The organism is Pigmentiphaga soli (genome assembly GCF_039541095.1).
Taxonomy (GTDB): domain Bacteria; phylum Pseudomonadota; class Gammaproteobacteria; order Burkholderiales; family Burkholderiaceae_B; genus Pigmentiphaga; species Pigmentiphaga soli.
The window spans coordinates 56300-111717 of sequence record NZ_BAABFO010000013.1 but is presented as its reverse complement, the minus strand read 5'-3'; the positions used below and the strand labels follow the sequence as shown (position 1 = coordinate 111717).

The following is a 55418-nucleotide window of genomic DNA, read 5'->3' as shown; positions in this document are numbered from 1 at the left end:
CGGGTGGCGTAGGCCTTGGTGATGCCGAGCACGTATTCCAGCTGCTGCGGCCCGACGCCGGCCCCGGCCGAGGCGGCCCCGGCCACGCAGTTGCTGCTGGTGACGTAGGGATAGGTGCCGTGATCGACGTCGAGCAGCGCGCCCTGCGCGCCTTCGAACAGCAGGTGCTGCCCGCCGGCCGAGGCCTCGAACAGCAGCGTGGCGACGTCGGCCACCATGGGCGCGATGCGCGGCGCCAGCGACATCGCCTGGTCGCGCACCTCGGCGGCGTCGACCGCCTGCGCGCCCAGGTAGCGGGTCAGCACGAAGTTGTGATAGTCGAGCAGCTCGGCCAGCTTGGCGTCGAAGGCGGCCGGGTCGAACAGGTCCTGTACCCGGATCGCGCGGCGCGCCACCTTGTCTTCGTAGGCCGGCCCGATGCCGCGGCCGGTGGTGCCGATCTTGCCGGCGCCCTTGCGCGCCTCGCGCGCCTGGTCGAGTGCGACATGGTAGGGCAGGATCAGCGGGCAGGCTTCCGAGATCTTCAGGCGCCCGCGCACCTCGAGGCCGGCCGCCTCCAGTTCGTCGATCTCCTGCATCAGCGCGACCGGCGACAGCACCACGCCGTTGCCGATGTAGCAGGTCATGCCGGGATGCATGATGCCCGAAGGGATCAGCCGCAGAATGGTTTTCTTGCCGTCGATCCACAGCGTATGGCCGGCATTGTGGCCGCCCTGGAAGCGCACCACGCCCTGGGCCGATTCCGACAGCCAGTCGACGATCTTGCCTTTGCCCTCGTCACCCCACTGGGTGCCGATCACCACGACGTTCTTAGCCATTTCGTTTTCTCTGAATATGCCCCGCGCGGGCTTCAATGGGGGGACGACGGCGCCGCCGGCGCCAGCAGCACGACCTGCCAGGCGCCGTCGCGCAGCACCAGTTCGCGGTCGCAGACGTATTCCTGTTCGTCGGGTTCGTGCCCCGGCAGGCTCTGCACCACGATCTGGCCAGCGGCGCGCAGCGCGTCGACCGCCTTGGCCAGTTCGGGGTCGGTACCCCAGGGGGCACGGACGGCCGAACTGGCCACGGCCGGCGGCAGCAATCCGGCCAGCTCGCGCAGATCGAGGCTGAAGCCGGTGGCCGGGCGGGCGCGGCCGAAATCGCGGCCGACGTCGTCGTAGCGGCCGCCGCGTACCACCGCGTTCGGCCAGGCATCGCAGTAGATCGCGAAAACGATGCCGGTATGGTAGTGAAAGCTGCGCACGTCGGCGAGGTCGATGCCGACCTCGACGTCGAGCGCGCGCGCCAGCGAGGCCAGCGTGTCGAGCGCGGCGGCGATCTGCGGCAGCGCCGGCAGCAAGCCGCGGGCGCGTTCGATCACGTCGGCGTCGCCATACAGGCCGGGCAGCGCCTGCAATGCTGCCGCGGTGTCGGCGCGCAGCGCCGGCGCCAGCGCGGCCAGGCCGGGCGTGTCTTTGTCGCGCAGCAGGCCGAAGATCTCGTCGGCGCGGGCGGCCGCCGCCGGATCGGCCTCCAGCAGCGCGCGCACCACGCCCAGGTGGCTGAGGTCGATGCGGTAATCCGCCACGCCGGCCCGGGCCACGCTTTCCAGCGCCAGCCGCATGACTTCGACGTCGGCCTCGGGGCCGGCGTGGCCGTAGATTTCGGCGCCGATCTGCAGCGGCTCGCGGGTGGCCCAAAGGCCGCGCGGACGGGTGTGCAGCACGCTGCCGTAATAGCACAGGCGAGTCACGCCGGCGCGATTGAGCAGGTGTGCGTCGATCCGCATGACCTGCGGCGTCATGTCGGCGCGGATGCCCAGCGAGCGCCCGGAAAGCTGGTCGACCAGCTTGAAGGTGTGCAGGTCGAGGTCGCCGCCGCTGCCCGACAGCAGCGAGTCGAGATACTCCACCAGCGGGGGCATCACCAGCTCATAGCCGTAGGTCCGGTACAGGTCCAGCAGCAGCCGGCGCAGTTCTTCGATGCGCCGGGCCTCGGCCGGCAGGATGTCTGCCAGGCTTTCGGGCAACAGCCATTTGCCCATGCGTTTTCTCGTTCTTAGCTCGTAAAAACAACGGACGAAAAAAAAGCGGCTGCGGGTATGCACTTCGTGCAAGCCCATCAACCGCTTCTTCCAAGCTTGGATCGCGCAATACGGACGCGAGTCTTGGCTTACACGCTATTGTGCGCTCAACCCCCTCAAAAATCAAGCCAGAGGGGCAAAAACCACGTCAGCGCGCCGGCGCCGGCGTGGCCGATTTCATGAACTGGAGGAATTCCGAACTCGGGTCCACCACCATCAGGTCGTTCTTGTTGGCGAAGGAGGCGCGGTAGGCTTCCAGGCTCTTGTAGAAGCGGTAGAAGTCGCGGTCCTGGCCGAAGGCCTGGGCGTAGATGGCCGAGGCCTTGGCATCGCCCTCGCCCATGATCTCTTGCGCCTTGCGGTAGGCCTCGGCCAGCACCACCTCGCGCTGGCGGTCGGCGTCGGCGCGGATCTTCTCGCCTTCGGCGGCGCCGATCGAACGTTGTTCGTTCGCCACCCGCTTGCGCTCGGCTTCCATGCGCCGGTAAACCGATTCGGAGATTTCCGGCACGAAATCGATCCGCTTCAGGCGCACGTCGATGATTTCCACGCCCAGCAGCTTGGCCGCCGCCGCGGTGTTGGCGCGGATCTCCTGCATGATCCTGTTGCGTTCGCGCGACGTGACGTCGTTGACGGTGCGCCGGTTGATCGAGGCGTTCATCGCGTCGCGGATCAGCGCCGACAGGCGTTCCTGGGCGGCGCGCTCGTTGCCGCCGAAGGTGACGTAGTAGGTGCGCGGATTGGAGATGCGCCACTTCACGAACGAGTCGATCAGCAGGTTTTTCTTCTCGGAAGTCTGCACGCGCTCGGCTTCGGCGTCGTCGATCGTCAGGATGCGCTTGTCGAACATCTGCACGTTCTGGAACGGCGGCGGCAGCTTGAAGTACAGGCCGGGCTGGTCGATCACTTCCTTGATTTCGCCCAGCGCGAACACGACGGCGTAGTTGCGCTCGTTCACCACGAACATGCAGGACGACAAGGCGGCCAGCGCCACCAGTACGCCGATCACGGCAGGAATGAGGCGATCCATGGGAATCCTTAGCGGGCGTTGCGGTCGCGCGAGCGCAGGGCATCGCGCAGCGAGTTGGCGTCGGACGACGGCGTGCCGGACAGCGGCTGCGGCAGGCTGCTGCCGGCCGCGCCGCCCGAGGACGACGGGTGGCCGGCGCCGGCGGCCGACGAGCGCGCCGCGGCGGCCGACTCCTGCGACACCTGCTGCATCAGCTTGTCGAGCGGCAGGTACAGCAGGTTGCTGCCCGACCGCGTGTCGACCAGTACCTTGGAGGTGCTGGAGAAGATCTGCTGCATCGTTTCCAGGTAGAGGCGGTCGCGCGTGACCTGCGGCGCCTTGCGGTAGGCATCGAGCACCTGGCGGAAGCGCGCGGCGTCGCCCTCGGCGTTCTCGGTCACGCGCTGGCGGTAGCCCTCGGCTTCCTGCAGTAGCCGCGAGGCGGCGCCCGAGGCGCGCGGCACGACGTCGTTGGCGTAGGCCTGGCCTTCGTTGATCTGGCGTTCGCGGTCCTGGCCGGCCTTGACGGCGTCGTCGAACGCGGCCTGCACCTGCTCGGGCGGCTGGGCGTTCTGGATCGCCACGGTGCTGATCAGCACGCCGGTACCGTACAGATCCATGATCTGCTGCATCAGCGTGGCGACCTCGGAGGCGACCTCGGTGCGGCCTTCGTACAGGACGAAGTCCATCTTCTTCCTGCCGACCACTTCGCGCATGGCCGTTTCGGCGGCCTGCTTGACGGCCTCGTCGGGACCGCGGTTGTTGAACAGGTAGTCGCGCGCGCCGTTTTCCTTCAGGCGGTACTGCACGACGAACTGGATGTCGACGATGTTCTCGTCGTCGGTCAGCATCAGCGATTCCTGCAGCACCTTGCTGCGCGAATTGTTGCGGAAGCCGACCTCGATGGTGCGCAGCTGCGACTGGTTGACGATGTCGTGGCTCTGGATCGGGTACGGCAGCCGCCACTGGATGCCGGGCCGCGCCGTCTCATGGTACTTGCCGAATTGCGTGACCACCGCCACCTGCCCTTCGGGCACGATGTAGACGCCGGACGCCAGCCACAGCGCGACCACGATGGCGATCACCACGCCCACGCCGACGCCGGCGCGCCGCGGCGATGACGGCGGGAAGCGCCCGCCATCGCCGCCGCCCCGCAGGCCGCCGCCGCCGCGGCGCTTGCCGAACAGCGCGCCCAGGCGGCGGTTGAAGTCGCGCCAGAGTTCGTCGAGGTCGGGCGGGCCGCCGTTATTGTTGTTCCGGCCGCCGTCGTTGTTGTCGTTGGGGCGGCGCGGCGGCTCGTTGCCGGAACCGCTGCCGCGGCCCCAGTTCGAGTCGTTGAGGTTGAACAACCTGGATATCGAAGTCAGACGCATCTTTACCAGTTAGCGAGGCGAACGGGCGCAACCCGCCGCTCAGGATCGGGCGTCGGCATGGCCGACGGACGAAGGGTGAGCGCGGAAACGCGGGTCTTCGCCGCGGCCGTTCAAGCCCGCCGGCACCGCCTGGCTGGCCTCGACGATCGCTCCCCGCAGAGCGTCGAGGCCGACGCGTTCCATCGCGCTGACAAACACCCGCGAAATCGTACCATGCTCGTTGCGTTCGATTCCGGCATCGTGCTGGCTGCGATCGATCTTGTTGTAGACCAGGATGCGCGGAATGTCGGCGGCGCCGATCTCCTGCAGCACCTTGTCGACCTCGACGATCTGCTCGTCGCGCTGCGGGCTGGCGGCGTCGACCACGTGCAGCAGCAGGTCGGCGTGCACGGTTTCTTCCAGCGTGGCGCGGAAGGCGGCGATCAGCGTGTGCGGCAGTTCGCGGATGAAGCCGACGGTGTCGGACACCACCACCGAGCCGGCGCCTTCGATCCAGATGCGCCGGGTGGTGGTGTCGAGCGTGGCGAACAATTGATCTGCCGCGTAGACGTCGGCCCGGGTGAGCGCGTTGAACAGGGTGGATTTGCCGGCGTTGGTATAGCCGACCAGCGATACCGAGAAGGCCCCGCCCCGCGCCCGCGAGCGCCGCTGGGTGTTGCGCTGGCGTTCGAGCCGTGCCAGGCGCTCGCGCAGCATGCGGACCTTGTCGCCGATCATGCGGCGGTCCATTTCGAGCTGGGATTCGCCGGGGCCGCGCATGCCGATGCCGCCGCGCTGGCGTTCCAGGTGGGTCCACAGGCGGGTCAGGCGGGTCGACAGGTGCTGCAGCTGGGCCAGCTCGACCTGCAGCTTGCCCTCGTGGCTTTGCGCGCGCAGCGCGAAGATGTCGAGGATCAGCGCCACCCGGTCGACCACGCGCAGCTTGAACTCGCGTTCGAGGTTGCGCTGCTGGGCCGGGCTGAGGTTGTGGTTGAACAGGATGATCTCGGTCCCGCCGGCCGCGGCCGCCAGGGCGATCTCTTCCGCCTTGCCCGAACCGACGAACAAAGCCGCGTCGGGCCGGTCGCGGCGGGCGACGACGGTGTCGACGATCTGTGCGCCGGCCCCGCGGGCCAGCATCGCGAATTCTTCGGTCTGCGCCTGGAAACCGGGCTCGCCGAAATCGACGCTGACGATCAGCGCGCGCATCGGCGGCCCGCCCCGGCTGGGTGCGGTCGAATCAATCTGCAGCGGATTCAACCTGGAAGTTGACCGGGCGCGATGGCACCACGGTCGAGATGGCGTGCTTGTAGACCATTTGCGTCACGGTATTGCGCAGCAGGACCACGTATTGGTCGAACGATTCGATCTGCCCCTGCAGCTTGATGCCGTTGACGAGGTAGATGGAAACGGGAACGTGCTCTTTACGCAGCACGTTGAGAAATGGGTCTTGTAGCAATTGCCCTTTATTGCTCATGAGTGGGCTCCTGGATGTGTTTTTCTTGGCGGATGCCAACCTTCACTACTCTACAGGGTTTTCCCCAGGGAAGCCAGTAAACCAGTATAGGCCGGCCGCCGCCGCCCGCCCGTATCTCGTGCCCCCGCAGGCGCCGCCGCGAAGCCCCCGCCCGGCGAAAGCCGCCGCGTCGTCAGGCGTTCGTTTTTTCGAGATAAGGATTCCTCGAGTTGCGAAACTCGATTCTCAATGGAGTGCCCTGCAGCGAGAAAGTTTCACGAAAGCGCGCTTCGAGATAGCGCCGGTAGGAATCCGGCACCTGGTCGAGCGCGCTGCCGTGGATCACGATCAGCGGCGGATTCTGGCCGCCCTGGTGAGCATAGCGCAGCTTGGGCCGGAACAGGCCCTTGCGCGGCGGCTGCTGCTGTTCGACGGCCGCGTGCAGCTCGCGCGTCAGGCGCGGCGTCGACAGCTTGGCGAAGGCGGCGGCATGGGCCGCGTCGATCGATTTCAGCAGCGGGCCGATGCCGGCGTTGCGCAGCGCCGAAACGGTGTGCATCTTGGCGAACGACAGGAAGCGCAGCTTGCGGTCGAACTCGCGCCTGATCTCGTCGCGCCGGTCGGCATCGGCGTCGTCCCACTTGTTGATCGCCACCACCAGCGCCCGGCCGGTTTCCAGCACGAAGCCGGCGATGTGGGCGTCCTGCTCGGAGATCTCGGTGCTGGCGTCGAGCATCAGCAGCACGACGTTGCTGGCCTCGATCGCCTGCAGGGTCTTGATGACCGAGAACTTCTCGATCGCCTCGAACACCTTGCCGCGCTTGCGCAGGCCGGCGGTGTCGATCAGCGTGTACTGGCGGCCGCCGCGCTCGAAGTCGATCTCGATCGCGTCGCGGGTGGTGCCGGGCTGGTCGAAGGCGATCACGCGTTCCTCGCCCAGCAGGGTGTTGACCAGGGTGGATTTGCCGACGTTGGGGCGGCCGACGATGGCCAGCCGCACGCGGTGCGGCACGGGCATGGGTTCGGCTTCGCCTTCACCCTCGGCGCCTGCGCCGGCGGCCTCTTCTTCCGTGCCGGGCTCCGGCGCTTCCGGCACCAGCCCCTGCAGCGCCTCTTCGACCAGCGTGTGCACGCCGTCGCCGTGCGCGGCCGAGATCGGCAGCGGCTCGCCCAGGCCCAGTTCGTAGAATTCGGCCGCCGCGTTGGCGCGCGACAGGCCTTCGGCCTTGTTGACGGCCAGCAGGATGCGGCGCCCGGAGCGGCGCAGGCGGTCGGCGATCTCGCGGTCGTGGGCGGTCAGGCCGGCGCGGCCGTCGGTCAGGAAGACCACGACGTCGGCTTCGTCTACCGCCTGCACCGTCTGCCGGGCCATCTCGGCCATGATCCCTTCCTTGGCGACCGGCTCGAAACCGCCTGTGTCGACCACGATGAAGGGATGGTCGCCCACCCTGCCCTCGCCGTAGTGGCGGTCGCGGGTCAGGCCGGGGAAATCGGCCACCAGCGCGTCGCGCGAGCGGGTCAGCCGGTTGAACAGCGTCGATTTGCCGACGTTGGGCCGTCCGACCAGGACGACTACCGGCTTGAATGTGGCCTCGGCCATGTGTTTCCTATTGTCCCACCCGAAGCGACACCAGGGTGCCCTTGGATGTCTGTACCAGCACGCCGTTGTCGGTGGCCACCGGCCGCATCGTGATCGGGCTGCCGTCGGTGGCCGCGCGGGCCAGCAGCGTGCCGTCCTCGCGGCCGAGGAAGTGCACGTAGCCTTCGAAATCGCCCACCGCGATCGCCCGGCCCACCGAGGCGGGCGCCGACAGCGAGCGGTTCAGCAGCGCCTCCTGCTTCCAGACGTTGGCGCCGCTGTCGAGCGAGAAGCCGAACACCGCCCCGCGATCGTTGGCGGCATAGGCGAAGCGGACGTCGGCCGCCATGCCGGACTCGCTGGAGAACTCGCGCGACCACGTGGCGTTGCCCGAGCTGACGTCGAAGCAGCTGATGCGCCCCTGGTAGGTGACGGCGCACAACTGGCGGCCGGAGATCACCGGCATGCCTACCACGTCGGCCACCCGCTCCAGCTCGCTGGTGCCTTTCGGGTTGGCCACCGTGCCTTCCCAGCGCACCGCGCCGGTGTCGATCGAGATGGCGATGATCTTGCCGCCCGGCAGCCCGGTGAATACATAGCCGTTGGACAGCATCATCTCGGCCGGCGCGCGCAGCGCCAGCGCCGGGCCCGGCCGCTGGACGCTCCAGCGGCGGCGGCCGGTTTCGGCGTCGAAGGCCTGGATGCGGTAGTCGCCGCTGCGCACCACCACCAGGCCGCCGCCCACCAGCGGCGGGATGATGATTTCGCTGGTGGCCTGCGCGCGCCACTTGACGTTGCCGGTGTCGTCGAGCGCGATCACCTCGCCGCGCGGCGTGGCCACCGCGGTGATGCGGCCGTCGCTGCCGGCGCCGGCCGACAGCTTGTCTTTCAGCGACACGCGCCACAGCGCGTTGCCGGTGGCCAGGTCGAATTTGGCCACCGTGCCGTCGGCGCCGGCCGCATAGGCCGCGCCGCCCGCCACGGCCGGCACGAAGCCGACCCCGGCCTTGCCGCCGACCGACGCGCTCCAGGCGGTCGACACGGGCAGCGTGGCCTGGAAATTCTTCAGCGGTGCCGGCACGTAGCGCGGCTTGCTGCCGCCAAACAGCGAGCAGCCGCCCAGCAGGGCCGCGGCGGCCAGCACGGTGGCGGCGGCGATGCGGCCCGGCCGGGCCCGGCGAACGACAGCTTTCATTCATGCACCTCCGAGGGCATCGAGCTTGAGTTGGATCGACGAGCGCAGGTCGGCGGCCGGGTCGAGCTTGTCGAGAGCTTCCTTGTAGGCCGCGCGGGCTTCGTCGCGCTTGCCTTGCGCCACCAGGATGTCGGCCCGGCGGTCGGCATACAGCGAGGCGAACGACGCGGGCGGCTCGGCCGCCGACAGCACCGACAGCGCTTCGTCAGGGTTTTTTTCGTCCAGCAGCAGGCCGGCCAGCCGCAGGCGGGCCACTGCCGCCAGCGCGTCGTCGCCGTGGTCGATCACCCATTGCAACTGGGCGCGGGCCGAGCGGGTGTCGCCGCTTTCGGCATAGGCATGGGCGGCCAGCAGCGCGGCGCGCGGCGCGTAGGCGGTGCGGGCGTAGCTGTCGAGCAGCGTGCCGGCGGCGTCTTTGACGCGGGCGATGTCCTTGGCTTCGGCGGCCTGCTGCAGCGCTTCGAAATAGCCCATGGCCTGCGCCGCCTCGCGCCGCTGGTACCAGTTCCAGCCGTTCCAGGCGGCCGCCGCCAGCAGCGCGGCGGTCAGCACGGTCAATACGGCATTGCCGTAGCGGCCCCACCAGGCCTTGAGGGATTCGATCTGTTCCTGTTCTTCGATGTCGTAGGCCATTCACGCCCCGGTATGTTCTGATGGCAGCGCGCGGCGTTCGCCGCCGCGCTCGGTGTCAAGAGCGGGAGATTAACGGATTCCGCCGATTCCCGCGTGGTGGTCGCTTCCCGCGGCGGCAGGCGCTCAGCCGGCCGCCAGCGCGTCGACCAGCGCCTCGGCCAGGCCGTCGAACGGCAGCCGGCGCTGGTTGTCGGCGCCCGGCTGGGCGGCCTGGCGCAGATCCTTGACGGTGGCCTGGCCGGCCGCGATCTCGTCGTCGCCCAGGATGACCGCGAACGCCGCCCCGCTGGCGTCGGCGCGCTTCATTTGCGCCCCGAATTTGCCCGCGCCGCAGTGCAGGACCACGTCGAGCCCGGCGTCGCGCAGGGTTTCGGCCACCGCCGCCGCGCGCAGCGAGGCCGCCTCGCCCTGGTGGACGACGTAGACGTCGCACTCGGGCTCGGCCTCCTGTTCGGCCGCCTGGGTCCACAGGTCGAGCAGGCGTTCCATGCCGATGGCGAAGCCGACCGCCGGCGCCGGCTTGCCGCCCAGCAGCTGGATCAGGCCGTCGTAGCGGCCGCCGCCGCAGACGGTGCCTTGCGCGCCGAGGCGGTCGGTCACCCACTCGAAGACGGTCAGGTTGTAGTAGTCGAGGCCGCGCACCAGCCGCGGGTTGATCCGGTAGGCGATGCCGGCGTCGTCGAGCCTGCGGCGCACGCCGTCGAAGTGCGCGCGCGATGCCTCGCCCAGGAAATCGAGCAGCCGCGGCGCGTCGTCGGCGATCTGCTGCAGGGCCGGGTTCTTGGTGTCGAGCACGCGCAGCGGATTGGTGTACAGGCGGCGCTGGCCGTCTTCGTCGAGCTGGTCCTTGAAACCTTCCAGGTAGGCGATCAGCGCCTCGCGGTGGGCCAGGCGCTCTTCGGCCGAGCCGAGCGAGTTCAGCTCGAGCCGGATGTCGGTCAGGCCGAGGATCTTCCACAGCCGCGCCAGCATCAGGATCAGTTCGGCGTCGATGTCGGGGCCGGCGAAGCCGAGCGCTTCCACGTCGATCTGGTGGAACTGGCGGTAGCGGCCGCGCTGCGGGCGCTCGTGCCGGAACACCGGGCCGATGGCGAACACGCGCTGCGGGCGGTCGTAGATCAGGCTGTGCTCGATGGTGGCGCGCACGATGCCGGCGGTGAACTCGGGCCGCATGGTGAGCGAATCGCCGTTGAGCGAATCGGTGAAGCTGTACATCTCTTTTTCGACGATGTCGGTGACCTCGCCGATGCCGCGCGTGAACAGGCGCGTGTATTCGAGCACCGGCGTGCGCAGGTTGCGGTAGCCGTAGCTGCGCAGCCAGTCGCGCACCAGCGATTCGAGCCGCTCCCAGCGCGCGGCGTCGCCGGGGAGCACGTCGTTCATGCCGCGGATCGCGGCCAGCTTCTGGAAAGTGTCTGCCATGTCGTGGGGTAGGAAAGCCCGCCTAGGCGCGGGCGGCGGCGCCTTCGCCGTAGCGGCGCGCCACGTAGTCTTCGACCAGCGCCTGGAACTCTTCGGCGATGCGTTCGCCCTTGAGCGTGACCGTGCGCCGGCCGTCGATGAATACCGGCGCCACCGGCTGTTCGCCGGTGCCCGGCAGGCTGATGCCGATGTCGGCGAACTTGCTTTCGCCGGGGCCGTTGACCACACAGCCCATGACCGCCACGTGCATCGATTCGACGCCGGGATAACGCAGGCGCCAGACCGGCATCTGCGCGCGCAGGTAGCGCTGGATGCTGTCGGCCAGTTCCTGGAACACCGTGCTGCTGGTGCGGCCGCAGCCGGGGCAGGCCACCACCATCGGCGCGAACGCGCGCAGGCCCAGGCTTTGCAGAATTTCCTGCGCCACCACCACTTCCTTGGCGCGGTCGCCGTTGGGCTCGGGCGTGAGCGAGACGCGGATCGTGTCGCCGATGCCTTCCTGCAGCAGCACGCCCATCGCCGCGGTGGAGGCGACGATGCCCTTGCTGCCCATGCCGGCCTCGGTCAGGCCCAGGTGCAGGGGGTAGTCGCAGCGCTTGCCGAGGTCGCGGTAGACGGCGATCAGGTCTTGCGCGTTGCTGACCTTGCACGACAGCACGATGCGGTCGCCCGGCAGGCCGAGGGCCTCGGCGCGGCGGGCGTTGTCGATGGCCGATACCACCAGCGCCTCGCGCATCACGGCCTGGGCGTCCCACGGCGCCGCGCGGCGGCCGTTGTCGTCCATCATGCGGGCCAGCAGGTCCTGGTCGAGGCTGCCCCAGTTGACGCCGATGCGTACCGGCTTTTCGTGGCGGCAGGCGACCTCGATCATCTGGGCGAAATTGTCGTCGCGCTTGCGGCCCGCGCCCATGTTGCCGGGGTTGATGCGGTACTTGGACAGCGCCTGCGCGCAGTCGGGGAATTGCGTCAGCAGCTTGTGGCCGTTGTAGTGGAAATCGCCCACCAGCGGCACCTTCACGCCCATGCGGTCGAGCTGTTCGCGGATGGCCGGCACCTCGCGCGCGGCCTCGGTGGTGTTGACCGTGATGCGCACCACTTCCGAGCCGGCCAGCGCCAGTTCCTTGACCTGGATCGCGGTGGCCACGGCGTCGGCGGTGTCGGTGTTGGTCATCGACTGCACCATGACCGGCGCGTCGCCGCCCACCGCCACCACGGTGTCGTCCCAGGCGATGCGGACCTCGCGCGTGCGGCGTCGCGGCGCGGGGCCGGCCGGTTCCGGCTCGCGGCCGGATTCGAAGAAAGAGGTCGGCTCGGTCATGGTGAAAGTACCTGTGAGGGATTATTGCAAGGTCAGGCGGACCACGTTGTCGCGCGACGACAGCTCGACCGGCTTGCCGCGCCACGACAACCTTACGCCTTTCGCATTACCGATCACCACGCGCAGCGGCGCCGCCGAGGCGTCGATGTCGTAGCGGGCGTCGGCCTCCAGGGTTTGCGACAGCGCGACCGTGCCGTCGGCCCGGCGCACTTCTATCCAGCTCGGTTCGGTCGTTTGCAGGGCCAGCCCGGGCTGGCCCTGGCCGGCCGGGGCCGCAGCACCGGAAGCGGCCGCCGTGCCCGGGAGCGCCTGCGTGGCGCTGCCGGCGGGCGTTGCCTGGGCCGTGGCGCCGGGTGGCGTGGCCTGGGCGGCGGAACCGGGTGCCGCCTGGGAGGCGGCGCCCGGCACGGCCGGCCCGGGGACAGGCGAAGCCGGCATGGCGGAGGCGGCCGGCGACATGGCGCCGGCCGAAGCGCCCGGCGGCATTGCTCCGGCCGTGGCGCCCGGCGCGGAGCCGGCAGGCGTGGCGCCGGACAACGCACCGGCCCCGGCCATGGCCGCGGCGCCGGCGGATGCCGCGCCGGACCGCGCAGCGCCGGCCGCCGGCGCGGCCGTCCCGTCGGAGGCCGGCACGACCGCCGGGGCGGCCGCGGTACCGGCCGCCACCGGCGAATCCAGCGCGCTGCCGCTGCCGAACGGCAGCTTGCCCTGCTTGACCAGCGCGAAGCTCAGCAGCGCCACCGCCAGTATCACCATGAAGCCGGCGATCAGCCATGACGCCGGGCGCCGCCGGCCGGCGGGCGGCCAGCCGCGGCCGCTGGAACGCGCGATCGGGCTCGACAGCGACGAGGCCTGGGCCAGCGAAACGGGGTCGGGGCTTTGCAGCCGGTTGGAAATCGACGCCAGCAGCGGTTCGGGGTCGATGTCGAGCAGGCGCGCATAGTTGCGCACGAAGCCGCGCAGCGACATGCCTTGCGGCAGGTCTTCCCAGCGCTCGTCTTCAAGCGCGCGAACCTGCCGGACCGCGAACTTGATGTGGGCGGAGACGTCTTCCTGCGACCAGCCGCGCTGCTCGCGCAGCGTGCGCAGGCGGCTGCCCACCGACGCGCCCGCGGCGCCGTCGTTGCGGGCGGCGGCGCTCTCCACCGTGTCGAGATCAGTCATCGAACACTCCTTGCCGGCGCATCTGTGCGCGCCTGTTCCTCCCGGCCGCGGGCACCGCCCTCACCCGCGCACCTCGACGATGCGGCCGAAGCGGCCGTCGGACATCCGCTCTTTCAGGCGGGTCCGGTCCTTGACCTCGCCGGCCAGCTGGCCGCAGGCGGCGTCGATGTCGTCGCCGCGCGTCTTGCGGACCGTGGTCACGATGCCGGCATCCATCAGGCGCTGGGCGAACAGCCTGACGCGGGGCGCGGGCGAACGCCGCAGGCCGGACTGGGGGAACGGGTTGAACGGAATCAGGTTGAACTTGCACGACACCCGGCGCGCGATGTCGATCAGTTGCCGGGCGTGTTCGTCGCCGTCGTTGACGCCGTCGAGCATCACGTATTCGAACGTGATGAAGTCGCGCGGCGCGAATTCCAGGTAGCGCTGGCAGGCGGCGATCAGCTCGGCCAGCGGGTATTTGCGGTTGAGCGGCACCAGGTCGTCGCGCAGCGCGTCGTTCGGCGCGTGCAGCGATACCGCCAGCGCCACCGGGCAGTCGCGCGCCAGGCGGTCCATCATGGGCACCACGCCCGAGGTCGACACCGTGACGCGGCGCCGCGACAGGCCGTAGGCGTTGTCGTCGAGCATCAGGCGCAGCGCGGCCAGCGTGTTGTCGTAGTTGAGCAGCGGTTCGCCCATGCCCATCATGACCACGTTGCTGATCGCGCGGCCGTCGTCGGCCTCGCGGCCGGCCGCGCCGCCCGGCGCGATGCGCGCGGCGCCGTCGGCCGCGACCACGCTGCGCGCCAGCCACAGCTGGCCGACGATCTCGCCGGCATCCAGGTTGCGGTTGAAGCCCTGGTGGCCGGTGGAGCAGAAGCGGCAGGCCACCGTGCAGCCGGCCTGGGTCGAGATGCACAGCGTGCCGCGGTCGTCTTCCGGGATGAAGACGGTTTCGACCGCGTTGCCGCTGCCCACGTCGAGCAGCCACTTGCGCGTGCCGTCGGCCGACTTCTGCGCCGCCACCACCGCCGGCAGCCGCACCTCGCAGCGCTGCGCGAGCCGCTCGCGGAACGCCTTGGCGAGGTCGGTCATGGCGCCGAAATCGGCCACCCCGCGCTGGTGCACCCAGCGCATCACCTGCCGCGCGCGGAACGGCTTGTCGCCCCAGCCCGCGACCAGTTCCTCGAGCGCGGCCGCATCCTGGCCCAGCAGATTGATCGGCTGGACGGACGGCGCGGCGGCAAGGTCGACGGACGAGGCGGCGTTCATGGCGGAAACGGCAGGCGCGGCGGGTTTCAGCGGGTATGGATGCTCAGTTCGGGGAAGAAGAAGGCAATCTCGACCTTCGCGGTTTCGGCGGCGTCGGAGCCGTGCACCGCGTTGGCGTCGATGCTGTCGGCGAAATCGGCGCGGATGGTGCCCTTTTCCGCCTTTTTCGGGTCGGTGGCGCCCATCAGGTCGCGGTTCTTCTGGATCGCGCCTTCGCCTTCCAGCACCTGCACGAAAACCGGGCCGGAAACCATGAAGTCGACGAGATCCTTGAAGAAGGGCCGCGCGGCGTGCACGGCGTAGAAACGCTCGGCGTCGGCGCGCGACAGCTGCAGCATGCGCGCGGCCACGACCTTCAGGCCGGCGTTTTCGAAACGGGTGATGATCTGGCCGATGACGTTCTTGGCAACGGCATCGGGCTTGATGATCGACAGGGTGCGCTCGAGGGCCATCAAAAACTCCAATAAAAACAAATACTTTTGGGTGAACTTAAACCCGAAATTGTATCATGCGAAGGCTTGGGGGAATTACCATGCCGACTCGGGTGGATCAGGCCGGAACCCTCGGGCATACTCGAAGTCTCATACAAACAACGTAACAACAATTTGGCCCGCTCGCGGGGCCCGGAGCAGGAAAGGCTGCCAGGAAGGTCCTGGCGGCCGCCCGGCGCCAAAAAACGACCACATAGGAGTCGCTCGAACATGGACGAGTTCCGCACCACCTCCCTCGCCCGCACCGGGGCTGCGCCCGGCGCGGTAGTCCGCAACAGCGTGTTGCGAAATACATACTGGCTGCTGGCCGCATCGATGGTTCCCACCGTACTGGGCGCCTGGATCGGCGTAAGCACGGGCCTGGCCCAGGTCATGGGCGCCAGCCCCGGCCTGTCGGCGCTGGTATTCCTGATCGGCGCCTTCGGCCTGATGTTCGGCATCGAACGCAACAAGAACAGCGGCACCGGCGTGGCGCTGCTGCTGGGCTTCACCTTCTTCATGGGACTGATGCTGTCGCGCCTGATCGGTTTCGTGCTGGGCCTGGGCAACGGCGCCACGCTGATCATGACGGCATTCGGCGGCACGGCGGCCGTGTTCGCCACGATGGCGGTGCTGTCCACCGTCGTCAAGCGCGACCTGTCCGCGCTGTCGAAGTGGCTGTTCGTGGGCGCAGTGGTGATCCTGCTGGCCGCGCTGGCCAACATTTTCCTGCAACTGCCCGCGCTGATGCTGACCATCTCGGTGCTGGCCATCGCGATTTTCTCGGCCTTCATGCTGGTCGATCTGCAGCGCGTGGTCAACGGCGGCGAAACCAACTACGTGTCGGCCACGCTGGCGATCTACCTCGACCTGTACAACGTGTTCGCGAATCTGCTGGCGCTGCTCGGTATCTTCGGCGGTAGCCGGGATTGATTGGCCCCCCCCTACGCGCTGACGCGCGCCCCCCAGGGGGCGATGCGAGCGGACCGGCGGAGCCGGATCCGCCGCATCCTGGAGGGGGTGTCGTGCTGGCGGGGAAAGGCGCCGGGTAACCGGCGCTTTTTTATTCGGGGGCGGGCACCGGCCCGGGTTCGAACACCGCGATCGATTCGACGTGCGCGGTGTGGGGAAACATGTTGATGACGCCGGCGCTGCGCAGCACGTAGCCGCCTTCGTGGACCAGGATCGCGGCGTCGCGCGCCAGCGTGGACGGGTTGCAGGATACGTAGACGATGCGGCGCGGGGCGTGCGGGCCGAGCCGGGCGAGGGCCTGGGCCACCGCCTGGGCGCCTTCGCGCGGTGGGTCGATCAGCATGCGGTCGAAGCGGCCCAGGCCGCGCAGCCAGTCGGCGTCGACCTCGAACAGGTTGAGGGTGGAAAACCGGGTGCGGCTGTCCAGGCCGTGGCGGCGGGCGGCTTCCAGGGCGCGGTCGGTCAGCGCCTGGCTGCCCTCCACGCCCACCGCCTCGGCGCAGCGGGTGGCCAGCGGCAGCGTGAAGTTGCCCAGGCCGCAGAACAGGTCGGCGATGCGGTCGGCGGGCTGCGGCTCCAGCAGGGCCAGCGCGCGCGACACCAGCACGCGGTTGATGGCGTGGTTGACCTGGGTGAAATCGGTGGGCCGGAACGGCATGCGCAGGCCGAATTCGGGCAGCGCGTAGGCCAGCGCGTCGCCGTCGGCCGGCTCCAGCGGATGGGCGCTGTCGGGCCCCTTGGGCTGCAGCCACCATTGCACGCCATGCTCGGCGGCGAAGCGGCGCAGGATGCCGAGGTCGGCCTCTTCCAGCGGCACCAGGTGGCGCAGCACCAGCACCGGGGCGGCGTCGCCCACCGCCACCTCGATCTGCGGCAGGCGGTCGCGCGCGGCCATCGCCTCCACCATCGCGCGCAGCGGCATCAGCAGGCGCGCCACCGGCGGCGGCAGCACGTGGCATTCGCGCATGTCGGCCACGTAGCTGCTCTTGCGTTCGTGAAAGCCTACCAGCACCCCGCCCTTCTTCGGCACGTGGCGCACCGACAGGCGGGCACGGTAGCGATAGCCCCAGGACGGCCCGTGGATCGGCGGCAGCACCCGCTGCGGGACCAGCCGGCCGATGTGCCACAGCGTGTCTTCCAGCACGCGCTGCTTGATGGCGACCTGGGCCGCGGGCTCGATGTGCTGCATCGCGCAGCCGCCGCAGGTACCGAAATGCGGGCAGCGCGGCACGACGCGCTGCGGCGATTCGCGCAGCAGGCTCTCGACCTGGGCGATCTCGTACGAGGGCTTGCGCCGGAGCACCTTCAGCGTGGCGATTTCGCCCGGCAGCGCGCCTTCGACGAACACCACCTTGCCGTCGCGGCGCGCGACGCCGCGGCCTTCGAGGTCGAGCGATTCGACGCGGACGGCGCCTTCGGGCAGTGGCTCGCCCGTGGTACGGGGCAGCGCGGGGGCTTCTTGAATGGCTTGTGATTGGGTCATGGACTCGGTGGATGGCCGCGGGGCGGCCCGTCTTGCGTGGCGGCCGGCGCACCGGCATCCGGCCGGGGCCGCCGTTGCGCGGCGCTAGCGCATCGCGCCGGCGGCCGGCCAGGCGGCCAGGTATTCGCGCCAGTGCGGCTGGTCGATGGCCTGCAGCGTGTCGCGCACCAGCGCGATCTCGGCGTCGTACTGGTCGCGCGACAGCATGCCGCGCATGAAGCGGAAGCGGCAGAACATCAGCCAGGTATTGACGACGTCGGTCTCGCAATAGGCGCGGACCTCGTCGGCCCGGCCTTCCTGCCACGCCCGCCAGACCTGGCTGCCGTCCATGCCCAGCTTGCCGGGAAAGCCGCACAGCTTGGCCAGTTCGTCGAGCGGCGCGTTGGCGCGGCCATTGTACTTGGCTAGCAGGTCCATCAGGTCGCAATGCCGGTTGTGGTAGCGGCTGATGTAGTTGCTGAAGCGGAAGTCGCGGTCGTCCTCGCCCATGTCCCAGTAGCGGGCGGCCTGCACGCCGTGGATCAAACCGCGGTAGTGCAGCACGGGCAGGTCGAAACCCGAGCCGTTCCAGCTGATCAGCTGCGGCGTGTAGCGTTCGATGGTCTTGAAGAAACCCGACACCAGCGAGGCCTCCGGGTCGTCGGCCTTGCCGATGCAGCGCACGCGAAAGCCGTCGTCGTCGCGGAACACGCAGCCGATGACCGCGATCTTCTGCAGGTGCAGCGGTAGGAAATCGTGGCCCACGGCCTCGCGGCGCGCGGCGAACGCGCGTTCGGCGACGTCGGCGTCGGGGACCTCGGCGCCCCACCCGTTCAGCACGCGCAGTCCCGCCACGTCGGGGATGGTTTCCAGGTCGAACACCAGCATCGGCGTCATGGCGGCTCCGCTAGCGCTGCGGCAGGTAGGCCGACGGATCGACCGGCCGGCCCTGGCGGCGGATCTCGAAATGCAGGCGCGGCGAATCGGTGTCGGTCTGGCCCAGTTCGGCGATCTTCTGGCCGCGCCGCACCGATTGGCCTTCCTTGACCAGCATCGCGCGGTTGTGCGCGTAGGCCGACAGGTAGACGTTGTTGTGCTTGATGATGATGAGGTTGCCGTAGCCGCGCAGCCCGTTGCCGCTGTAGACCACCTTGCCGTCGCCGGCCGCCAGCACCGGGTCGCCCGGGGTGCCGGCGATGTCGAGCCCCTTGTTGCGGGACTCGTTGAACGTTTCGATCACCTTGCCGCTGGCCGGCCAGGCCCAGTCGACCTTATCGCCCGGGGCGTCGGGCTTGACCGGAATCGAGCGCGTGGGGCTGGGCGCCGCGGCCTGGTCGCCGGGCGCCGGCGTGGACGCGGCGGGCGGCGCCTGCTCGTCGAGCGGCCGCGGCGCCGAGGCCGCCGGCCCCGGCACCGGCGCCACTTGCGCCACGGAGGCATCGGCCGGGCGCGCGCCGGCCGACGGCCGGGCCACCTTCAGCTGCTGGCCGACCAGCAGGTGGTTGGGGTCGGTCAGGTTGTTCCATTGCGCGATGTCGCGCCAGTCCTGGCCGTGATCGAGGGCGATCTGGTAGAGCGTGTCGCCGCGCTTGACCACGTAGGTATCGCCATCGACGGGCTGGATCGCCTCGCGGCCGGCGGTGGCCGCCGGCGGCGTGGACGGCGACGGCCGGACCGGTGTCGTGCGGTCGACCACCGGAACCGTGCGAGGAGGCGTCGAGCCGCAGGCGGCCAGCAGCAGCGCGGCTAGCGCCGCCAGCGCGCCGGCGCGCACGCGGCGCAGCGGCACGGCGGCACGGCGCGGGGCGGCGCCGTCCGCTTCGATCAGGCTCGGCTTGGGGCCATTCAGCATCCAGTTCTCCTATCCGTTTACAACAATACCCCGGGCCGCAGCGGCACGAACCGCACCGGCTCGAGTTCCGTCCGCACCCAGTTGTGGGCGCCCTTGCGCTCGATCATCACGAGCCGCTGGCGCGTTCCGCCCTCCGGGGCCACCAGCCGCCCGCCGGGCGCCAGCTGCTGCAGCAGCGCGTCGGGAATCTTCAGCCCGGCGGCCGCCACCACGATGGCGTCGAACGGCGCCGCGCTGGGCAGCCCCAGCATGCCATCGCCGAACACCAGCCGCACGTGCGGCAGCCGCATGGCGCGCAGCCGGCCGCGCGCCAGTTCGTGCAGCGGGCGCACGCGCTCGATGGAATAGACCTCGCGCGCGACGCCGGCCAGCACCGCCGCCTGGTAGCCGCACCCGGTACCGACCTCGAGAACTTTACCGAGTTCGCGGCCGTGGCGCACGGCCGCGATCATGCGCGCGACGATCCACGGCTGCGAGATGGTCTGGCCGTGGCCGATGGGCAGCGCGGCGTCTTCGTAGGCGCGGCTGGCCAGCGCTTCGTCGACGAAATGGTGGCGCGGCACGACCAGGATCGACGCCAGCACGCGCTCGTCGTCGATGCCGTTGGCCCGCAGGCGGTCGACCAGCGCGGCGCGCATGCGTTCGGAGTTCAGGCCCAGGTTTTCCGCCGGCCGGGCCGGTGGCCTGACGGGGCCGGCGGACGCCGGCGGGCGCGTCGTTTCGATCCGCGTGTTGCTGTTGGACGGCCGCGCCGCCGGCGCCGGCGATTCCGGCCGGCGCGCGGGCGCCGATTGCGGCCGGCCGAGCGTGACCCGGGTGTTGCTGTTGGCGGGCGTGATCTCGGCCGCCGCCGGCGCGCGCCGCGACGGCGACGCCCCCGGGGCGCGGCCGGTGCCGGCCGCCCCGCCGCGCGAGGCCGGAGCCGGGCCGGGCGTCAGCGGCCGGCGGCGGTCCATTCGGGGCGCATCCAGGCGCGCACGGTGTCGAGCTGGTCGACGCCGGTGAGGTCGAATTTCAGCGGCGTGACCGATACGGCGCCGTCCGCGCAGGCGTGGAAATCGGTGCCAGGCGTGGCGTCGGCGGCCTTGCCGGCGGGGCCGATCCAGTACACCGTTTCGCCGTAGGGCGTGGTCGAGCGTACCACGGGTTCCGAAGGATGCCGCTTGCCCAGGCGGGTGACGCGGATGTCGCGCAGTTCGGACGCCGGGCGGTTCGGAATATTGACGTTGAGCAGTATCGGCGCGGCCAGCGGCGCCGCGATGAAGCGCTCGACGAAGCCGCGCGCCACCGCGGCCGCGGCGTCGACGTGCTGCCAGCCTTTCTGCACCTGCGAGAAGGCGATCGCCGGGATGCCGAACAGATAGCCTTCGGTAGCGGCCGCCACCGTGCCCGAGTAAAGCGTGTCTTCGCCCATGTTCTGGCCGTCGTTGATGCCCGACACGATCAGCTCGGGCCGGCGGTCGAGCAGGCCGGTGAGCGCGACGTGCACGCAGTCCGAAGGCGTGCCGTTGACGTACATGAAGCCGGAAGCCGCGCGCCGGACCCACAGCGGGCGGTCCAGCGTGAGCGAGTTCGACGAACCGCTGCGGTTCACTTCAGGGGCGACGACCACCAGTTCGGCCAGCGGGCGCAGCGCCTCGACCAGGGCCGTCAGGCCCGGCGCGAAATAGCCGTCGTCATTCGAAACCAGAATCAGCATGTATCGTCCGGCGCCGTGGATAGAGGGAAACGTCAGGCAGGCGGTGCATGAAAAAGCCCGTCAGGCTGACCCTGCGGGCTTGGCTTACCGCCCCGGCGCGGTGGGCGGCCGGCCTCGCGGCGCCTCGGGGCCGCCGACCGCCCGGAGGATTGTACATCCTGGGGCGGCTGGGCGCTCACCTATGCAGTTGGCGCGGCGATCGCTTTCGGGCAGGCGTCGGATTCGCGCAGCGGCAGGCGCGCGAGGCGCTCGTCGTCGATGCCGGAGACGAATTCGAAGCCCTGGACCAGCGCGTCGACGAACTCGCGCACCGCCGGCACCAGCCCGCGGCGCGACGCGAACACGGCCTGCACCACGCTGTACGGCAGCGTGTATCCGGGCAGCACGGCCTCCAGCGCGCCCTGCTGCAGGTGGGAGGCGACCAGGTGCAGCGGCACCAGCCCGATGCCGACGCCGGCCAGCACCGCCTGGCGCAGCGTGGCCAGGTCGTCGGTGGCCAGGCGCGGCGTATGCGACACCGACACGTCGCGGCCGTCGGGGGCCTTGAAGGTCCAGCTGTAGCGGTCGCCCGCCTGCGCCATGGATACGGTCGGCAGCGCCGACAGATCCTCGATCGTGGCCGGCCGGCCGTGGCGGGCGAGGAATTCCGGCGAGGCCACCAGCGTCGACGCCGCGCCCGCCAGCGGGCGGACCACCAGTTCGGAGTTCTCGAACGGCGGCTGGCGCACCCGCAGCGCCACGTCGAAGCCCTCCTCCACCACGTCGACCCGGCGCGAGGTGGCCTCCAGGTGCACGCGCACCAGCGGATAGCGGACCTGATAGGCGATGAGGATGTCGGTGACGTTGCTTTGCAGCAACCCGACCGGGCAGCTGACCCGGATCAGCCCCTGCGGCTGCGAAGAGGTGCGGTCGATGGCATCCTGCGCGGCGCGCGCCTCGGCCGCCACCGCGGCGCAGTGCTGGTAATAGGTGTGGCCGATGTCGGTGAGCGAAACCTTGCGGGTGGTGCGGTTCAGGAGGCGCACGCCCAGTTCGCGTTCCAGGCTGGCGATGCGCCGGCTCAGCTTGGACACCGGCATGCCGAGCGCGCGCGCCGCGGCCGAATAACCGCCGTGCTCGACCACCTTGGAGAACAGGAACATGTCGTTCAGATCTTGCATGGCGGTCACCATTATTCCATTCGTGGAAATATAAATTCCATCCGTCGCTATTCTATCCGGATTGTTGCCCATATATCGTAGCTCCATAGACAACACGACCTGTTTTCCACGGAGCCACCATGAACATCCTGCAAGTCGATTCCAGCGCGTCGGGCGCGCTGTCCGTTACGCGCGAACTGACCGCCGCCGTCGCCCAGGCGCTGCTGGCGGCCCATCCCGGCGCCAGGCTCACGCACCGCGACCTCGTCGCGCAGGCGCCGGCCCATCTCGACAACGCGCTGCTGCAATCGCTGCGGCCGCAGCCCGGCGTGGCGCTGTCCAGCGACCCGGCCTTCCTCAAGGAAGTGGCCTACACCGACACGCTGCTGAACGAATTCCTGGAAGCCGACGTGGTGGTGGTCGGCGCGCCGATGTACAACTTTTCGGTGCCGTCGCAGCTAAAGGCCTGGATCGACCGCCTGGCGCAGGCCGGCAAGACCTTCCGCTACACCGCCGAAGGCCCGCAGGGCCTGGCCGGCGGCAAGCGCGTGATCATCGTCTCTTCGCGCGGCGGCATGTATGCCGGCACCAAGTTCGAGCAGCTGATGGACCACCAGGAAGCGTACCTGCGTGCCGTATTCGGCTTCTTCGGCATCACCGACGTCGAAATCGTGCGCGCCGAAGGCGTGGGCATGGGACCCGAAGCGCGCGAAAAGGCGCTCGCGCTGGCCCGCGACCAAAGCCGCGGCTATGCAAAGGCCGCGTAGGAGTACCGACCCCTGCGCGCTTCGCGCGCCCAGAAGAAAGGCCCCCCTACGCGCTTCGCGCGCCCGGAAGAAAGGCCCACCCCTACGCGCTTCGCGCGCCCCTCAAGGGGCGATGCGCGCGGACCGGCGGAGCCGGATCCGCCGCATCCTGGATGGCGGCGCGGAGGCGGCCAGCGGAGCTAGTGGCCTGGTCCTGCCACCAGCAGCAGCAGGCCGGCGATGACCAGCGCCGCGCCGATCTTTTCGCGCGCGCTGGTCGTTTGCGCGAAGAAGCGGCGCGACACCATCTGGGCGAACAGGACTTCGATCAGCCCCAGCGTGCGCACGTTGATCGCCACCGTGAGGGCGAAGCCGATGAACCAGCATTGGGACGCGAAGGCGCCCATGAAGCCGGCCGTCAGCGACGAGCGCCACACGCGCAGGCTGCCGACCAGCGCGTCGCGGCGGAACACGCCCAGCACGACCACCAGCATCAGCGTCTGCATGGCCAGGCTCCACACCAGCGCGGTCGACGACCGGATCAGCGGCGTGCCGGTTTCCAGCGCCAGGATGGCGCCGCGGAACCCCACGGTCGACAAGGCGAAGAAAGCGCCCGAGGCGATGCCCAGCAGCGGCGCCTGCCAGCCGCCGCCGGCCAGCGAGCCGGCGCCCGGTTTCAGCGACATCGTGATCACGCCCGCAGTGGCGGTCAGCACCGCCAGCGCGCCCAGCGGCGTGAGCGGATCGCCCAGCACCGCCACCGCGAAGATCGCCAGCTGCACCGGCTCGGTTTTCACATAGACGGTGCTTAGCGCGAAGCTGCGCAGCTGCATCGTGGCCAGCATCAGTACCGTGCCGATCACCTGGGTGACCGCGCCGCCCGCCACGAAGGCCAGGAACGAGGCATTGGGCGCGGGCACCTGCTGGCCGCCGGCCACGGCATTGACCAGCAGGAACAGCAACGCGAACGGAAAACCGTACAGGAAGCGGACCTGCGCCGCGCCCACCGTGCCGAGCGTCTCGGTCAGGCGGTGCTGCATGGTGTTGCGCGCCGTCTGGGCGGCGGCGGCGATCAGCGTGGCGGGAATCCACAGCAGCGAGATGTCCAAGGCGGCGGTCCGGGGGGCAAAAACGGAAACAGGCGATGATACGCCGGCCGTCCCGGGCCCGGGAAAACCCCCGCCGGCGCCGGGATGTGGCGGCCGGCCAACAAAGCGTCCCGCCGCAATGGTGGTTTTTTGTTAGAAATAAGCCGTCCGTCAGGCGTCCACATAGACTATGTGCACTCTCTAAGCCCGGATTTCGCGCGGCCTCCCGACGGGCCGGAAGCCGCCGCCGGGCGCCTTGTGGACGACATCTTGAAACCCGCTTTTTTCGTGCGCCTGGCCTTCGCGGCCGGCCTCGGTCTCGCCCTTGCCGCCGCGGCCCGCGCCGCCCCCGCCCCCATCATCGTCCTGAACTCGCTCGACGCCTCCGTCAGCGTGGTCGATCCCGTCAGTTTCAAGGAACTGCGCCGCATTCCCACCGGCAAGGAGCCGCATCACCTGTACCTGACGCCGGACGACAAATCGGTGATCGTGGCCAATGCGCTGAGCGATTCGCTCACCTTCATCGACCCGCATACCGCCACCGTCCAGCGCACCGTGACCGGCATCTCCGATCCCTACCAGCTGCGCTTCTCGCCCGACATGAAGTGGTTCGTGACGGCCGCCAACCGGCTCGACCACATCGACATCTACCGCTGGGAGCCCGCCGCGCCGATGCCATTCAGGCTGGCCAGGCGGATCGCCGCGCCCAAGACGCCCAGCCACCTGACCATCGACAGCAGGAGCACCACCGTCTACGCCTCGCTGCAGGACAGCGACCAGCTGATCGCGATCGACCTGGCCACGCAGCAGCCGCGCTGGATCATTCCGGTGGGCAAGACGCCGGCCGACGTCTTCATCACTCCCGACGACAAGACACTGCTGGTGGCGCTGACCGGCGACAGCTACGTCGAGATCTACGACCTGACCGTTTCGCCCGCGCGGCTGGTGCAGCGGCTCAAGACCGACGCCGGCGCCCATGCCTTCCGCGCCCAGGGCGACGGCCGCCACGTGTTCGTCAGCAACCGCGTGGCCGACACCATCAGCCGCATCGATTTCGTGAGCCGCACCGTGGTCGACCACTATCCGGCGCCTGGCGGTCCCGACTGCATGGACGTGCTGGCCGACGGCAAGACCATCCTGGTCACCTCGCGCTGGGCGCGCAAGCTGACCATGATCGACACCCGGAACCGCCGCGTGGAGCGCCAGGTCAAGGTGGGCCGCTCGCCGCACGGCGTATGGACGCTGGACCATGCGCCGCGCTAGCCTGCTGGCCGCGGCCGTGCTGGCCGCCGGTTCCGTCGCCGCCGCCCCGGCCCCCGCGCCGGCCGCCTGCGCCAAGCCGGTCTACCTGACCTTCGACACCGGCCACATGGGCGTGGCCGACCTGATCGCCCAGGTGCTGGACCGCCAGCATGTGCATGCCACCTTCTTCCTGGCCAACGAACCGGCGCGCGGCGGCGGCAGCAGCCTGGACGACCACTGGGCCGCCTGGTGGCGCGCGCGGGCGGCCGAAGGCCATGCCTTCGGCTCGCACACCTACGACCATGTGTACTGGCAGGGCGACGCCGGCGCCGACACCTTCCGCTTCAAGCCGCAGTTCGGCGCCGCGGCCGGCAAGCGCGAAACGTGGAACATCGACCGCTACTGCGCCGAGCTCGACCAGTCGGCGGACCGCTTCCGGGCGATGACCGGCCAGGCGATGCTGCCGCTGTTCCGCGCCCCGGGCGGCAAGACCTCGCCCGCCCTGCTGCGCGCGGTCGAGCAGCGCTGCGGCTACCGCCATGTCGGCTGGGCCGACGCCGGCTTCCTGGGCGACGAACTGCCCAGCGACCGCTACCCGAACGCCACGCTGCTGCAACGCGCTTTGCGCAACATCAAGGCCGGCGATATCCTGATGGCCCACCTGGGCATCTGGTCGCGCCGCGATCCGTGGGCCCCGGCCGTGCTGGAGCCGCTGATCGCCGGCCTCAAGCAGAAGGGATTCTGTTTCGCCACCCTGGCCGAGCATCCGGCCTACCGCGATTGGCTCGCGTCCCATCCTCGCCGCTGACCATGGACACGTTCGTCGACGTTTTCTCGCAATGCCAGCAATGGTTGTTCGAAACGGTGGTGCAGCCGGCGATGTTCCACCTGGGCCTGAGCAATCTGATCGAAGACGGCTTCGACGCCACCATGTGGCTGCTGGCCGGGCTGGTGCAGATCGCCATCATGGTGGCCGTGTTCGCGCCGCTGCAGCGCTGGCGGCCGGCGGAGGCGCTGCACGACCACGCCTCGGTGCGGGTCGACGTGCTGTACACCGCGATCCACACGCTGGGGCTGTTCCGGGTATTCCTTTTCTTCACCACCGAGCCGCTGGCCGACGCGCTGTTCGGCCGGCTGCACGTGCTGGGCATCGAGGAATTGCAGCTGGACGGGCTGTGGCCCGGCGTGACCGACGTGGCCTGGGTCAGCCTGCTGATCTATCTGCTGGTGTTCGACCTGATCGATTATCTGTTCCACCGCGCCGAGCACCGCTTCGAATGGATGTGGGCGCTGCACGCCGTGCACCACAGCCAGCGCCAGATGACGCTGTGGAGCGACAACCGCAATCACCTGCTGAGCGACCTGATGCGCGATACGGTGGTGGTGGCGGTATCGCACCTGATCGGCGTGCCGCCGGGGCAGTTCGTGGCGGTCGTGATCCTGGGCCGCCTGGTGGAAAGCTTTTCGCATGCCAATGTGCGCCTGGCCTTCGGCCGCCTCGGCCAGCGCCTGCTGGTCGGGCCGCGCTTCCACCGCCACCACCACGCGATTGCCGAATCGCACGCGCCCGGGCAGGCCCCCGCCCGCCCCTATGGCTGCAATTTCGCGGTGCTGTTCCCCATATGGGACATCCTGTTCCGCACCGCCGATTTCCACGGCGACTACGGCCCCACCGGCATCGTCGACCAGCAGCCCGACCGCGGCGGCCGCGACTACGGACGCTCGTTCCTGAGCCAGCAGTGGCTGGGCATCTTGCGTCTGCTAGGCCGCGGATAACCCGCCAGGCGCGGGCGCCGCCCATCCAGGGCACAGCGGATCCGCTCCGCCGGCCCGCCAGTGCCGCCCCTTGGGGGGACGCGCGAAGCGCGTAGGGGGAATCAACCTTTGGGCCAGGCGAATAGCGTCAGGGTGTATTCGGACAATTGGTAGCCCATGTCGGCGGCGATCTGCTGCAGCCGGGCCTCGATCTGCGGATCGTAGAACTCCTTGACCTCGCCTGTTTGCGTGCACACCAGGTGGCCGTGGTGGCGTTCGCCGTCGTTGAGTTCGTAGACCGCCTTGCTGCTGCCCAGCTGGCTGCGCTTGAGCAGCCCGGCGTGCTCGAACTGCGTGAGGACACGGTAGACGGTGGCCAGCCCCATCTCCACGCCGGCCGCCACCAGCTGCCGGTAGACATCTTCGGCGCTCAGGTGCCGCTGCTCGCTGCTGCGGAAGACGTCGAGGATCTTCAGCCGCGGGAAAGTGACCTTCAGGCCGCTGCCCTTCAGCTCGTTCGAATCCGAAGCCATGCGCGTTCTCCAGGAGCCAATGCCGGTAGTGTAGACGGTTGGCGCGCGTCCGGGCAGTCGCCTGGCGCGATCGCCTACAATCGGCGGGCCTTCCGTTCCCGCTTCTCCTCCCCCACGCCATGACCGTCCAGCCTGCCGAGCCCCGTTCCTCCGTGTTTTCCGCCGACGGCGCCGGGGCGATCGCGGGCGTGCTGCTGGTGGCCGCCAATCTGCGCGCGCCGCTGACCGGCGTCGGGCCGCTGCTGGGCCAGATCCGCGAATCGACGGGCCTGAGCGCGGCCGCGGCGGGGTTCCTCAATACGTTGCCGATCGCCGTGTTCGCCCTGTTTTCCCTGGTGGCCGCGGCCGCCGGCCGCCGACTGGGCATCGAGCGCGCGCTGTTCCTGGCCATGGTGCTGCTGGCCGCCGGCATCGCGCTGCGGTCGCTGCCGGGGCTGGCATGGCTGTACGGCGGCACGCTGCTGCTGGGCGTGGCGATCGGCATCGGCAACGTGATCCTGCCGTCCGTGGTCAAGCGCGATTTCGCGCGCCGCATCGGCACGCTGACCGGCATGTACGCGATGGTCATGACCTTCGCGGCCGGGATGGCGGCGGGGCTGGCCGTGCCGCTGGCCCAGGCGCTCGCGGGCGGCTGGCGCCGCGCGCTGGACTGCTGGTGCGTGCTGGCCGCGGCCGCGGCGCTGGCCTGGCGCCGCCGCGCGCGCCAGTCGCCTCCGCCGCCGGCCGCGCATGCCGCCTCGCACGCGGCGCCGGTGTCGGTGTGGCGCTCGCCGATCGCCTGGCAGGTCACGCTATTCATGGGCATCCAGGCGCTCAATTTCTACACGCTGGTGGCATGGCTGCCATCCATGGTGTCGGAGATCGGCATCGGCGCGGCGGCCGCCGGATGGCTGTTGGCGATGATGCAGATGACGGCGCTGCTGGCCAGCGTGCTGGTGCCGCTGATGCTGGCGCGGATCAGCGACCATCGCCGGCTGGCGCTGGGCGTCTCGCTGCTGTGCATGGCCTGCTTCGCCGGCCTGGCGCTGACGCCAGGCTGGACGCTGGCATGGATCGCGCTCAGCGGCCTGGCGCTCGGCTGCAGCCTGGTGCTGAGCCTGGCCTTCATCGGGCTGCGGGCCGCCAATGCGCAGCAGGCGGCCGCGCTGTCGGGCATGGTGCAAGGGCTCGGCTACCTGATCGCCGCCGCCGGGCCGGTGGTGTGCGGCCTGTTGCGCGACCATACGGGCTCGTGGCAGGCCACGCTGTGGCTGATGGCGGCGCTGGCGGCGGTACAGGGCTGGGCGTCGTTCCAGGCCGGCCGCCGGCGCTTCGTGGGCCAGGCCTAACCCAGCGCGTCGGCGATCAGCGCCAGCAGCCGGTTCACGTCCACCGGCTTGGTCAGGTAGCTGTCGAAACCGTGCGCCAGCGCCTCGTCGCGGTCGAAGGCGGCGCCGCGCCCGGTCACGGCGATCAGTACCATGCCGTCCAGGTGGGACATGTCGCGGATCATGCGGGCCACGTCCAGTCCATTGGGGGCCGGCATGTCGATGTCGAGCACCACCACCGACGGCTCCCAGGCCAGCGTGACTTCCATCGCCGCCGAGCCGCCGCCCACGAAACGGACGTCGTAGTGCTCGCTGCAGGCTTCCGCCAGCGCTTCGGCGCCGCTGACGTAGTCGTCGACGATCAGGACGCGTCGACGCGAATCTTGGTTCAACTCCAGGCTCCTCCGGCAATGGATCTTCTCGTGTCCCCGCCACCGGGGCGAACGGGAGTCGCAATTCGCATGCCCGCACCGGCAGCCGTTGCCGCGGGCCGGCCGCCGGCGGCGACATCTTAACCAAACTGGCCGGATCCGGCCGGCCGGCGTTACACCATGCAAATCGTTGGACGAAGCCCGCGCCGCGGCGCGCTTCGCCGCCGCGGCCGGCATGGGAGAATCCGTGCTGCACGGCGGCGGGGGCCGCTGCGCGGGCGGTGCGCAAACGGAGGAGATCCATGGCGGAACACGGCGGTACGAGCGACCTGATCAACGTGGTGATACTGCTCGGCGCGGCCGTGGTGGCGGTGCCGCTGTTCCGCCGCCTCGGGCTCGGCTCGGTGCTGGGCTACCTGGCCGCGGGGCTGGTCATCGGCCCCTTCGGCATCGGCGTGTTCAGCGATCCGGCCGCCATCCTGCACGTGGCCGAACTGGGCGTGGTGATGTTCCTGTTCATCATCGGGCTGGAAATGCGGCCGTCGCGCCTGTGGAGCCTGCGGCACGAGATCTTCGGGCTGGGCGCGGCCCAGGTGGCCGTGTGCGGCGCGGCGCTCACCGGCGTGGGCCTGCTGGCCGGCCTGCCGCTGCCGGCGGCGTTCATCGGCGGCGCGGGTTTCGTGTTGACCTCGACCGCGGTGGTCATGCAGATGCTGGCCGAGCGCAACGTGCTGGGGCGCCCGGCCGGGCAGCAGATCGTGGCCGTGCTGCTGTTCGAAGACCTGCTGATCGTGCCGCTGCTGGCGGTGGTCGCCGTCATGGCGCCGATGGCGCCCCATGCCGAACCGTCGTCGCGCTGGATCGGCGTCGGCATGGGGCTGTCGGCGCTGGCGGCGCTGTTCGCCGCCGGCCTGTGGCTGCTCGATCCGCTGTTCCGCATCCTGGCGCGCTCCAAGGCGCAGGACGTGATGACCGCGGCGGCGCTGCTGGTGGTGCTGGGCGCCGCCTTGCTGATGCAGGCGGGCGGCCTGTCGATGGCGATGGGCGCCTTCGCGGCCGGCGTGCTGCTGTCGGAGTCCAGCTTTCGCCACCAGCTGGAGGCCGAGGTCGAGCCCTTCCGCGGCCTGCTGCTGGGCCTGTTCTTCCTCGGCGTCGGCATGTCGCTGGACGTGCGCACGGTGGCGGCGCACTGGGCTTTCATCCTCGGCGGCGTGGCGGCGATGATGGCGGCCAAGTCGGCCTGCATCTACCTGGTGGCCCGCCTGCTGCGCAGCAGCCACGCCGATGCGCTAGACCGCGCCGTGCTGATGGCGCAGGGCGGCGAATTCGCCTTCGTGCTGTATGCGGCCGCGGCGGCGGCCGGCGTGATCGCCGACCCGGTGCGGGCCGACCTGACCGCCATCGTGGTGCTGTCGATGGCGCTCACGCCGCTGGCGGCGGCCGCGCAGCGCCGGCTGGCGCGGCCGACGGCGCCGTCGGCCGAAGGACTGGAGACGGCCCAGGGCGTGCGCGACAGCGTGCTGGTGATCGGCTTCGGCCGTTTCGGGCAGATCGCCACGCAGAACCTGCTGGCCGCCGGCGTGCCGGTCACGCTGATCGAAACCAGCACGCAGGCGATCCGCGATTCCTGGGATTTCGGCTTCAAGGTCTATTACGGCGACGGCACGCAGCTGCACGTGCTGCGCGCCGCCGGCGCCGGGACGGCCAAGGCCATCCTGGTCTGCGTCGACCACCCGGAAACGGCCGACCGCATCGTGCAGCTGGCGAAGTCGGAATTTCCCCATGCTCGCCTGCTGGTGCGGGCGCGCGACCGCGAACACGCGCTGGCGCTGGTGGCGGCCGACGTCGATTACCAGGTGCGCGAGACCTTCGAATCGGCGATGGCCTTCGGGCATGCGGCGCTGCTCGCCCTCGGCCGCTCGCGGCAAGAGGCCGACCGGCTGTCGGCCGACGTCAGGGAGCGCGACGCCGAACGCTTTCGCCTGGAGATCGCCGGCGGCATCTATGCCGGCCGGTCGATGGTCCGCTTCAACGTCGAACAGCGGGTGGATCCGCCCTGACGCCGTCCGCCTCGTGCTCCGGACTGGGCGACGATACCGCCGGCGCGGCCGCATTGCCCGAGGGCTGGCTGCCGCCCCGCGTGCCTTCCCCCTTTTTCCCGTCCCCGTCTTCTTCGCCTTGCAATGGCCCGGTACTGGCCCGCAGCCTGGGCAGGCCCAGCGGATACTCGCGGGCGATGAAATCGATCAGCGCCTCGCGCAGCAGGCAGCGCAGGTCGAAGGCATCGCCCGAATTGCCGGCGCTGACCAGGAAGCGCACCTGCATCGCCCGCTCGTCGGCGTCGGTCACCTGCACCACCGCGACCCGTCCGTCCCATTGCTTGGCCGACTTGCAGACCCGTTCGAACTCGGCCCGCAGCGGGGCCAGCGGGACCGAGAAATCGAGCCACAGGAATACGGTGCCCAGCAGCGTGGCCGAATTGTGGGTCCAGTTTTCGAACGGGTTTTCGATGAACCACTGCAGCGGCACGATCATGCGGCGTTCGTCCCAGATCCTGACTACCACGAAGGTGCCGGTGATTTCCTCCACCCTGCCCCATTCGCCGTTGACGATCAGCACGTCGTCGATGCGGATCGGCTGGGTGAAGGCGATCTGCAGGCCGGCGATGAAGTTGCCCAGCACCGGGCGCGCGGCGATACCGGCGACCAGGCCGGCCACCCCGGCCGAGGCCAGCAGGCTGGCGCCGAACTGGCGCGCCCCGGGCAAGGTCAGCAGCACGAACGCCAGCCCGAGCAGGCCGATGATGAAATGCGCGCTGCGCGCCAGCACGCGGGTCTGCGTCAACAGCCGCCGGGCTTTCAGATTGTCGGCCACGTCATAGGGATTGAGCTCGATCACGGTCGTGCTGACGGCTTCCACGCAGGCATGCGCCAGCCAGGTCAGCGCGACGATCAGCGCCACGGTAACGATGTAGGACACTCCCTCCACATAGCGCAGGTCTTCCGGCGCGCCGGTCAGCACGATCCGCATCGCGAACAGGACGACCACCGTCTGGCTGGCGCGGAATGCCGTGCGGGTGGCCGCCAGCACGAAGGGGCGGCGGTGGGCGACGCGGCGCAGCACCTCGATGCCGATCCGGTGGGCGGCCAGCGCGATCGCGATGGCCACCACCATGGCGACAAGCAGAATGGCCCACGGCCGCAGCGGTTCGGGAAGGAAGTCGAGATCGAGGAAGGAAGTCATGGGCAGCGTGAAAGGGGAATAAAAGAACGGGACAGGCCCGGACCGGCCCTGGTTCGCGGCCAGACGTGAAATTGCTTTTCGTGCCGCGCCGCCTCGCAGCCGTTGGTTACAACCATCGCTTGCGCGGCCATTGGGAAACGCTCACGCTCGGACCACAGGCCGGCACCGCCAAGGACGCATCCGTCAGACGGCACGCGCAGGCCGCACCGCTGGGGAGAAAAACGGCCATGTGGATTCTTCTGCTCATCCCGTTCGTCGGGCTGCTGTGGGTGCCATTCTATAACCGGGAACTGCCCGACCTGCTGGGCTTCCCATTTTTCTACTGGTACCAGCTGCTGTGGGTGCCGGTCACCGCCTTCCTGACCTGGCTGGTCTACCGCGGGCATCCGGAACGGGAGGAACGGCAATGATCGGCCAAATCAACTGGACCGCGCTCGGCGTCTTCCTGTTCTTCTTCGCGCTCGTGACGGTGATGGGCTTTGCCGCCAGCCGCTGGCGCGGCCGCGGCAACGTGGCCGCCCATCTGGACGAATGGGGCCTGGGCGGCCGCAGCTTCGGGCCGTGGATCACCTGGTTCCTGGTGGGCGGCGATTTCTACACCGCCTATACCGTGATCGCGGTCCCGGCGCTGGTCTATGCGGTGGGCGCCTACGGCTTCTTCGCGCTGCCCTACACCATCCTGGTCTATCCGATCGTGTTCACCATCATGCCGCGCCTGTGGAAGGCGGCCCATGCGCAAGGGCACGTGACGGCGGCCGACGTGGTCTACGGCCGCTACCGCTCGCGTCCGCTGGAGCTGGCCATCGCGCTGACCGGCGTGCTGGCGACCATGCCGTACATCGCGCTGCAGCTGGTCGGCATGGGCGTGGTCATCAAGGCGCTCGGGCTGACGGGCGAACTGCCGCTGGCGGCGGCCTTCGTCATCCTCGCGCTGTACACCTATTCGGCCGGGCTGCGGGCGCCGGCGCTGATCGCCTTCGTGAAAGATCTGATGATCTACATCGTGGTGCTGGTGGCCGTGGTGCTGGTGCCCAGCCGGCTGGGCGGCTACGGCGCGGTGTTCGACGCCGCCGGCCAGGCCTTCGCGGCCAAGGGGGGCGCCACCGGCCTCTTGCTGTCGCCGGCGCAGTTCCTGCCCTATGCCTCGCTGGCGCTGGGCTCGGCGCTGGCGGCCTTCATGTATCCGCACACGCTGACCGGCATCTTCGCCGCCCGCAGCGCCGACACCATCCGCAGGAATGCCGTCTTCCTGCCGGCCTATACGCTGCTGCTCGGGCTGATCGCGCTGCTCGGCTACATGGCCCATGCCGCCCACCTGACCCTGCAAAGCAACAACGACGTGGTGCCGGCGTTGTTCAACGCGCTGTTCCCGTCGTGGTTCGCCGGCTTCGCCTTCGCCGCCATCGCCATCGGCGCGCTGGTGCCGGCGGCGGTCATGTCGATCGGCGCGGCCAATCTGTTCACGCGCAACTTCTGGAAAGCCTATGTGCATCCGGATGTTACGCCCGCCGGCGAGGCGGCGGTGGCCAAGATCGTATCGCTGGTGGTGAAAGTAGGCGCGCTGATCTTCATCCTGTTCCTGCCCACCCAGTTCGCGCTCGACCTGCAGCTGCTGGGCGGCGTATGGATCCTGCAGACCTTCCCCGCCGTGGTGTTCGGCCTGTTCAACAATCGCTTCCGCAGCCCGGCGCTGCTGGCGGGGTGGGTCGTGGGGCTGGCGGGCGGCACCTGGCTGGCGTATGCCGACGGAGTGAAGCCGGTGCACACGATGGTGCTGGCGGGCGGTTCGTACACCGTGTACACCGGGCTGCTGGCGCTGGTGGCCAATATCGTGGTGGCGGTCGTGGTGCAGCTTGTCCACGGTCTCGTGGCGCCGCAGGCGCGTCCCGCCGCTGCCGGGCCACGGGGCTAAAGCCCCAGCGCTTCTTTCAACAAGGCCACCCGGGGATTGGGCGGCCCTTTGCGGAAGATCAGCGCCACCACGCTGGAAGGCGGCTCGGGCGCGACGCGCACCTGCCTGACCGAGCCCGCCCGCAAGGCGCTGCGCTGAAGCAGCGCCACGTCCGGAACGATGCCGATGCCCAGGCCGGCGGCCACGAACTGGACGCCGGTGGTCGGGCTGGTCGATTCGATCACCGGCGTGGGAACGGGTACCCCGGCGTGCGTGAAGCAGTCCTCGATCAGCTTGCGGCCCATCGATCCTTCCACCGGCATCACCCAGGCTTCCTGGGCCAGGCGGGCCCAGTCCACGCGCCGGGCGCGGACGAGCGGATGTTCCGTGGACGCGACGACGGCGAACTGCACCTCGAACAGATTGACGTATTCGAACAGGCCCGCATCGGATTCCAGCATCCGCAGCGGGAAGGTGGTGATCAGCGCATCGAGCTCGCCGCGCTGGAGCGCCTGGATCAGGGCAGGCACCCGTTCCTCCGTCAATTGCACCCGCACGGGTAGCTCACTTTTCGCCAGCCTTGCGATCACGTCGCGCAAATAGGTTTGCGCCACGAACGGCGGGGCGCCGATCCGGATCTTGGCCGCGAAGCGGGCGGCCGTCGCGGCCTCGGCGCGAAGATGGGCGAGCTCTTCCAGCAGCGACGTGGCGCCGCGAAGCACCACCTCCCCTTGCGCGGTCGTCGTCAGGCCGCGCGCCGTGCGCGAGAACAGCGCAAAGCCGAACGCACTTTCGATTTCGGTCAGCGCCTTGCTGACCGCCGGCTGCGTCAGGTTGAGCGCCTGGCTCGCCGCCCGCAGGCTGCCGGTGGCCTGTACTTCCTTCAGCAGGCGCAGGTGGCGAAAACGCAGCTTGGCGACCAGGTGGTCGGGTTCGGTCGATTCGGCCATCGCGCATATCAAAAATAAAGTTATCGCTGTATGAAAATATATTCCTTTTCTATTTATGGCAGTTCGATATTCTTCTCCTCATTACAAAAGCACGACGAGGAGACGACATGGAACGCCGCACTTTCTGCCTGGGCGCCTTGGGCGCACTGGGCGCCAACCTGATATTCGACGCCACGGCCCGGGCGGCTCAGCCCTATCCGTCGCGAGCCGTGCACATCGTCGTCCCCTACGCCGCCGGCGGCGGGCCCGACATCATGGTGCGGCAGTTCGCCCCCGGGCTCGGCTCGGCGCTGGGCCAGCCCATCGTGGTCGAGAACAAGGTCGGCGCGGGCGGCGTGCTGGCTGCCCAGTACGTTGCCCAGGCGGCGCCCGACGGCTACACCGCGCTGCTGGGCTCGAATTCGCACCTGATCCAGAAGGCATTGCAGCCGAGCCTGATGTTCGATCCGGTCAACGATTTCCTGCCGGTCACCCTGATCGCCACCTCGCCCACCGTGCTGGTGGTGTCCGCCAGTTCGCCCTACCGCACCGTGCAGGACCTCATTGCCGCATTGCAGGCCGGCACCAGGAAGCTGAATTTCGCTTCCGGCGGCATCGGGTCGGGCGCGCACCTGGGCGGCGCCACCTTCGTGTCGCTGCTGAAGGCCGATGCGGTGCACGTTCCGTTCAAGGGCTCGGTGGAGATTCCGCTCTCGCTCCTGCGCGGCGAGACGGACTTCGCCTTCGCCATCGCGGGAACCGCCATTCCCCAGGTCAAGAGCGGCAAGCTGCGCGCCCTGGCCGTGACCAGCCGCGACCCGCTGGCCGAGCTCCCCGGCGTTCCGCCGCTGCACGACATCCTGCACAGCGACCTGGCGATCCAGGAATTCTGGTTCGGCGTGTGGCTGCCCCGCAAATCGCCCGCCGAGGCGGTCGGCAGGCTCTACGACGCGGCGACGGCGGCGCTCAAGGACGCCTCGGTCCGGAGCATGTTCGAAGCGGCCGGAAACCGCGTGATCAAGAGCGACAGCCCCGAAGACGACGCGGCCTTCGTGCGCAGCGAATACCGCAAGTGGGCCGACATCATCAAACTTACCGGCATCACCGCCGGCTGACCGGGAGCGCTCATGTCGAAGCCGCTCGAAGGCGTGCGCGTGCTGGACCTGTCGCACGTCATCGCTGGCCCCCTCACCTCCTTCTACCTGGCGCAGCTGGGCGCCGAAGTCATCAAGGTGGAACCGCCGCTGGCGGGCGAGGTGATGCGGTCGATGAAAGACGGGGCCGACACCGACACGCCCACCGGGTTCGCCGCCATCAACGCCGGCAAGCAATCGCTGGCGCTGGACATCAGGACGCCGCAAGGGGCCGGACTGATACGCAGCCTGGCCGCATCGGCCGACGTGTTCATAGAGAACTTCCGGCCCGGCGTGGTGGCGCGCTACGGGCTGGACTACGCGTCGATCAAGGCCGTCAGGCCGGACATCGTCTACTGCTCCATCTCGGGCTTCGGCCAGCAAGGGGACTGGTCGCAGCGCGGCGCCTACGACCATGTCGTGCAGGCCCTGACCGGCATGATGATGATGTCGGGGGAAGGCGATGACGCCCCGCCCCTCAAGGTGGGTTTTCCCGTCATAGACGTGGCGGTCGGCATGCTGGGCGCGCTGGCCGTGGTTTCGTCGCTGCACCGCAGGTCGCGCGACGGCGCCGGCCAGTACATCGACGTCTCCATGGTCCAGGCCTCGCTGATGCTGATGTACCCGAATACCTGCGCCTACCTGACCGACGGCACGCCCACGCGCCGGGTCGGCAATCGCGGCTACACGGGCAGCCCCGCGGCCGACACCTACCGGTGCGAGGACGGCTGGCTGGCGGTCGCGGCCAACACGCCGGCCCAGTTCCGCAAGCTGACCGCCGTCCTCGGGATCGAAGAATTGTGCGACGACCCCCGGGCGCTCGACCTTGCCGCCTTCAATGCGCCCAGCGGGTTCGTGGTCCCGAACGACCGCGGCTACGTGGTCGAGCGGCTGCGGCTGGCCTTTGCGGCCGGCAGCGCGGCGCGGCTGGAAGCGCGGCTGAGCCAGGCGGGCGTGCCCGCGGCCCGGGTCAGAAAGCTTGAGGAATTCCTCCAGGAAGTCGATGCCACGGGCTGCGTGAACCTGCCAGACTACCGCTTCCGCCAGGGCGGGAGCGAGGTGCGGACCCGGGGCATCGGTTTCCATTTCGATCAGGATGGCGGCCCCACCCCGGCCGGCGCGCCTGCGGTGGGCCAGGGCACCTACGCCATATTGGCCCGGGCGGGCCTGGATGACCGGGCCATCGCCGAACTCGAGCGCGCCGGCGTCATCCGGACACATACCGAGGCGGCCGCGCCGCTGGCCCCCTGACGATTTCGATAACCCGGAGAATCCATGACACAACTTCTGCAAGGCCGCATCGCCATCGTGACCGGAGCCGGACGCGGCCTGGGCCGTTCCCATGCGCTCGAACTCGCGCGCCATGGCGCCAGGGTGCTGGTCAACGACAAGGGTGCCGAGCGTCCGGATTCCGACGCGCAGGCCGTCGTGGACGCCATCCGCGCGGCCGGCGGCGACGCCTGCGCGCACGGCGCCGACGTGACCGATCCGCAGCAGGTGCAGGCGATGGTGCAGTCGGCGGTCGCGCGGTGGGGCCGGGTCGATATCCTGGTGAACAATGCCGGCATCCTGCGCGACAAGACCTTCGCCAAGATGAGCCTGGAGGAATTCAGGCTGGTGATGGAGGTTCACCTGATGGGCTCGGTGCACTGCACCCACGCGGTCTGGAACGCCATGCGCGAGCAGAACTACGGGCGGATCGTGATGACGACCTCCTCCTCCGGCCTCTACGGCAACTTCGGACAGGCCAACTACGGCGCGGCGAAGATGGCGCTGGTCGGCCTGATGCAGACCCTGGCCCTGGAGGGCGAGCGGTATGGCGTGCGCGTGAACTGCCTGGCTCCCACGGCCGCCACGGCCATGACCGAAGGCCTGCTCGACCCGGAGGCGCTGGCCATGCTCGCGCCCGCGTCGGTCAGCCCGGCCGTGGTCGCCCTCGTCGCGGAAAACGCCCCGAACCGGACCATCCTGATGGCGGGCGCGGGCAGCTTCGAGCAGGCAAACATCACGATGACCCGCGGCATATGCCTGGGCGAGGCCGAGTTGTCGGCCAACGTCCTGCTCGGCCGTCTGGACGAGGTGGCCGATCGCCAGGGGGAGATCGTTCCCGCCACCGGTTTCGATCAGATGCGCCATGAGATCGCCAAAGCCCGGAGTATGACCTCCCCTGCGCGCTTCGCGCGCCCTCCTGGGGGCGATGCGGGCGGGCCGGCGGAGCCGGATCCGCGGCATCCTGGCTGGCGCAGCGCTGAGTCGTGCGGCGGACCTGTGCGCCATGGAGAATGCTGACATGGCAAGTAGAGAAGTCGTGGTCCTGTCCGGCGTCCGCACGCCCATCGGCAGTTTCGGCAAGAGCCTGAAGGACGTGCCGCCCGTCGCGCTGGCCGCCCAGGTCCTGCGCGCCGCGGTGGAACGGGCGGATATCGACGCCGGCCAGGTGGAGCAGGTCTGCTTCGGCCAGGTCATCAGCACCGAACCGCGCGACCTGTATCTATCGCGGATCGCGGCCATCGAAGGCGGCTGCGGCGAGAACACGCCGGCCTTCAACGTCAACCGCCTGTGCGGCTCGGGCCTGCAAGCCATCGTTTCGGCGGCGCAGTCCATCCTGCTCGGCGACTGCACGGCCGCGGTGGCGGGCGGGGCCGAAAGCATGTCGCGCGCCCCGTACGCCAGTCCGGCGCTGCGCTTTGGCACCCGCATGGGCGACACGGCCATGGTGGACACCCTGCTCGGCGCGCTGCACGACCCGTTCCACCGGGTCCACATGGGCATGACGGCGGAAAACGTGGCCAGGAAGTACGGCATCACGCGCGAAGAACAGGATGCGCTCGCCGTCGAAAGCCATCGCCGCGCGGCGCTGGCCGTTGCCGAGGGCCGCTTCGATGCGCAGCTCGTCCCCGTGTCGGTGCCGGGCCGCAAGGGCAGCGTCACGTTCGCCCATGACGAGCATATCCGCAACGACCTCAGCCCGTCGGACCTCGCCGGACTCCGGCCCGTGTTCGCGCCGGACGACGGCACCGTCACGGCGGGCAATTCATCGGGAATCAACGATGGCGCGGCGGCGCTCGTGCTCATGGAAGGCGCGCGCGCCCGGGCATGCGGCGCGCGGGCCCTGGCCCGGCTGGTGGCCTATGCCCACGCGGGCGTGGATCCGCGCTACATGGGCATCGGCCCGGTTCCCGCCACGCGCGCCGCGCTGGACAAGGCTGGCTTGAGCGTCGGCGATCTCGACGTGGTCGAGTCGAACGAAGCCTTCGCGGCGCAGGCCTGCGCAGTCATCCGCGAACTCGGCCTGGATCCCGCCAAGGTCAATCCGAACGGATCGGGAATCGCCCTGGGGCATCCGGTGGGGGCCACGGGCGCCATCATCACGGTCAAGGCCCTGCACGAACTCCACCGGATCGGCGGCCGGTATGCGCTGGTCACCATGTGCATCGGCGGCGGACAGGGCATCGCCGCCATCTTCGAACGCATCTGAATCATGGCGAGCGATCCTCCCCTCCCCTCGGTCATCGAGCAGTTCGATTCCGTCGAATCGCTGACCCGCTTCGTGGGGCGGCCAGCCATCGTTTCCCAAAGCGTCGTCATCGACCAGGAAATGATCGACCGGTTCGCGCAGCTTACGCGCGATAGCCAGTGGATCCATGTGGACCCGGCGCGCGCGATGGCCGAGTCGCCGTACGGACACACCATCGCGCATGGCTTTCTCGTGCTGTCCCTGCTCACGTACTGGCAGGCGAGCTGCATCGCCTTCCCCCGCGCGGCGATGCTGTTGAACTACGGCTTCGACAGGATCCGGTTCACCGCGCCGGTTCTTTCCGGTTCGCGCGTGGCGGCCCGATTCGCGCTGGCCCAGGTGGCAAAGACCCGGTCCGGCGAGGCCCGCTGTTCCTGGAACGTCACGGTGCAGGCCGAGGATGCGCCGCGGCCATCGGTGCATGCCGATTGGCAGATCATGGTGCGCTACGAGGAATAGCTGCGGCACGATACCGGCATCGCGCTCCCACTGGCGCCATCGCGCGGCGGATGTATGGCTGGCGAAGGCGAATTCCTAACCGAAGCCATAAAGGACTGCGGGGTTGTCCACCAGAATCCGATTGCGTTGCGCTTGGTCCGGCACCCATTCCGCCAGCAGGTCGAATAGCCGGAAGGTATCGGGCTTGTGCGATTCGGTGACATGGGGCCAGTCGCTGCCCCACACCAATCGCTGCGGCGCGATGCCTGCCCATTCGCGCGCGACCGCGTGGGTATCCGCATATGCCGGACCGCCCGAGACCGTATTCAGATAGGCGCCGCTGAGCTTCAGCCATGCGCGCCCATCGACCAGCATGCTTCGCACCAGGTCAAACGCTGGATGGCGCAGTGCGTCGGGACCCGGAGGAAGCCTGCCGAGATGGTCGAAAACCACGGGGCAAGGCAGGCGTGCGATCACCGAGGCGTGTTCGCTTATCTGGGAAGCGAGCAAATGGAGCTGGACATGCCAACCAAGCGGCGCGATGCGATGGGCTATCGGCCCGATCATGTCGGCGCTCGTTGGAGCGACGGATTTGGGGTCGGTCGTGTACAAGGTGAGTCGGACGCCGCGGATGCCTCCGTCATGCAGCGCGTGCAATTGGGCGTCGGATACCTGCGGTGTCACGACGGCAATGCCCCGAGTGCAGTCGCGGCCCAGGCGTTCGATGGCGTCCAGGGTGACGCTGTTGTCCGTACCGTATACCCGCGGCTGGACGACCACGGCGCGCTGCATGCCCAGTCGATGGCGCAGCCGCGCGTAATCGGCGGCCGTGGCGTTGCGCGGCGTGTCCGCCGCATTGGCCGGTGGCGCTTCTTTGAATCTCGCATCGTAAATATGAAAGTGAGAATCGCAGGAATTGGGCGGCGCTGCATTCCGGGGTGACCGGTCGGCCGCGTAATCCGTGACAGCGGCTTGCACAGGGAGCCCCTTAGTCGATCTGGATGTCCCGGTCCTTGAGAAATCGCGACCAGCGCGTGATCTGCGCGTCGACGAAGCGGGCAAACGTGGGCTGATCACTGATGCGGGGAGTAAGGCCGCTGGCGCGCATAAGTTTCTGCACCTCTGGATCCGCCAGAACGGCCTGGGTTTCGCGGTCGATCCGCGACAGGATTTCCGGCGGCGTGCCGCGCGGCACAAAAAGGCCATGCCAGGTTTCCATGACGAAGTCGGGATATCCCAGTTCGACCATCGTCGGCAGTTCGGGCAGATAATCCGCTCGCTCGGGCGAGGTGACCGCCAGTGCGCGAAGCTTGCCTCCCTTGATGGACGCAAGGGTCGAGGTTGGCGCGGCAAAGTAGATGTCGACCTGCCCGCCCATCAGATCCGTGATGGCCTGGCCCCCGCCCTTGTAGGGCACGTGGAGCAGGTTCAGCCCATTGTCCGAAGCAAGCATCTCCCCCGAAAGATGAGCCACGCTTCCTACCCCGGCGGACGCATAGCTCACCTTGCCGGGATTGGCCTTCGCATAAGCCACCAACTCTTTCACCGTTCTCACCGGCAATCGCGGATTCGCCACGAGCACCGTCTCGGCGGTTGCAGTAGACGTCACCGGAACCAGGTCCGTACGCGGGTCGAACGAGAGATTCCGCCGCGTTGCGTTGACGGCTAGTGCGAATGAGTCGTACAGCATCGTGTATCCGTCGGGCAGCGCCTGGGCCAAGGCCGATTCGGCGATGACGCCGCCTGCGCCGGGCCGGTTCTCGATTACGACCGGCTGTCCGAGGCGCTCCCCGAGTTTACGGCCGACGATCCGAGCGGCATTGTCAGCCCCTCCGCCTGCGCTGAAAGGAACCATGAGCCGTATCGGCTGGCTCGGCCAGGCGGGGGCCTGCGCACGCACGGGCAGGCTGCCCTCCAGCGAGAAAATGGCGATTGCGATCAATAGGGACTTCAATGCTTTGTTTTTCATGGGTATGTCTCCGTCGGCCGTCACCAGAGCCCGGGTAAACGTTGAAAGTGACGTTTGGTCTGACAGGCGCGTCAGAAATCGGTCAGCGCGCGGCCATCGATCAGGCTGCAGAACTGAACCACGTGCTGGGCACATTGCGCAGCTTTCAAAAGCTGGATCTTGTGAAAATCGGTCCGGAACAGGAGAACCTTGAGATCCTTCACGCCTGCGCGGTAGGCGCTGAGCTGCTCTTCGGTGATGATGCCGCCGCCTTCCGGCGCCAGCAGAAGCGTCGGCGCCTCGATCCCGCCCAGGAATGGGCGCATGTCGCTGGTTTCGATCAGTTCCGCCATGGCGAGCAGCACCTCCTCGTCGGCGCCTTCCACAAGGCTCTTGTACCAGTCCACGATGGCCGAACCGGTCCCCTTGGGAAAGCGGGTGCTGCGATTGGTCTCGTCGAGCCAGGCGTGCACGCCCATCGTCCGCATGGCGTTCGACCAGCTTCCATGGCCCATCGAGTAGTTCTCGTGCCATTGCCTGTTGAGAAACACGGGACTGGCGATGACGGACAGCGTCTTGACTCTGTCCGGGTGCCGGCTCGCAAAGGCGATCCCCAGGCTGCCGCCGAACGACTCGCCGCAGAAATGGACTTTTTCGATCGCGAGTTCGTCGAGGATCCGGCAAAGATCCGACAGATAGCTGTCCAGCGACAAGTCCGATGGCTTGAAGCCGGCCGGCTTGCTGCGCAAGCCGCGCAGGGTCGGGCGCAATACCGGGTAGAACTCGCTGACGTGCGGCACCCAGGTGGTCCAGACTTCCGCCACCCGGCCAAACCCGTGCTGCAATAGCAGGGGCGTCTTGTCCGGTATCCAGGGCGGGCTGAAATCATCCTGCTCGACGCTCAACTCAAAGCTGCCGTTGCTGATCTTTATCGTTGTCATGTTCGTATTTTTCCAAATGTGCCCGGGTGGCCCGGATCATTTTCGCTCGCGCAGCAGGCGGTCTGCTTCAGCCCGGATTTGCGCAGTGTGCTGGTCGAGCGAGGGTGCGGCAAAAGGTGCCGGCCCCGGCGTCCGGCCGAATTTCCATGCGCGCTTGAATCCACGATAGCGCCCCACCACGGGATGATGAAGCGTGGCCACCATGTCCTCGGCCTGAACCTGCGGAAAGTCGAACATGTCTTCCACGCAGCGGGCGGCCGCACAAGGCACGTCCTCGCCGAATAGCGCCTCCCATTCCAAGGCGCTGCGCCGCGCAAGCGCCTCGCGCAGCCGCGGCACGATCTCCGCCTGATGCCGGGCGCGCTTTCGCACGCTGTCGTAGCGTTCGGTCTTCAGCTCATGCAGCCCCACCTTTTCACAGAGGGCATGCCAGAAGTGAGGCGTGTTGGCCGAGATATAGATGTAGCCATCCCTCGTGGGATGCAGGCCGGTGATGCCGCCGGATCGCATGTCGCGGCTGACCTCGCGCGGTTCCTCTTCCGCCCAGATCATGCGCGCGGACTGCATGGCCAATGCCGAACGAAGCAGCGAAACCCCGACATACTGCCCTTTGCCGCTGCGCTCGCGTTCGAACAACGCGGCGCTGACCCCGCCGGCGACCAGTGCCGCGGCGTAATAGTCCACCACCGAGCCATAGAGAATCTCGGGCGGCCCGCCGGATTCCCCCTGCAACGCGCACATGCCGCTCATGCTCTGCAGCACCTGGTCGTAGCCGGCCTTGTCCTTGAGTGGACCGCTTTCGCCAAATCCCGTCACGGCGCAATACACCAGGCGGGGGTTGGCGGCCTGCAGTTGCTCGTAGGAAATTCCCAGCCGGGCCGGTACCTCGGGACGGAAATTGTGTACCAGCACATCTGCGCTGTGTATAAGGGCGTGCAAGCGCTCCCGGTCTTCCGGCTGCTTGAGGTCCAGCACGACGCCAAGCTTGCTCCGGTTCACGCCCAGAAACGCGCGGCTCTCTTTCTCCAGCGTGGAGGGGTAGTTGCGCAGGTTATCGCCAGAAGGCGGTTCCACCTTGATCACTTCGGCGCCCATGTCCGCCAGCAGCGAGCATCCATAAGGGCCTGCGATGTAGGCGCTAAGATCCATCACCCGTATTCCTGACAACGGGCCGGGCGGCCCGCCGCGTGCAGGCAAATTGGCGGGCGCGGACACGGCGTCTTCGGAACAGGATGAGGTATGTACGGTAGGGGTCATGATTGGCTGAGCGGACGCTGTTCGTCGACGGCGGAAGCAGGCGTGGAGATGAGTCCGAGCCTGTGCGCATGTTGTAGCTGGGCCTGCGCGCGCCGGGCGAAGGGCGCATCGACCATGCGTCCTTCAACCATGTACGCGCCAAGGCCTCGTGCAGTGGCATCGATCGCGGCCGCCTCGACTTTCAGCGCATATGCGATCTCGCTGGCGCTGGGTTGAAATACGTCGTTGGCAAGCATGACCTGCTTCGGATGGACGCAGGTCTTGCCGATGAATCCCAGCCGCCGCGCCAGCTCGGCCTCCTTACGGTACCCATCGGCGTCGGCGACATCGGCAAACGCACCGTCGAGCGCGTAGATCCCCGCCTCGGCAGCAGCCATTCGCACGGCAAACATCGCCTGCACAACGGCGGCATGCTCGGCGCGATCCATGCCCCACGGCTCGAAGAGATCGCCGAGACCGAGCTGGAGTCCGACCACCCGGGGATCCGCACACGCGAGCTCGGCTGCTCGGCGCAGAGCCGCGGGCGTTTCGATGTTCAGCAGCAGCCCGACTGGCGTGGCGACGCCGTTTGCGGCCTCCGCCGAAGCGATGGCTGCGGAGGCGGCACGCACGGCCTGGGCGCTTTCGGGTTTGGGCAGATTGATCAGCTGCACGCCAGGACTCACGACCGCGTGGAGGTCTTTTTCAAAATGCTCGGTGCCCTGGGCATTCACGCGCACGATCAGGGTTTTCTCTGCCATTCCGTGCGCATGCTGCTGCAGCCAGTCTTTTACCGCCATGCGCGCCTGCGGCTTCCGCGCTTCGGCCACCGCATCTTCCAGATCGATGGAAATACCGTCTGCGGCGCTTGCGAACGCTTTGGCGAACAGCTCCGGCCGTGAGCCGGGAACGAACAGCTTGCTTCTCATCAGAGAAGTTTGAACTGCTTGCCCGGTTGGATAAATCCCTCCACGCTATGGTCAATCAGTAGAAAATCTATCTTCTTATGGATACCTCGTTTCTTCGCAGCTTCGTTCTCGTCGCGCAAACCGGCTCGATGGCCGAAGCGGCACGTAGACAAGACATTACGCCGGCTGCCGTGGCGCAACAGATCCGCGCCCTCGAGCGGGAACTGGGCGAAGCGCTGGTCGCGCGCGCGGGACGCACCGTTCGTCCGACCCCCGCCGGTCACCGGCTGCTTGCCGCGGCTGCGGCGGTTCTTCGCGAAGTGTCAGCGCTGAAGTCGGCAGTGCGCGATAAGCAGTTGGCCGGCGAACTGAGGCTCGGGACGATCAATACGGCCCTGCACACGGTGCTGCCCACCATCCTGGGGAGCTTTGTGCAAAGCCATCCGAACGTAACGGTGTTCGTGCACTCCAGCATGTCGCGGCAGTTGTACGATGCGGTGCGCGACAATTTCGTCGATTTGGCGGTCTGCCTGCATCCCCGCTTCGCCCTCTCCAAGGAACTGGCCTGGCAGCAGCTGCGCGAAGAACCGCTCGTGGTGCTCGCCCCGGAGGCGTTGGCCGGCCGGGATCCGCATCGGTTGCTGCGCGAGGAACCATTGCTCAGGTATGACCGCAGTCTGGGCGGCGGCCATCAGGCCGAACAATATCTGCGGTCGCAGCAGATCGTGCCGCGAGAACGCTTCGAACTCAGTTCGCTGCTGGCCATTGCAATGATGGTAGACCAAGGACTGGGCGTATCGCTGGTCCCCGATATCGCTTCGCCGCTGATCGCCCATTTGCGCCTGGTCAAGATCGCACTGCCGGGTGCGCCGGATCCCCGGCGGTTCGGACTATTGTGGCCCAGGGCATCTCCGCGGGCCGCGCTCATATCGGCCTTTCTAGAAGCGGCAAACGATGTGGTCCGGGCGGGGCCGTTGGCGGCCGAGGCACGCAGACAACAAAAAGCCCGGTAGTTTTGGCTACCGGGCTTTTTCGGGTTCGACTATACAATCAACCGCTTATGTATGGTCGGGGCGGCGGGATTCGAACTCGCGACCCCTTGCACCCCATGCAAGTGCGCTACCAGGCTGCGCTACGCCCCGAAAGAAGCGAGAGTATAGCAGACTTTTCAGTTACTTGAGGGCTGCGCCCAGCATGGCGGAGATGTCGGAGAGCTCGGCGCGGATCGCGATGAGTTCGGGCTCGGCGATGGGCACGGTGGGGATCGGCGGCTCTTCGCGTTCGTGGCCGCGCGATTCGTCGAGCCGGTTGCGCGCGCCGCTGATGGTGAAGCCCTGCTCGTACAACAGCTCGCGGATACGGCGCACCAGCAGGACTTCATGGTGCTGGTAGTAGCGCCGGTTGCCGCGCCGCTTGATGGGCTTGAGCTGGGTGAATTCCTGTTCCCAGTAGCGCAGCACGTGGGGCTTGACGCCGCACAGCTCGCTGACTTCGCCGATGGTGAAATACCGCTTGGCAGGAATGGGGGGAAGAACGACAGGCGTTTCGATGCGCGCCATGCTACCTCTCAGGACGGGCTCTGCTCGCGCAGAGCGACTTGCTCGACCATGCTCTTGAGTTTCTGGCTGGCATGGAAGGTGACGACGCGGCGCGCCGCGATGGGGATTTCTTCGCCGGTCTTGGGATTGCGGCCGGGCCGCTGCGGCTTGCTGCGGACCTGGAAATTGCCGAAGCCGGACAGCTTGACCGTGTCGCCGCGTTCCAATGCGTCGCGGATTTCTTCGAAGAAGGTTTCGACCAGATCCTTGGATTCGCGCTTGTTCAGGCCCACCCGCTCGAACAGCATGTCGGCCAGTTCGGCCTTGGTGAGCGTGCGGGCGTCGTCGGCCGGTTGCAGCATTTCGGAGGCCGGCTGCTGGAGTTCGGCGGCCGGCGCGTAAGGAGCGGTGGAAACGACAGAGTGCATAGGCGAACGGATCGGATTCGGGTCAGACGGCTAATCCCGCAATCGCGCGCCGTGCGCGGCCGCCAGCGCGTCGCGCAGCCGCCCCAGGCACGATTCGACTCGGGCGTCGTCCAGGGTGACTGCAGTATCCTGCAGCCAGAACCGGAAGGCAAGACTTTTTTCCTTTGTTGACAAGGACTTATCTCGCCATACGTCGAAGATCCGGACGTCGCGGACTACCGCCAGTTCAGGGTCGGCAGCGCGGGCGGCGGCGATGGTGTCGAGCATCGCGCCGGCCGTCACGCCCTCATCCACCCACAGCGCCAGGTCGCGCGTGACGACCGGCTGGCGGGAGATTTCGGCCAGCGCCGGCAGCGGCCGCGCGCAGGCGGCCTCGGCGTCGACCTCGAACACCACCGGGGCGTGCGGCAGCTCGGCCTTCTGGGTCCAGCGCGGATGCAGTTCGCCGATCCAGCCGATGGCGCGGCCGCCGGCCTCGATGCGGGCGCTGCGGCCGGGGTGCAGCGCCGGATGCGGCGCCGGCACGAAACGCAGCCCGCCGGGCGTGGCCGCGGCCAGCAGCGCCTCGACGTCGCTCTTGACGTCGTAGAAGTCTACCTGGCGGGTGGCCGTGCCCCATTGCTCGTCTACCGCCGGGCCGTAGGCCAGGCCCGCCAGCCGTAGCGGCTGGCTTACGCCGGCCACCGACAGGGGGCCGTCGGCCACCGCGGCGTCGCGGCGGAATACGCGGCCCAGCTCGAACACGCGCACGCGGGCCATCTTGCGGTTGACGTTGTACTGCGCATTGGCCACCAGCCCGCCGATCAGGCTGCTGCGCATCACCGACAGCTGGCTGGCGATCGGGTTGAGCAGCCGGATCGGGTCGTCGTTGCCGGCGTAGTCGCTTTCCCACTGCGCCTCGACGAAGCTGAAGTTGATGACTTCCTGGTAATCCAGGTCGGCCATCAGGTGGCGCAGCGCGTGCGCGGGCCGGGTCGTCTCGGGCACCGCGCGGACCTTGGCCGGCGCGCGCGGCGGCGTGTCGGGGATGCGTTCGAAGCCGTAGACGCGCGCCACTTCCTCGATCAGGTCTTCCTCGATCTCGAGGTCGAAACGGAACGACGGCGGCGTCACGACGAAGGCGTCGGCCTCGCGCACGAAGGGCAGGCCGAGCCGGGTGAAGATGGCGGCGATTTCGTCGTCGGCCACGTCCACGCCCAGCACCTTGCGGCAGCGTCCGGTGCGCAGGTGCACCGGCTTGCGCTCGGGCAGGCGCAGCACCTGGTCGTCGACCGGACCGGCCTGGCCGCCGCAGATGCCGACGATCAGGCCGGTGAGGTATTCCAGGTCGTCGGCGATACTGGCGAAATCGACGCCGCGCTCGAAGCGGTAGCTGGCGTCGGTGCCGAAGTTGTAGCGGCGCGCGCGGCCGGCGATGGCGTCGGGCCACCAGAACGCGGCTTCCACGTAGATGTTGGCGGTGGCGGTGGAGACCGCGGTGGCCTGGCCGCCCATGATGCCCGCCAGGCTTTCCACGCCGCTGTCGTCGGCGATCACTCCCACCTGGCCATCGACCTCGACCGTCTGGCCGTTGAGCAGTTCGATGCGCTCGCCCGCCCTGCCCCAGCGCACCTGCAGGCCGCCGTGGATCTTGTCGAGATCGAACACGTGGGTGGGCCGGCCCAGTTCCAGCATGACGTAATTGGACAGGTCCACCAGCACGGAGATCGAGCGCTGGCCGGCGCGTTCCAGGCGGCGGCGGATCCATTCCGGCGTGGGCACGCCGGCATCCACGCCGCGGATCACGCGGCCGGCGAAGCGGCCGCACAGGTCGGGCGCCTGCACGTCGACCGGCAGGCGATCGTCGATCGAGACTTCGACGCGATGCGCCTGCGGCGCTTCGAGCGGCGCGCCGGTCAGCGCCGACACCTCGCGCGCGATGCCCAGCACCGACAGGCAATCCGCCTTGTTGGGGGTCAGCTTGAGCGTGAACACGGCGTCGTCCAGCGCCAGCCAGTCGCGCACCGAGGTGCCGACGATGGCGTCGGCGCCCAGGTCGAGCAGGCCGGCATGATCCTGAGACAGCCCCAGTTCGCGCGCCGAGCACAGCATGCCGGAGGACTCGACGCCGCGCATCCTGGCCACGCCGATTTTCATCTCGCCGGGCAGATGGGCGCCGACGGTGGCCAGCGGCACCTTCATGCCGGCCGCCACGTTGGGCGCGCCGCACACGATCTGCAGCGGCGCCTCGCCGCCGGCGTCGACCTTGCACACGCGCAGCCGGTCGGCGTTGGGATGGGGCTCGACCGACACCACCTGGGCCACCACCACGCCGGCGAACGGCGGCGCCACCGGCTCGACCTCTTCGACCTCGATGCCGGACATGGTGAGCCGGTGGGCCAGCTCTTCAGTGGAAATGGCCGGATTGGTCAGCGAACGCAGCCACGACTCGGGAAGTTGCATATCAATTCTCCATGGCCCCGTCCAGGATGCGGCGGATCCGGCTCCGCCGGTCCGCCCGCATTGCCCCCTGGGGGGCGCGCGTCAGCGCGTAGGGGGGATCAATTAAATTGCTTCAGGAAACGCAAATCGCCTTCGAAAAACTGGCGCAGGTCGTTGACGCCGTAGCGCAGCATGGTCAGGCGCTCCAGGCCCGAGCCAAAGGCGAAGCCGATGTAGCGTTCCGGGTCGAGCCCGAAGTTGCGCACCACGGTCGGATGCACCTGGCCCGAGCCGGAGATCTCCAGCCAGCGGCCCTTGTTCGGCCCGGAGGTGAACATCATGTCGATCTCGGCCGACGGCTCCGTGAACGGGAAGAACGACGGGCGAAAGCGCAGCACCAGGTCGTCGGTCTCGAAGAAGGCGCGCAGGAAGTCGGTATAGACGCCCTTCAGGTCGGCGAAGGAGATGTCTTCGTCGATCCACAGGCCCTCGACCTGGTGGAACATCGGCGAATGGGTGGCGTCGCTGTCGACCCGGTAGGTGCGGCCCGGCGCCACCACCTTGATCGGCGGCTTGTGCGCGCGCGCGTAGCGCACCTGCATCGGGCTGGTGTGGGTGCGCAGCAGCAGCGGCAGGCCGCCGGCGTCTTTCATGTCGACGTAGAACGTGTCCTGCATCGAACGGGCCGGATGGTTCTCCGGATTGTTCAGCGCGGTGAAGTTGGTCCAGTCGTTCTCGATCTCGGGGCCGTCGGCCACGTCGAAGCCGATGGAGCGGAAGATCTGCTCGACCCGCTCCCAGGTGCGGATGACCGGATGCACGCCGCCGATGCCGCGGCCGCGCCCGGGCAGCGTGACGTCGATGGTTTCCTCGGCCAGGCGGGCGGCCAGCCTGGCTTGCGCGAGTTCTTCGCGGCGCGCGTTCAGCAATTGCTCGATTGCGGCCTTGGCTTCGTTGATGCGGGCGCCCTCGCTGCGCTTTTGCTCGGGCGACAGGCTGGCCATGCCCTTGAGCAGCGCCGTCAGCGCGCCCTGCTTGCCCACGAAGCGGGCCTTCTCGTTCTCGAGCGCGTTGGCGTCCGGCGCGGCCGCGAAGGCGGCGCCGGCTTGGCGGATCAGGTCGTCCAGGTTCTGCGACATGGCGTTTCCATGGTGCGTGGGTTGCGGCTGAAAAAACGAACGGGGCTTCGAAAGAAGCCCCGTTCGGGAGGTACTGCGCGCAAGGCGCGTACTGCCGGGCCGGCGCGGGGCCGGCTGGCGCGTCAGGCTGACAGGGCGTTCTTGGCCTGCTGCACGATGGCGGCAAAGCCGGCCTTGTCGCGCACGGCCAGGTCGGCCAGCACCTTGCGGTCGAGGTCGATCGCCGCCTTCTTCAGGCCGGCGATGAACACGCTGTAGGTGACGCCATGCTCGCGCACGGCGGCGTTGATACGGGTGATCCACAGCGCGCGGAAGGTGCGCTTCTTGTTGCGGCGGTCGCGGTAGGCGTATTGCCCGGCGCGCATGACCGCCTGCTTGGCGATGCGGAAAACGTTGCCGCGGCGGCCGCGGTAACCCTTGGCGGCGTTGAGGACTTTCTTGTGGCGGGCCCGGGCGGTAACCCCGCGTTTGACTCTAGGCATTTGAAAACTCCAGTTCCAATATTCAGTTGCGCATCACCCCAGCATCGCTCCATCCAGGACGCCGCGGATCCGGCTCCGCCGGTCCGCCAGCGTCGCCCCTCGAGGGGCGTGCGAAGCGCGTAGGGGTGGGCCTGTCCTCAGGCAAAAGGCATCATGGCCCGGACCGACTTCACGTCGGACTCGTGGACCGCCGTGGAACCGCGCAGCTGGCGCTTGTTCTTGGTCGTTTTCTTGGTGAGGATGTGGCGCTTGAACGCCTGGCCTCGCTTGATGGAACCGCTACCGCGGACCTGAAAGCGCTTGGCGGCGCTTTTCTTGGTCTTCATCTTGGGCATGACTGCTTCCTGTTAATGACATGCTCACGGGTGCCCGCGCCTGCCCGGCGACGGAACTTGACGGACCCGCACTCACTTGTTTTGGCCGTTCCGGAGGTACCGCCGGCGCACACGCACCAAGCCTGTGCAGCGGCGGATTTGGGCAACGCCCCGGAAGCGGGTACTGCGCCGGGCGGCAGGCAAAAGCCGGCTGCACGGTTGGAAAACCGTTGATTATACGGTGTTTTTGGCCCTGAGCGCCAGTGCCCGTTGCACACGGGCACTGCGACACGGCTTATTCGGCGCTCTTGCTCGGCGCCGGCGGCGCCTTCTTCTTGGGCGCCAGCACCATCACCATCTGCCGCCCTTCCAGCTTGGGCATGGCTTCGACCGCGCTGATCTCGAGCAGGTCGTCGCGCACGCGTTCCAGGACGCGCATGCCCAGTTCCTGGTGGGCCATTTCGCGGCCGCGAAAGCGCAGCGTGACCTTGGCCTTGTCGCCTTCTTCCAGAAAGCGGCGCAGGTTGCGCAGCTTGACCTGGTAGTCGCCTTCGTCGGTGCCGGGCCGGAACTTGACTTCCTTGACCTGGATGATCCGCTGCTTGAGCTTGGCCTCGTGCTGGCGCTTCTGTTCCTGGTACTTGAACTTGCCGTAGTCCATCAGGCGACAGACCGGAGGCTGCGCGTTGGGGGCAATTTCCACCAGGTCGACGTCGTGCTGTTCCGAAAGCCTAATTGCTTCGGCGAGCTTGACGATGCCAAGCTGTTCGCCTTCGACCCCTATCAGACGCACCTCAGGTGCAGAGATTTCACCATTGATGCGATTCGGTTTGTCGGTTGCGATGTTTGAAACTCCTGAATTTTGAAATGGACAGCCGCGGCCGGCGTGGCCTGCCCGCCGCAAGCCCCGTGCCCGCGCTACTGGCCGGCAGGCCCCACGTTGCGGCGCTCGGCCACGTCGGCCCCCAGGCGCTGCGCGAATTGGTCGAGCGGGATCTGGCCCAGGTCGACGCCGCCGCGAGCGCGCACGGCCACTGCACCCGCCTGCCTTTCTTTATCCCCTACTACCAGAATATAGGGAAGTTTTTGCAGGCTATGCTCCCTGATTTTATAGGTGATCTTTTCACCGCGCAAATCTGCAAACGCCCTAAACCCTTGTTTTTTCAGGGTTTGCGCGACACTTTCGGCATAGTCGGCGGTCGCCTCGGAAATATTGCACACCACTGCCTGCACCGGTGCCAGCCACGGCGGCATCGCGCCGCCGAAATGCTCGATCAGCATGCCGATGAAGCGCTCCATCGATCCCAGGATCGCCCGGTGCAGCATGACCGGCGTCACGCGGCGGTCGTTCTGGTCGACGTATTCGGCGCCCAGCCGGCCCGGCATCGAAAAATCCACCTGGATCGTGCCGCACTGCCAGTGGCGGCCGATGGCGTCCTTCAGCGTGTATTCGATCTTCGGGCCGTAGAAGGCGCCGTCGCCGGGGCTCAGTTCGTACTCGCAGCCGGAGCGGCGCAGGCTTTCGATCAGCGCGTGCTCGGCCTTGTCCCAGACTTCGTCGGAGCCGATCCGGCTTGCCGGGCGCGTGGCCACCTTGTACAGGATCTCGGAAAAGCCGAAGTCGCGGTAGACGCGCTGCAACTGGGCCGTGAAGGCCACGCATTCGTCGAGGATCTGGTCTTCGGTGCAGAAGATGTGGCCGTCGTCCTGCGTGAAGCCGCGCACCCGCATCATGCCGTGCAGCGAGCCCGACGGCTCGTTGCGGTGGCACTGGCCGAACTCGCCGTAGCGCAGCGGCAGGTCGCGGTAGGAATGCAGGTTGGCGCGGAAGATCTGCACGTGGCCCGGACAGTTCATCGGCTTGAGCGCGTAGTGGCGGTTCTCGGACTCCGTCGTGAACATGTTGTCGCGGTAGTTGTCCCAGTGGCCGGTTTTTTCCCACAGCGAGCGGTCGAGGATCTGCGGCGCCTTGACCTCCTGGTAGCCGCTGTCGCGGTACACGCCGCGCACGTACTGCTCGACCTGCTGCCACAGGGTCCAGCCCTTGGGGTGCCAGAACACCAGGCCGGGCGCCTCATCCTGGAAGTGGAACAGGTCCAGCTCGCGCCCCAGCCTGCGGTGGTCGCGCTTTTCGGCCTCTTCCAGCATCGTCAGGTAGGCGTCCTGGTCTTCCTTCTTCGCCCAGGCCGTGCCGTAGATCCGCTGCAGCATCTCGTTGTTGCTGTCGCCGCGCCAGTAGGCGCCGGCCACCTTCATCAGCTTGAACACCTTGAGCTTGCCGGTGGACGGCACGTGCGGGCCGCGGCACAGATCGATGAAGTCGCCCTCGCGGTACAGGCTGATGGTCTGGTCGGCCGGGATCGAGGCGATGATCTCGGCCTTGTATTTTTCGCCGATCGATTCGAAGAAGGCCACGGCGTCGTCGCGCTTCCATTCCTCGCGCACGACGGGCTCGTCTTTCCTGGCCAGTTCGGCCATCTTGGCTTCGATCGCGGCCAGATCTTCGGGCGTGAACGGGCGCGAGTACGAAAAATCGTAGTAGAAGCCGTTGTCGATGACCGGGCCGATGGTGACCTGGGCCTCCGGGAACAGCGACTTGACCGCGTAGGCCAGCAGGTGCGCCGTGGAGTGGCGGATCAGGTCGAGGCCTTCGGGATCCTTGCCCGTGACGATGGACACCCGGGCGTCGCGGTCGATGACGAAGCTGGTGTCGACCAGCGACGGCGGCTGGCCGTCGAAGCCGACCTTGCCCGCCAGCGCGGCCTTGGCCAGCCCGGCGCCGATCGATGCCGCCACGTCGGCGACGGTCACCGGAGCCGGGAATTCTCTCTGGGAACCGTCGGGCAGCGTAACCTGGATCATGGGAAACCTCGATGGGAAGGAGCGCCGCCGGCGTGGCACGGTAAGGAAGCGGACGGCGCGGGAACGGGCGACATGGGAACGATGGGCGAAAAAAAAGCGGCCCGGGCCGCATTCTTTCGTTCTTCAGGCTGCTGGACGTACGCCGCGAACGACGGACGGCCAACCCGGAAATGAGCGCGACTCAGGCGACCGATTTCCCGGTGGTAGTTCGAAAATCGAGCGCCGGCAGGCTGGCCGTCATGCTTGAAGAATCCCATCTGGATGGCTGAACGCGCCGTACCTGGGCAACCATCGGATGAGGGCACGATCGCCCGGGAACCGATGGTAGGCGCGATTGGATTCGAACCAACGACCCCCACCATGTCAAGGTGGTGCTCTAACCAACTGAGCTACGCGCCTACGGGTACAGCAGCAAAGATCGTAATTCTAACCGTAATTCGTTACGTATGTCAAAACAGGCAGCGCAGGCGCGGCCGCCCCGCCCCCGCCCTATTTGCGGCAGGCTTCCAGCACGCCGTTGACCTCGCGGATGCCCGCCAGCGCGCGGTCCAGGTGCTCGGCATCGCTCACCTCGGCCGTGAACATCATCCGCGCCTGCATCTGCTTGCTCTGGGTATTGACCCCCACCACATTGATGCGCTGCCGCGCGAATACTTCGGAGATGTCGCGCAGCAGGCCGTGGCGGTCGGAAGCCAGCACGACGATGTCGACCGGGTAGACGGACTCGCGCGTGTCGCCCCAGGTGACGTCGATCACCCGCTCGGGCTCGCGCGCGGCCAGGGCACGGAAGCTCTTGCAGTCGTGGCGGTGGATCGACACGCCGCGGCCGCGGGTGACGAAGCCGACGATGCGGTCGGGCGGCGCCGGCCGGCAGCACTTGGCCAGCTGGGTCAGCAGCGAATCGACACCCACCACCAGCACCCCGCCCTTGCCCGCGTGCGCGGCGCTCTCGGGCAGGCTGGCGCGTTCG

54 protein-coding genes and 2 tRNA genes (2 of these 56 running past the window's edge) are annotated in these 55418 nt (G+C 68.4%); 15 read left to right on the top strand and 41 right to left on the bottom strand.

What is annotated here, in order from left to right; genetic code table 11:
* The 14 genes from ABD927_RS14660 to ndk all read right to left on the bottom strand — a co-directional run.
* A protein-coding gene (locus ABD927_RS14660) for an adenylosuccinate synthase (protein WP_345250566.1) crosses the window boundary here: on the bottom strand, window positions 1-818 show its 5' portion. The gene continues 478 nt to the left of window position 1, outside the view; 818 of the gene's 1296 nt are visible here — the first part of the coding sequence; the start codon lies at window positions 816-818; the stop codon falls past the left edge of the window.
* Between the two features lie 32 nt (window positions 819-850).
* Window positions 851-2023, bottom strand: a complete 1173-nt coding sequence (locus ABD927_RS14655; protein ID WP_345250565.1) for an ATP phosphoribosyltransferase regulatory subunit — start codon at window positions 2021-2023, stop codon at window positions 851-853.
* Window positions 2024-2210: 187 nt separating this feature from the next.
* Window positions 2211-3092 (bottom strand): protease modulator HflC, encoded by an 882-nt coding sequence (gene hflC, locus ABD927_RS14650; RefSeq protein ID WP_345250564.1) that lies wholly within the window; start codon window positions 3090-3092, stop codon window positions 2211-2213.
* An 8-nt stretch (window positions 3093-3100) separates the two neighbouring features.
* Window positions 3101-4438: an FtsH protease activity modulator HflK gene (gene hflK / locus ABD927_RS14645; RefSeq protein WP_345250603.1), complete on the bottom strand. Its 1338-nt coding sequence runs from the start codon at window positions 4436-4438 to the stop codon at window positions 3101-3103.
* Between the two features lie 45 nt (window positions 4439-4483).
* Window positions 4484-5632 carry a GTPase HflX gene (gene hflX / locus ABD927_RS14640; protein ID WP_345250563.1) on the bottom strand — a complete coding sequence of 383 codons (1149 nt, stop codon included), beginning with the start codon at window positions 5630-5632 and terminating at the stop codon, window positions 4484-4486.
* Between the two features lie 31 nt (window positions 5633-5663).
* Window positions 5664-5900 carry an RNA chaperone Hfq gene (gene hfq / locus ABD927_RS14635; RefSeq protein ID WP_152795236.1) on the bottom strand — a complete coding sequence of 79 codons (237 nt, stop codon included), beginning with the start codon at window positions 5898-5900 and terminating at the stop codon, window positions 5664-5666.
* A 172-nt stretch (window positions 5901-6072) separates the two neighbouring features.
* Entirely contained in the window at window positions 6073-7479 is a 1407-nt protein-coding gene (gene der / locus ABD927_RS14630; RefSeq protein ID WP_345250562.1) for a ribosome biogenesis GTPase Der, read from the bottom strand.
* Between the two features lie 7 nt (window positions 7480-7486).
* Entirely contained in the window at window positions 7487-8653 is a 1167-nt protein-coding gene (bamB, locus tag ABD927_RS14625; protein WP_345250561.1) for an outer membrane protein assembly factor BamB, read from the bottom strand.
* A complete protein-coding gene (locus ABD927_RS14620; protein WP_345250560.1) occupies window positions 8654-9286 on the bottom strand; it encodes a YfgM family protein in 633 nt (210 codons plus the stop codon).
* Between the two features lie 123 nt (window positions 9287-9409).
* Window positions 9410-10708 carry a histidine--tRNA ligase gene (gene hisS, locus ABD927_RS14615; protein WP_345250559.1) on the bottom strand — a complete coding sequence of 433 codons (1299 nt, stop codon included), beginning with the start codon at window positions 10706-10708 and terminating at the stop codon, window positions 9410-9412.
* Window positions 10709-10730: 22 nt separating this feature from the next.
* Window positions 10731-12026 (bottom strand): flavodoxin-dependent (E)-4-hydroxy-3-methylbut-2-enyl-diphosphate synthase, encoded by a 1296-nt coding sequence (gene ispG, locus ABD927_RS14610; RefSeq protein ID WP_345250558.1) that lies wholly within the window; start codon window positions 12024-12026, stop codon window positions 10731-10733.
* 21 nt (window positions 12027-12047) lie between these two features.
* Window positions 12048-13190, bottom strand: coding sequence for a RodZ domain-containing protein (locus tag ABD927_RS14605; RefSeq protein ID WP_345250557.1), 1143 nt, complete (start codon window positions 13188-13190; stop codon window positions 12048-12050).
* A 60-nt stretch (window positions 13191-13250) separates the two neighbouring features.
* On the bottom strand, window positions 13251-14444 hold the full coding sequence (rlmN, locus tag ABD927_RS14600) for a dual-specificity RNA methyltransferase RlmN (protein ID WP_345250556.1): 1194 nt from the start codon (window positions 14442-14444) through the stop codon (window positions 13251-13253).
* Window positions 14445-14470: 26 nt separating this feature from the next.
* Complete coding sequence (ndk, locus tag ABD927_RS14595) at window positions 14471-14896, bottom strand: nucleoside-diphosphate kinase (protein WP_345250555.1); 426 nt, start codon at window positions 14894-14896, stop codon at window positions 14471-14473.
* 249 nt (window positions 14897-15145) lie between these two features.
* On the opposite strand from ndk, the gene ABD927_RS14590 reads away from it, so the two are divergent.
* On the top strand, window positions 15146-15847 hold the full coding sequence (locus ABD927_RS14590) for a Bax inhibitor-1/YccA family protein (protein ID WP_345250554.1): 702 nt from the start codon (window positions 15146-15148) through the stop codon (window positions 15845-15847).
* Between the two features lie 130 nt (window positions 15848-15977).
* Here the strand turns inward: ABD927_RS14590 and rlmD are convergent, their stop codons facing one another.
* The 6 genes from rlmD to ABD927_RS14560 all read right to left on the bottom strand — a co-directional run bounded on the left by rlmD (window position 15978) and on the right by ABD927_RS14560 (window position 22059).
* Window positions 15978-17369, bottom strand: a complete 1392-nt coding sequence (gene rlmD, locus ABD927_RS14585) for a 23S rRNA (uracil(1939)-C(5))-methyltransferase RlmD (RefSeq protein ID WP_345250553.1) — start codon at window positions 17367-17369, stop codon at window positions 15978-15980.
* Window positions 17370-17453: 84 nt separating this feature from the next.
* Complete coding sequence (locus ABD927_RS14580) at window positions 17454-18245, bottom strand: 3'-5' exonuclease (RefSeq protein WP_345250552.1); 792 nt, start codon at window positions 18243-18245, stop codon at window positions 17454-17456.
* A 10-nt stretch (window positions 18246-18255) separates the two neighbouring features.
* Window positions 18256-19200: a peptidoglycan DD-metalloendopeptidase family protein gene (locus ABD927_RS14575; protein ID WP_345250551.1), complete on the bottom strand. Its 945-nt coding sequence runs from the start codon at window positions 19198-19200 to the stop codon at window positions 18256-18258.
* A 17-nt stretch (window positions 19201-19217) separates the two neighbouring features.
* Window positions 19218-19838: a protein-L-isoaspartate(D-aspartate) O-methyltransferase gene (locus ABD927_RS14570; protein ID WP_345250602.1), complete on the bottom strand. Its 621-nt coding sequence runs from the start codon at window positions 19836-19838 to the stop codon at window positions 19218-19220.
* 296 nt (window positions 19839-20134) lie between these two features.
* The gene (surE, locus tag ABD927_RS14565) at window positions 20135-20899 is read right to left on the bottom strand and encodes a 5'/3'-nucleotidase SurE (RefSeq protein ID WP_345250550.1); all 765 of its coding nucleotides are present in this window, start codon (window positions 20897-20899) and stop codon (window positions 20135-20137) included.
* A gap of 179 nt (window positions 20900-21078) precedes the next feature.
* The gene (locus tag ABD927_RS14560; RefSeq protein ID WP_345250549.1) at window positions 21079-22059 is read right to left on the bottom strand and encodes a LysR substrate-binding domain-containing protein; all 981 of its coding nucleotides are present in this window, start codon (window positions 22057-22059) and stop codon (window positions 21079-21081) included.
* 119 nt (window positions 22060-22178) lie between these two features.
* On the opposite strand from ABD927_RS14560, the gene ABD927_RS14555 reads away from it, so the two are divergent.
* On the top strand, window positions 22179-22805 hold the full coding sequence (locus ABD927_RS14555) for an FMN-dependent NADH-azoreductase (protein WP_345250548.1): 627 nt from the start codon (window positions 22179-22181) through the stop codon (window positions 22803-22805).
* A gap of 179 nt (window positions 22806-22984) precedes the next feature.
* On the opposite strand, the gene ABD927_RS14550 is transcribed toward ABD927_RS14555, so the two are convergent.
* Window positions 22985-23893 carry an EamA family transporter gene (locus ABD927_RS14550; RefSeq protein WP_345250547.1) on the bottom strand — a complete coding sequence of 303 codons (909 nt, stop codon included), beginning with the start codon at window positions 23891-23893 and terminating at the stop codon, window positions 22985-22987.
* Window positions 23894-24142: 249 nt separating this feature from the next.
* Between ABD927_RS14550 and ABD927_RS14545 the strand changes: the two genes are divergently transcribed.
* The 3 genes from ABD927_RS14545 to ABD927_RS14535 are packed head-to-tail and all read left to right on the top strand — an operon-like array spanning window position 24143 to window position 26890.
* Entirely contained in the window at window positions 24143-25135 is a 993-nt protein-coding gene (locus ABD927_RS14545) for a YncE family protein (protein WP_345250546.1), read from the top strand.
* Entirely contained in the window at window positions 25122-25922 is an 801-nt protein-coding gene (locus ABD927_RS14540) for a polysaccharide deacetylase family protein (RefSeq protein ID WP_345250545.1), read from the top strand. The genes ABD927_RS14545 and ABD927_RS14540 overlap by 14 nt, the downstream gene beginning before the upstream one ends.
* A 2-nt stretch (window positions 25923-25924) precedes the next feature.
* Window positions 25925-26890: a sterol desaturase family protein gene (locus tag ABD927_RS14535; RefSeq protein WP_345250544.1), complete on the top strand. Its 966-nt coding sequence runs from the start codon at window positions 25925-25927 to the stop codon at window positions 26888-26890.
* A 101-nt stretch (window positions 26891-26991) separates the two neighbouring features.
* Here ABD927_RS14535 and ABD927_RS14530 read toward each other — a convergent pair whose 3' ends face one another.
* A complete protein-coding gene (locus ABD927_RS14530; RefSeq protein WP_345250543.1) occupies window positions 26992-27402 on the bottom strand; it encodes a ferric uptake regulation protein in 411 nt (136 codons plus the stop codon).
* Window positions 27403-27521: 119 nt separating this feature from the next.
* Between ABD927_RS14530 and ABD927_RS14525 the strand changes: the two genes are divergently transcribed.
* Window positions 27522-28730 carry an MFS transporter gene (locus tag ABD927_RS14525; RefSeq protein ID WP_345250542.1) on the top strand — a complete coding sequence of 403 codons (1209 nt, stop codon included), beginning with the start codon at window positions 27522-27524 and terminating at the stop codon, window positions 28728-28730.
* Here the strand turns inward: ABD927_RS14525 and ABD927_RS14520 are convergent.
* The gene (locus tag ABD927_RS14520; RefSeq protein ID WP_345250541.1) at window positions 28727-29101 is read right to left on the bottom strand and encodes a response regulator; all 375 of its coding nucleotides are present in this window, start codon (window positions 29099-29101) and stop codon (window positions 28727-28729) included. The genes ABD927_RS14525 and ABD927_RS14520 overlap by 4 nt on opposite strands.
* Window positions 29102-29382: 281 nt before the next feature.
* Here ABD927_RS14520 and ABD927_RS14515 point away from each other — a divergent pair, with 281 nt between their 5' ends.
* On the top strand, window positions 29383-31140 hold the full coding sequence (locus tag ABD927_RS14515) for a monovalent cation:proton antiporter-2 (CPA2) family protein (protein WP_345250540.1): 1758 nt from the start codon (window positions 29383-29385) through the stop codon (window positions 31138-31140).
* On the opposite strand, the gene ABD927_RS14510 is transcribed toward ABD927_RS14515, so the two are convergent.
* Complete coding sequence (locus tag ABD927_RS14510) at window positions 31109-32323, bottom strand: mechanosensitive ion channel family protein (RefSeq protein WP_345250539.1); 1215 nt, start codon at window positions 32321-32323, stop codon at window positions 31109-31111. The two genes, ABD927_RS14515 and ABD927_RS14510, sit on opposite strands and share 32 nt — an antisense overlap.
* 227 nt (window positions 32324-32550) lie before the next feature.
* Here ABD927_RS14510 and ABD927_RS14505 point away from each other — a divergent pair, with 227 nt between their 5' ends.
* Window positions 32551-32733, top strand: a complete 183-nt coding sequence (locus ABD927_RS14505) for a DUF3311 domain-containing protein (RefSeq protein WP_345250601.1) — start codon at window positions 32551-32553, stop codon at window positions 32731-32733.
* Complete coding sequence (gene mctP, locus ABD927_RS14500; RefSeq protein ID WP_345250538.1) at window positions 32730-34235, top strand: monocarboxylate uptake permease MctP; 1506 nt, start codon at window positions 32730-32732, stop codon at window positions 34233-34235. Before ABD927_RS14505 ends, mctP begins: the two co-directional genes overlap by 4 nt.
* Here mctP and ABD927_RS14495 read toward each other — a convergent pair.
* Window positions 34232-35164 carry a LysR family transcriptional regulator gene (locus ABD927_RS14495; RefSeq protein WP_345250537.1) on the bottom strand — a complete coding sequence of 311 codons (933 nt, stop codon included), beginning with the start codon at window positions 35162-35164 and terminating at the stop codon, window positions 34232-34234. The two genes, mctP and ABD927_RS14495, sit on opposite strands and share 4 nt — an antisense overlap.
* Before the next feature lie 107 nt (window positions 35165-35271).
* Here ABD927_RS14495 and ABD927_RS14490 point away from each other — a divergent pair, with 107 nt between their 5' ends.
* From ABD927_RS14490 to ABD927_RS14470, 5 genes are read left to right on the top strand one after another with little or no spacing between them, the layout of a single operon-like run.
* A complete protein-coding gene (locus ABD927_RS14490) occupies window positions 35272-36258 on the top strand; it encodes a Bug family tripartite tricarboxylate transporter substrate binding protein (protein ID WP_345250536.1) in 987 nt (328 codons plus the stop codon).
* A gap of 12 nt (window positions 36259-36270) precedes the next feature.
* Window positions 36271-37527: a CaiB/BaiF CoA transferase family protein gene (locus tag ABD927_RS14485; protein ID WP_345250535.1), complete on the top strand. Its 1257-nt coding sequence runs from the start codon at window positions 36271-36273 to the stop codon at window positions 37525-37527.
* 24 nt (window positions 37528-37551) lie between these two features.
* Entirely contained in the window at window positions 37552-38565 is a 1014-nt protein-coding gene (locus tag ABD927_RS14480; protein ID WP_345250534.1) for an SDR family NAD(P)-dependent oxidoreductase, read from the top strand.
* 1 nt (window position 38566) lies between these two features.
* On the top strand, window positions 38567-39754 hold the full coding sequence (locus tag ABD927_RS14475; RefSeq protein ID WP_345250533.1) for an acetyl-CoA C-acyltransferase family protein: 1188 nt from the start codon (window positions 38567-38569) through the stop codon (window positions 39752-39754).
* Window positions 39755-39757: 3 nt separating this feature from the next.
* On the top strand, window positions 39758-40252 hold the full coding sequence (locus tag ABD927_RS14470) for a MaoC family dehydratase (protein WP_345250532.1): 495 nt from the start codon (window positions 39758-39760) through the stop codon (window positions 40250-40252).
* A gap of 75 nt (window positions 40253-40327) precedes the next feature.
* Here ABD927_RS14470 and ABD927_RS14465 read toward each other — a convergent pair whose 3' ends face one another.
* The 5 genes from ABD927_RS14465 to ABD927_RS14445 form a co-directional block, all read right to left on the bottom strand.
* Window positions 40328-41209, bottom strand: coding sequence for an amidohydrolase family protein (locus ABD927_RS14465; protein ID WP_345250531.1), 882 nt, complete (start codon window positions 41207-41209; stop codon window positions 40328-40330).
* Window positions 41210-41219: 10 nt separating this feature from the next.
* On the bottom strand, window positions 41220-42200 hold the full coding sequence (locus ABD927_RS14460) for a Bug family tripartite tricarboxylate transporter substrate binding protein (RefSeq protein WP_345250530.1): 981 nt from the start codon (window positions 42198-42200) through the stop codon (window positions 41220-41222).
* A 71-nt stretch (window positions 42201-42271) separates the two neighbouring features.
* Entirely contained in the window at window positions 42272-43120 is an 849-nt protein-coding gene (locus ABD927_RS14455; protein ID WP_345250529.1) for an alpha/beta fold hydrolase, read from the bottom strand.
* Between the two features lie 36 nt (window positions 43121-43156).
* Window positions 43157-44377: a CaiB/BaiF CoA transferase family protein gene (locus ABD927_RS14450; RefSeq protein WP_345250528.1), complete on the bottom strand. Its 1221-nt coding sequence runs from the start codon at window positions 44375-44377 to the stop codon at window positions 43157-43159.
* A complete protein-coding gene (locus ABD927_RS14445) occupies window positions 44374-45285 on the bottom strand; it encodes an HpcH/HpaI aldolase/citrate lyase family protein (protein ID WP_345250527.1) in 912 nt (303 codons plus the stop codon). Before ABD927_RS14445 ends, ABD927_RS14450 begins: the two co-directional genes overlap by 4 nt.
* 77 nt (window positions 45286-45362) lie before the next feature.
* On the opposite strand from ABD927_RS14445, the gene ABD927_RS14440 reads away from it, so the two are divergent.
* On the top strand, window positions 45363-46277 hold the full coding sequence (locus tag ABD927_RS14440; protein ID WP_345250526.1) for a LysR family transcriptional regulator: 915 nt from the start codon (window positions 45363-45365) through the stop codon (window positions 46275-46277).
* Between the two features lie 52 nt (window positions 46278-46329).
* Here the strand turns inward: ABD927_RS14440 and ABD927_RS14435 are convergent.
* The 11 genes from ABD927_RS14435 to ABD927_RS14385 form a co-directional block, all read right to left on the bottom strand.
* A tRNA-Pro gene (locus ABD927_RS14435) sits at window positions 46330-46406 on the bottom strand.
* A gap of 30 nt (window positions 46407-46436) precedes the next feature.
* Complete coding sequence (locus ABD927_RS14430; protein WP_345250525.1) at window positions 46437-46823, bottom strand: MerR family transcriptional regulator; 387 nt, start codon at window positions 46821-46823, stop codon at window positions 46437-46439.
* Between the two features lie 8 nt (window positions 46824-46831).
* Window positions 46832-47164, bottom strand: a complete 333-nt coding sequence (locus tag ABD927_RS14425) for an integration host factor subunit alpha (protein ID WP_345250600.1) — start codon at window positions 47162-47164, stop codon at window positions 46832-46834.
* Window positions 47165-47260: 96 nt separating this feature from the next.
* Entirely contained in the window at window positions 47261-49672 is a 2412-nt protein-coding gene (pheT, locus tag ABD927_RS14420; RefSeq protein ID WP_345250524.1) for a phenylalanine--tRNA ligase subunit beta, read from the bottom strand.
* 98 nt (window positions 49673-49770) lie between these two features.
* A complete protein-coding gene (gene pheS, locus ABD927_RS14415) occupies window positions 49771-50790 on the bottom strand; it encodes a phenylalanine--tRNA ligase subunit alpha (RefSeq protein ID WP_345250523.1) in 1020 nt (339 codons plus the stop codon).
* A gap of 122 nt (window positions 50791-50912) precedes the next feature.
* Window positions 50913-51272, bottom strand: a complete 360-nt coding sequence (rplT, locus tag ABD927_RS14410; protein WP_345250522.1) for a 50S ribosomal protein L20 — start codon at window positions 51270-51272, stop codon at window positions 50913-50915.
* A 137-nt stretch (window positions 51273-51409) separates the two neighbouring features.
* Complete coding sequence (gene rpmI, locus ABD927_RS14405; protein WP_345250521.1) at window positions 51410-51607, bottom strand: 50S ribosomal protein L35; 198 nt, start codon at window positions 51605-51607, stop codon at window positions 51410-51412.
* 274 nt (window positions 51608-51881) lie between these two features.
* On the bottom strand, window positions 51882-52430 hold the full coding sequence (gene infC, locus ABD927_RS14400; RefSeq protein WP_345250599.1) for a translation initiation factor IF-3: 549 nt from the start codon (window positions 52428-52430) through the stop codon (window positions 51882-51884).
* Between the two features lie 74 nt (window positions 52431-52504).
* The gene (gene thrS / locus ABD927_RS14395) at window positions 52505-54448 is read right to left on the bottom strand and encodes a threonine--tRNA ligase (RefSeq protein WP_345250520.1); all 1944 of its coding nucleotides are present in this window, start codon (window positions 54446-54448) and stop codon (window positions 52505-52507) included.
* A 322-nt stretch (window positions 54449-54770) separates the two neighbouring features.
* Window positions 54771-54847, bottom strand: a tRNA-Val gene (locus ABD927_RS14390).
* A gap of 90 nt (window positions 54848-54937) precedes the next feature.
* Window positions 54938-55418, bottom strand: the 3' portion of a protein-coding gene (locus ABD927_RS14385; RefSeq protein ID WP_345250519.1) for a RelA/SpoT family protein. Its footprint extends 1751 nt past the window's final position; only the last 481 of its 2232 coding nucleotides appear in the window; its start codon lies off the right edge, out of view; the stop codon is at window positions 54938-54940.

Bases quoted from the DNA above. Each gene is read 5' to 3' on its own strand.
- ABD927_RS14445 (WP_345250527.1), bottom strand. From the start codon at position 45,285: ATGAGAAGCAAGCTGTTCGTTCCCGGCTCACGGCCGGAGCTGTTCGCC.
- ABD927_RS14620 (WP_345250560.1), bottom strand. From the start codon at position 9,286: ATGGCCTACGACATCGAAGAACAGGAACAGATCGAATCCCTCAAGGCC.
- ABD927_RS14455 (WP_345250529.1), bottom strand. From the start codon at position 43,120: ATGACAACGATAAAGATCAGCAACGGCAGCTTTGAGTTGAGCGTCGAG.
- ABD927_RS14570 (WP_345250602.1), bottom strand. From the start codon at position 19,838: ATGCGCGCCGCGCTGGTCGACCGCCTGCGGGCCAACGGCATCGACGAC.
- hflX (WP_345250563.1), bottom strand. From the start codon at position 5,632: ATGCGCGCGCTGATCGTCAGCGTCGATTTCGGCGAGCCCGGTTTCCAG.
- rplT (WP_345250522.1), bottom strand. From the start codon at position 51,272: ATGCCTAGAGTCAAACGCGGGGTTACCGCCCGGGCCCGCCACAAGAAA.
- ABD927_RS14480 (WP_345250534.1), top strand. From the start codon at position 37,552: ATGACACAACTTCTGCAAGGCCGCATCGCCATCGTGACCGGAGCCGGA.
- ABD927_RS14655 (WP_345250565.1), bottom strand. From the start codon at position 2,023: ATGGGCAAATGGCTGTTGCCCGAAAGCCTGGCAGACATCCTGCCGGCC.
- rpmI (WP_345250521.1), bottom strand. From the start codon at position 51,607: ATGCCCAAGATGAAGACCAAGAAAAGCGCCGCCAAGCGCTTTCAGGTC.
- ABD927_RS14605 (WP_345250557.1), bottom strand. From the start codon at position 13,190: ATGACTGATCTCGACACGGTGGAGAGCGCCGCCGCCCGCAACGACGGC.
- ABD927_RS14540 (WP_345250545.1), top strand. From the start codon at position 25,122: ATGCGCCGCGCTAGCCTGCTGGCCGCGGCCGTGCTGGCCGCCGGTTCC.
- pheT (WP_345250524.1), bottom strand. From the start codon at position 49,672: ATGCAACTTCCCGAGTCGTGGCTGCGTTCGCTGACCAATCCGGCCATT.
- ABD927_RS14510 (WP_345250539.1), bottom strand. From the start codon at position 32,323: ATGACTTCCTTCCTCGATCTCGACTTCCTTCCCGAACCGCTGCGGCCG.
- mctP (WP_345250538.1), top strand. From the start codon at position 32,730: ATGATCGGCCAAATCAACTGGACCGCGCTCGGCGTCTTCCTGTTCTTC.
- ABD927_RS14460 (WP_345250530.1), bottom strand. From the start codon at position 42,200: ATGAAAAACAAAGCATTGAAGTCCCTATTGATCGCAATCGCCATTTTC.
- ABD927_RS14440 (WP_345250526.1), top strand. From the start codon at position 45,363: ATGGATACCTCGTTTCTTCGCAGCTTCGTTCTCGTCGCGCAAACCGGC.
- rlmN (WP_345250556.1), bottom strand. From the start codon at position 14,444: ATGAACGCCGCCTCGTCCGTCGACCTTGCCGCCGCGCCGTCCGTCCAG.
- bamB (WP_345250561.1), bottom strand. From the start codon at position 8,653: ATGAAAGCTGTCGTTCGCCGGGCCCGGCCGGGCCGCATCGCCGCCGCC.
- thrS (WP_345250520.1), bottom strand. From the start codon at position 54,448: ATGATCCAGGTTACGCTGCCCGACGGTTCCCAGAGAGAATTCCCGGCT.
- ABD927_RS14490 (WP_345250536.1), top strand. From the start codon at position 35,272: ATGGAACGCCGCACTTTCTGCCTGGGCGCCTTGGGCGCACTGGGCGCC.
- hisS (WP_345250559.1), bottom strand. From the start codon at position 10,708: ATGGCAGACACTTTCCAGAAGCTGGCCGCGATCCGCGGCATGAACGAC.
- ABD927_RS14535 (WP_345250544.1), top strand. From the start codon at position 25,925: ATGGACACGTTCGTCGACGTTTTCTCGCAATGCCAGCAATGGTTGTTC.
- pheS (WP_345250523.1), bottom strand. From the start codon at position 50,790: ATGTCGCAGAACCTGGACGACCTGATCCGCCAAGCCGGCGCCGCCTTC.
- surE (WP_345250550.1), bottom strand. From the start codon at position 20,899: ATGCTGATTCTGGTTTCGAATGACGACGGCTATTTCGCGCCGGGCCTG.
- ABD927_RS14470 (WP_345250532.1), top strand. From the start codon at position 39,758: ATGGCGAGCGATCCTCCCCTCCCCTCGGTCATCGAGCAGTTCGATTCC.
- ABD927_RS14525 (WP_345250542.1), top strand. From the start codon at position 27,522: ATGACCGTCCAGCCTGCCGAGCCCCGTTCCTCCGTGTTTTCCGCCGAC.
- ABD927_RS14505 (WP_345250601.1), top strand. From the start codon at position 32,551: ATGTGGATTCTTCTGCTCATCCCGTTCGTCGGGCTGCTGTGGGTGCCA.
- ispG (WP_345250558.1), bottom strand. From the start codon at position 12,026: ATGACCGAGCCGACCTCTTTCTTCGAATCCGGCCGCGAGCCGGAACCG.
- ndk (WP_345250555.1), bottom strand. From the start codon at position 14,896: ATGGCCCTCGAGCGCACCCTGTCGATCATCAAGCCCGATGCCGTTGCC.
- ABD927_RS14560 (WP_345250549.1), bottom strand. From the start codon at position 22,059: ATGCAAGATCTGAACGACATGTTCCTGTTCTCCAAGGTGGTCGAGCAC.
- ABD927_RS14495 (WP_345250537.1), bottom strand. From the start codon at position 35,164: ATGGCCGAATCGACCGAACCCGACCACCTGGTCGCCAAGCTGCGTTTT.
- ABD927_RS14575 (WP_345250551.1), bottom strand. From the start codon at position 19,200: ATGCTGAATGGCCCCAAGCCGAGCCTGATCGAAGCGGACGGCGCCGCC.
- ABD927_RS14485 (WP_345250535.1), top strand. From the start codon at position 36,271: ATGTCGAAGCCGCTCGAAGGCGTGCGCGTGCTGGACCTGTCGCACGTC.
- ABD927_RS14425 (WP_345250600.1), bottom strand. From the start codon at position 47,164: ATGCTGCAACCGGCCGACGACGCCCGCACGCTCACCAAGGCCGAACTG.
- hflC (WP_345250564.1), bottom strand. From the start codon at position 3,092: ATGGATCGCCTCATTCCTGCCGTGATCGGCGTACTGGTGGCGCTGGCC.
- ABD927_RS14530 (WP_345250543.1), bottom strand. From the start codon at position 27,402: ATGGCTTCGGATTCGAACGAGCTGAAGGGCAGCGGCCTGAAGGTCACT.
- ABD927_RS14590 (WP_345250554.1), top strand. From the start codon at position 15,146: ATGGACGAGTTCCGCACCACCTCCCTCGCCCGCACCGGGGCTGCGCCC.
- der (WP_345250562.1), bottom strand. From the start codon at position 7,479: ATGGCCGAGGCCACATTCAAGCCGGTAGTCGTCCTGGTCGGACGGCCC.
- ABD927_RS14555 (WP_345250548.1), top strand. From the start codon at position 22,179: ATGAACATCCTGCAAGTCGATTCCAGCGCGTCGGGCGCGCTGTCCGTT.
- ABD927_RS14475 (WP_345250533.1), top strand. From the start codon at position 38,567: ATGGCAAGTAGAGAAGTCGTGGTCCTGTCCGGCGTCCGCACGCCCATC.
- ABD927_RS14430 (WP_345250525.1), bottom strand. From the start codon at position 46,823: ATGGCGCGCATCGAAACGCCTGTCGTTCTTCCCCCCATTCCTGCCAAG.
- ABD927_RS14580 (WP_345250552.1), bottom strand. From the start codon at position 18,245: ATGACGCCGATGCTGGTGTTCGACCTGGAAACCATCCCCGACGTGGCG.
- rlmD (WP_345250553.1), bottom strand. From the start codon at position 17,369: ATGACCCAATCACAAGCCATTCAAGAAGCCCCCGCGCTGCCCCGTACC.
- ABD927_RS14450 (WP_345250528.1), bottom strand. From the start codon at position 44,377: ATGACCCCTACCGTACATACCTCATCCTGTTCCGAAGACGCCGTGTCC.
- ABD927_RS14515 (WP_345250540.1), top strand. From the start codon at position 29,383: ATGGCGGAACACGGCGGTACGAGCGACCTGATCAACGTGGTGATACTG.
- hfq (WP_152795236.1), bottom strand. From the start codon at position 5,900: ATGAGCAATAAAGGGCAATTGCTACAAGACCCATTTCTCAACGTGCTG.